We start from the raw sequence: 57671 nt of genomic DNA, 5'->3' as shown, positions 1-57671 counted from the left end.
CGGCCGTGTTTCAGCACCAATCAGCCCTGCCGGATGACCAGTCTGCCACCCTGCCGCTGGGCCTCGACCCGGCCGGGCAGGTTGATGGCGCCCTGACCGCGCCATCCGGTGATGAGCCGGTCGACTTCCTCGATGTGGCGGGCGAAGAGGGAACCGGCCGGAGAGCCGGCCGCGACGACGGCGCGGCGCAGTACGCGGCGGCGGACGGCGGGGGGCAGCGCGTACAGCTTGGCGCACTCCAGGCGGCCGTCCTCGTCCCGTACGCGGCCCTCCGCCTCGGCGGCCCAGGAGTCCAGGGCGTCGGCGTCGTCGCGGGAGAGCTGGGCGGTGCGGGCGAGCGCCTCCACGACTCCCTTGCCGAGGGCCTTCTCCAGGGCGGGCAGCCCTTCGTGGCGCAGCCGGGAGCGGGTGTAGGCGGGGTCCGCGTTGTGCGGGTCGTCCCAGACGGCGAGGGACTGGACCATGCAGGCCTTGCGGGCGGTCTGCCGGTCGACTTGCAGGAAGGGGCGGCGGTAGCGGTGGCGGCGGCCGGAGGCGCCCGGGTCTCCCGGGCCCCCCGAAACCTCTGCCATGCCGGAGAGCGAGCGGATGCCGGAGCCGCGGGCGAGGCCCAGCAGGACGGTTTCGGCTTGGTCGTCGCGGGTGTGGCCGAGGAGCACGGCGGAGGCGCCGAGGCGGTCGGCGGCCTCGTCCAGGGCCGCGTAGCGGGCGTCGCGGGCGGCGGCCTCGGGTCCGCCTTGGCGTCCGACGCGCACGGTGACGGCCTCCACCGGGTCGAGGCTCAGGGCGGTCATGCGGGTGACCACCTCGGCGGCGCGCAGGTCGGAGCCGGCCTGGAGCCCGTGGTCGACGGTGATGCCGCCGGCCCGGATGCCGAGTTTGGGGGCCTCGAAGGCGAGGGCGGAGGCGAGTGCCATGGAGTCGGCGCCGCCGGAGCAGGCGACGAGGACGAGCGGCGCGGTGTCGGGGAGGCCGTCGCGGAAGGCGACCGCCTCGAGGCCTCCGACGCGGGGAGCGGGGGCGGAGGCGGGACGGTCGGTGAGGTCGGTGAGGACGTCGTGGAGTACGCGGCGGACCGCCAGGCGTATCGCCGCGACCGCAGGATGGGGACCCATGTCCGGTGCCCTTCGGTGGAGTTCGGAGCCTCGTCAGGCGCTGGGGAGGCGTTGGGGGAGGGTGGTGCGCTGGGGTGCTGTCCGGCGCCCCCGCGAACGGGGGGCTGTCACTCAGAGTGCGATGATGGTGACAGAACCGAGCCGTTCCCCGAGCATCGCACGCCCTTCTACGCCCCACGGTCCCTCGGACGGGTGACGCTGTTTCCCCCAGAGGGACATCTTCACGCCTCTTGAGCCACTCCTGTTGAGCCTTCCCTCCCGGGTCACGCCTCCCGTCGCTCGCTCGGTTCGCTGCCCTTGCGGTGCACCCGGGCCACCCAGTCGGAGGGCTTGGCGATCTCCGCCTTGGTGGGGAGGGTGTTCGGTGAGGTCCAGACCCGGTTGAAGCCCTCCATGCCGACCTGTCCGACGACCCCGCGCACGAACCGCTCGCCGTCGCGGTACTGGCGCATCTTCGCGTCGAGGCCGAGCAGTTTGCGCAGGGCCGCGTCGAGGCGGCCGGCGCCGCTGGCCCGGCGCTGCTGGAACTTCTCCCTGATCTCGGCGACGGAGGGCACCACCGCGGGCCCGACCCCGTCCATGACGAAGTCGGCGTGGCCCTCCAGCAGGGACATCACGGCCGTGAGCCGGGCCAGTACCTCGCGCTGTTCGGGGGTCTGGACGAGTTCGACGAGCGAGCGGCCCTCGTCGCCGCGCTCCGCGTCGGGCCGGGCTCCGGCGAAGGACTGGGCGGCTTCGCGCAGCCGCTCCAGGACGGTCGTCGGGTCGATCTCGGTGGCGCCGAGGAAAGTCTGGATCTCGCCCTCGATGTGCTCGCGGAGCCACGGGACGGCGGTGAACTGGGTACGGTGCGTCTCCTCGTGCAGGCAGACCCAGAGCCGGAAGTCGTGCGGGTCCACCTCCAGCTCCCGCTCCACGTGGACGATGTTCGGCGCGACGAGCAGCAGCCGGCCGCCGCCGGCCGGGCCGGGCAGGTCGAGGGCCGAGGGCGCGAAGGTCTCGTACTGGCCGAGCACGCGGGAGGCCAGGAAGCTCAGCAGCATGCCCAGTTCCACGCCGGTGACCTTGCCGCCGACGGCGCCGAGGACGGCGGAGCCGGGGGTGCCTGCGCGGCGGTCCTGCATCTTGCCGAGCAGCGGGGCCAGCAGTTCGCGGAAGCCGGCCACGTTGGCCTTGACCCAGCCGGCCCGGTCCACGACGAGGACGGGGGTGTCGGGCGGGGTCATGCCTTCCGGCATCATCCGGGTGAACTCGCGCACGTGCCGTTCGGAGGTCCTGGCGTGCCTGCGCAGTTCCGCGACCACGGCCCGTGCCTCGTCCCGGCTGACCTCCGGGCCGGGCCGCACCAGCCGGGTCGCGGTCGCCACCGCGAGGTTCCAGTCGACCATCTCCGCACCACCGATGCTCGTCATGCGTCAACCGTACGTGGACTCGCGCGCCGGCGGAGCCCCCGGGAGACGGCCGGGAAGCCCACTCGATGCCACCTCGATGCCGCCTCGAGGCCGTCGGAAACCGGCGGGGAGACCGCCCGGGGCCCGTCGCACTCCCGCTAGGAGGCGCCGGCCACCGCTGCCGCGAGCCGGTCGAGGCCCTTCTCGGCGGCCCCCGGGTCGGTGGCGTTCGCGGTCAGGAACGCGAAGGCCAGCAGTCGGCCGGAGGGGTCGACTACGGTCCCGGCGAGGGAGTTCACGCCGGTCAGGGTGCCGGTCTTGGCCCGGAGCAGGCCGGCCGCAGGGGAGGTTCCGGCGTTGCGGGTGCGCAGGGTTCCGGTGAATCCGGCGACGGGCAGTCCGGTGAGGACGGGCCGCAGCTGCGGCCGCTGCGGGTCGGCGGCTTTGGCGAGGAGGGCGGTCAGCAGGCCGGCGCTGACCTTGTCGGCCCGGTTGAGGCCGCTGCCGTCGGCGAAGCGGGAGTCGGAGGTGTCGATGCCGAGGGAGGCGAGCTTGGGGCCGAGGGCCTTCTCCACGCCTTCGAAGCCGGCGGGCTGCCCGGAGGCGAGGGCGGTGTGGCGGGCCAGGGCCTCGGCGATGTCGTTGTCGCTGTTGGTCAGCATCCGCTCGACGAGTCCGGCGAGCGGGGTCGAGAGGGTGACGGCGAGCGGGGCCGCTCCGGCCGGGGCCTTGGCCTTGGCGGGCTCGCCGGTCACCTTGATGCCGCGGTCCGTCAGGAGGGCGGCGAAGGCGCGGGCGGTGTCCCCGGAGGGGTCGTCGGTGCGTGGGGCCGGTCCGGAGAACGAGTCGTCGGTGCGGCCTTCGTCGGCCGTCAGGGCGGTGACGGGGGCGATGTTGTCGTTGGCGCCGATGGGGTGGCGGACGGGGCCGGTGTAGAGGGAGTCGTCGTAGCCGAGGGCCACCGACTCGGTGCCGGCGGCCTTGAGGGCCTGGGCGGTGTCGGCGGCCAGGGCGACGAGGCTGCCGCCGGAGCCGGCGGGGGCCTTCTTCTTGGCGGTGAGGGAGGGGTCTCCGCCGCCGACCAGGACGATCTGGCCGGGGCCCGCGCCGGAGGCCACGGTGGTGGGGATCCGGTGGTCGGGCCCGAGGGCGGCGAGCGCGGCCGTGGCCGTGGCGATCTTGATGGTGGAGGCGGGGGTCATGGCCCGGTCGGCCCCGGACTCGTACAGCACCCGGCCGGTGGCGGTGTCGATCACGGAGGCGGCGCGGACGGTTCCGAGGGCGGGGTCGGCGAGCAGCGGCCGCAGCGCGGCGCCCAGCGGCCCGGAGTCCGCCGCCGGGGCCTGGGCTCCGGGGTCGGATCCAGAGGGGTCGGATCCGGCGGGGCGGACCGCGGCGAGCACTCCGGGGGCGCTGGGGGCGGCGTTGGGCAGGGCGCGGGCCCCGTCCCGACCGTGATCTGCACCACCCGTGCGGCTCCAGGAGGCGGCTCTGTCCCGCTCGGCCTTACGCTGGCCGGAGTCCCAGGGACCGGCGGCGGCAACCGTCGCGGCCGACAGGGCCAGGCCGGTAACGGCCGACACCGCAATGAGCTGCCACGTCTTGACCAATGGCACCTCGGACCAGCCCCTTTCGCGATCACACATATGCGTGAGGGACACTTAACCATTGCGTCTTGCCGCGAGCATGGCACCCCACCCGGCAGGGCTGGGTCGGCCGCGCACGCAGGTGAACCGACGTAGCCCCGAGCAATGAAGCTGATCATGGAGGAGCAGGACGTGGAGTTCGACGTCACCATCGAGATCCCCAAGGGTTCGCGGAACAAGTACGAGGTGGACCACGAGACCGGCCGGATCCGCCTGGACCGTCGCCTCTTCACCTCGACCAGCTACCCGGCCGACTACGGCTTCGTCGAGAACACCCTCGGCGAGGACGGCGACCCGCTGGACGCGCTGGTCATCCTGGACGAGCCGACCTTCCCGGGCTGCCTGATCAAGTGCCGCGCGATCGGCATGTTCAACATGACGGACGAGGCGGGCGGCGACGCCAAGCTGCTGTGCGTGCCGGCCTCCGACCCGCGTGTGGAGCACCTGCGCGACATCCACCACGTGTCCGAGTTCGACCGCCTGGAGATCCAGCACTTCTTCGAGGTCTACAAGGACCTGGAGCCGGGCAAGTCCGTCGAGGGCGCGAACTGGGTCGGCCGCACCGAGGCCGAGGCCGAGATCGAAGCCTCGTACAAGCGCCTCGAGGCGCAGGGCGGCCAGCACTGAGCCATCGGCTCATGTGACACCGACACCGGGCCGTCAGGCCACCGCACGGGCGGCATTCCTCCGGGAGTGCCGCCCGTCGCGGTTTCGCCGTGGATCAAACCGTTCCGCATACTGATACGGGCTGGCCCAGGGACTGGAGGACGCGTGGCGGAGGGCGAAGGATCCGGGGCAGAGGACCGGAAGCCGAAGTCGGACGAGGCGCGCAGCGCCTTCGCCGTGCCCCCCGGGGTCGGGGTGGAGGCGGAGGCCCCCGACGAGGACCAGGCGACCTCGGAGTTCTCGGTCCCCGAGGGGCTCGCCTCGGTGCCCGTGGAGGCCGAGGGTTCCGCCTTCGCGACCCCGCACACCTACAGCGCCTCGCAGTCCCCGCCGGCGTACACCGGCAGCGGGTTCCCCGTCACCCGGATGAAGGAGTCCCTGTGGCAGGACCGGATGCGCACCGTGCTGCGCATGCCGGTCGACGTCCGGCCGGTCCCGGAGGTCTCGCAGAAGCAGGCGGTCGAGACGGGGCCCGCCGTGGGCCGCGTGCTCGACCTGACGCTGCGCATCGGCGAGCTGCTGCTCGCGGGCGGTGAGGCGGCCGAGGACGTGGAGGCGGCGATGTTCGCGGTCTCGCGCAGTTACGGGCTGGACCGCTGCGAGCCGACCGTCACCTTCACGATGCTGTCGATCACCTACCAGCCGTCGCTGGTGGACGACCCGATCTCGGCGAACCGCACCGTCCGCCGCCGGGGCACCGACTACAACCGGCTCTCGGCCGTCTTCCGCCTCGTCAACGACATCAGCGCGCACGAGGTCGACATGTCGTTGGAGGACGCCTACCGGCGCCTCGCGGAGATCCGCCGCAACCGGCACCCGTATCCCGGCTGGATGCTCACCGCCGCCGCCGGGCTGCTCGCCGGGGCGGCCTCCACGCTGGTCGGCGGTGGGGTCCTCGTGTTCTTCGCAGCCGCACTCGGCGCGGTCCTCGGCGACCGGCTGGCCTGGTTCTGCGCGGGGCGCGGGCTGCCGGAGTTCTACCAGTTCGTGGTCGCGGCGATGCCGCCCGCCGCGATGGGCGTGGCCCTGAAGCTGACCGACCTCGACGTGCGCTCCTCCGCCGTGATCACCGGTGGACTGTTCGCGCTGCTGCCGGGGCGGGCCCTGGTCGCGGCCGTGCAGGACGGTCTGACCGGCTACTACATCACCGCTTCCGCCCGGCTGCTGGAGGTGATGTACCTCTTCATCGGCATCATCATGGGCGTGCTGGTGGTGCTCTGGATAGGGCTCCAGTTCGGCTCGAACCCGCAGCCGGAGGACGTCCTGCAGATCGACCAGCGGCCCCTGCTCCAGATCGCCGCGTCGATGGTGCTGGTGTTCACGTTCGCGATCCTGCTCCAGCAGGAACGTTCCACCGTGTGGATCGTGACCCTCAACGGCGGGATCGCCTGGGTGGTCTACGGGGCCCTGCACTACGCGGGCAACATCCCGCCGGTGCCGTCCACCGCCGTCGCGGCCGGCCTGGTCGGCCTCTTCGGGCAGCTGCTCTCCCGCCACCGCATCTCCTCGGCGCTGCCCTTCGTCACGGCGGCCATCGGCCCGCTGCTCCCGGGCTCGGCGACGTACTACGGACTGCTGCTGATCGCCGAGAACCGGCTCAACGAGGGGCTGGCCTCGCTGACGAACGCCGTGGCCATCGCCCTGGCCATCGCCATCGGCGTCAACCTCGGCTCGGAGATGTCCCGGCTGTTCATGCGGATCCCGGCCACGGCCAGCTCCGCCAAGCGCCGCTCGGCGAAGCGCACCCGCGGCTTCTAGGGCCTGCGAGAGGCCCTACCGCTTCGCGTGGCGGCCGCCGCGCGGGGTGGGGGTCTGCGGGTCCTGGCCGGCGCCGGTGCCGGAGTGCTCCGCGGACCCGGTGGCCGACTTCTTCTCCTTGCGGCCCTTGATCACCTCGAAGATGACCGGGATGACGGAGATCAGGACGATGCCGATGAAGATCGGCTCGACATTGTTCTTGATGAACTCGAACTGGCCGAGCTGGTAGCCCAGGATCGTGACGCCCGCGCCCCACAGGACGCCGCCGATGATGTTGAACATCAGGAAGGTGCGGTACTTCATCGCCGTCGCGCCCGCGACCATCGGCGCGAAGGTGCGGATGATCGGCACGAAGCGGGCGAGCACGATGGCCTTGGGGCCGTGCTTCTCCATGAAGTCGTGCGCCGAGTCGAGGTTCTCGCGCTTGAAGAGCCTGGAGTTCGGCTTGTTGAAGAGCTTCGGACCGAAGACCTTGCCGATCATGTAGCCGACCTGGTCACCGATGATCGCGGCGGCCGCGATCAGAGTGCAGACCAGCCACAGCGGCTGCTTGATGGTGCCGCTCGCGACGAACAGGCCCGCCGTGAAGAGCAGGGAGTCACCGGGCAGGAACGCGAAGAGGCCCGATTCCGCGAAGACGATGACCAGGATGCCGATCAAGCCGAACTGCCCGATCAGGTACTCCGGGGAAATCCACTCAGGGCCGAGCGCGAGCATGGTGTTCACGGGTTCCGGGCTCTCCTGGATCGGGGGGGTGTCCGTCCAATTATGAACGCACACCGCCCCCGCCCGGTTCCAGGGAGAGAACCCGCTACGACTTGCGCACCGCGTTGGCCGTGATCGAGTCCCGCAGGTGCTCAGCGAGGCCCGGGCGCATGGAGTCGTAGAACGCCTTGAACCGCTCGTCCGCCACGTACATCTCGCCGAGACCCGTGTGCATCTCGTACGAGCAGTCGTAGTACCACGTCACGATGTGCCGGCGGTGCTCCTCGGCCATGTCCATGACCGCTTCGCCGTCGGCGGGCTCACCCGCCTCCATCAGGGCCGCGTACCGGGCGCTCCAGTCGGCGACCTCGTCCTGGATCCGCTTCCAGTCGTCCTTGGTGTAGGTGGCGACCCGACGCTGCGACTGGGCGTAGGCCTCGGTGTTGCCCCAGCGCCGCTCCGCCTCCTCCGCGTACTGCTCGGGGTCCTTGTCCCCGAACACCTCGAACTTCTCCTCCGGCGTGAGGTTGATGCCCATCTTCTTGGCCTCCATGGCGTGCTCCACGGCCGCGGCCATCTGCTGGAGCCGGGCGATCCGGTCGGACAGGAGGGCGTGCTGCCGGCGCAGGTGCTCCCTCGGGTCCGATTCCGGGTCGTCCAGCAGGACCGCGACCTCTTCGAGCGGGAAGCCGAGCTCCCGGTAGAACAGGATCCGCTGCAGCCGGTCGAGGTCGGCGTCGTCGTACCGCCGGTGTCCTGCGTTGCTGCGGCCGCTCGGGGAGAGCAGCCCGATCTCGTCGTAGTGGTGCAGCGTGCGCACCGTGACTCCGGCGAAACCGGCGACCTGGCCCACGGAGTAGCCCATCTCTTTCCGCTCCTCTGGTTGGGTACGCCCTCCACTGTGGGTCCTCACGCCACGTGAGGTGCAAGCCCAGCGGCTGGACGGCTTCTAGCCCATCGCCTTCTTGCCGTCGATGGTCTCGCGGATGATGTCCGCGTGGCCGGTGTGCCGGGCGAACTCCTCCACCAGGTGCAGGAGCATCCAGCGCATCGAGACCTTGGCGTCCTTGGGGAACCAGGGGGCCGGCGGGAGCGGGAAGGTGTCGTCCAGGCTGGGGACGGCGGCGATGAGGGCCTCGGTCTGCGCGGCCACCTCGTCCCAGAGGGCCAGGGCGGAGGGGATGGTCTCCTCGCCGGTCAGGTGGAAGGAGTCGGACCAGGTCTCCATGGTGCGCCGGTGCGGGTTCGGCTCCTGCCGGGCCATGTACAGCCAGTTGCGCTCGCACTCGGCGGCGTGCTTGAGCAGGCCGGACAGGGACAGCTCGCTGGCGCTCGGGCGGCCGGCCGCCTGCTCCTCGCTCAGCCCCTCCACCGTTTCGCGGAGAGCGGTGCGCTGGGACCGGACGAAGGAGAGGAGCGTGCCGCGCTCGTCGCCGGGGACCTCTGTGGAAATCTGAGCCATGGCCGACCGCCTGCTTTCGGTGTGGTTCTTCCTGCTGACAAGAACCACGTTACGGAGCCTTGCGGTCAGTTCTTGTCCGCAATCGCGGAGGACTACGGACCTTCCTGGCGGGCCGGCGGCAGCTCCGTCTGCGGCTTCGGGAGCAGGGCCTTCGAGAGGTCCTGCTTGCCCTTCTCGTCCAGGCCGTACATGGCCTCGTAGATCTTGCGGACGGCCGGACCCGAGGCTCCGGAGCCGGTGCCGCCCTGGGAGATGGTCATGACGATCGAGTAGTCCTCGGTGTAGGAGGCGAACCACGAGGTGGTCTGCTTGCCCTGGACCTCGGCCGTACCGGTCTTCGCGTGCATCGGGATCTGCTTCTGCGGCCAGCCGCCGAAGCGCCAGGCCGCGCTGCCGGTGGTGGCCACGGCCGCGAGCGCCCCGTCTATGTCGTCGCGCAGCTCGGCGTCCATGGGGAGCTTGCCCTGCACCTTCGGCGCGATCTCCTTCACCGAGGCGCCGTCGGCGCTGACCACGGCCTTGCCGATGGCGGGCTGGTGGAGGGTGCCGCCGTTGGCGATGGCCGCGTAGATCGAGGCCATCTGGATCGGGGTGACGAGGGTGTCGCCCTGCCCGATGGAGTAGTTGATCGCGTCGCCCTCGCGCAGCTGGTTGCCCTGGCGGCAGTTCTCGTAGGCGATCTTCTCGGCGTACGAGCCGTCCTTCTTGCCGTCGCGGCACCAGGCAGCCTTGTTCGCCTCGAAGAAGTCCTTCTTCCACTGGCGGTCGGGGACCCGGCCGGGGACCTCGCTGGGCAGGTCGATGCCGGTGGGCTTGCCGAGGCCGAACTCGTGGGCGGTCTTGAAGAACATGTCGCCCGGCTGCGCCTTGGGCTTGATCCCGCCGTCCTTCTTCCACTCCTTGTCGGCGATGCCGTAGTAGACGGTGTCGCAGGAGACTTCCAGGGCCTTGCCGATGGTGATGTCCCCGTAGCCCTGGGACTCGAAGTTGGTGAAGGTCTGGCTGCCCACCGAGTACGAGCTCGGGCAGCCGTAGCGGCCGTTGAAGGGGTAGCCGGCGTTGACCGCGGCCGTGGAGGAGACCACCTTGAAGATCGAGCCCGGGGCCGCCTGGCCCTGGATCGCCCGGTTCAGCAGCGGGTAGTTCGACTCCTTGTCGGTCAGGGAGGCGTAGTCCTTCGAGGAGATGCCGCCGACCCAGGCGTTCGGGTCGTAGGTCGGGTTGGAGGCCATGGCGACGACCCGGCCGGTCTTGGCCTCCATGACCACGACGGCGCCCGAGTCGGCCTCGTAGTTGCGGTGCGTGTTCTTGTCGTAGCCCTTGCGGGCCTCGATCATCGCGTTGTTCAGCTCGCGCTCGGCCACCGCCTGCACGCGCGAGTCGATCGAGGTCACGATGTTCGCGCCGGGCTGCGCCTTGTCGCTGACGCCCTCGCCGAGGATCCGGCCGAGGTTGTCCACCTCGTAGCGGGTGATGCCCGCCTTGCCGCGCAGTTCCTTGTCGTAGGTGCGCTCCAGGCCGCTGCGGCCCACCTGGTCGGAGCGCAGGTAGGGGGAGTCGGAGTTCTTGGCCTTGGTGATCTCCGCGTCGGTCACCGGGGAGAGGTAGCCGAGGACCTGCGAGGTGTTGGCGCCGTCGGGGCCGGCGTAGCGGCGCAGGGCGGTGGGCTCGGCGGTGATGCCGGGGAACTGCTCGGCGTGTTCCCGGATCTCCAGGACCTGGTCGGTGGTGGCCTCGTCGGTGATGGGGATCGGCTGGTACGGGGAACCGTTCCAGCAGGGCTTGGGGGTCTTGGCGTCGCACAGCCGGACCCCGTTGACCACGTCCTCGGGCTTGAGGCCCAGTACCCCGGCGAGCTGGGTCAGGACGCCCTTGCCGCGGTCCTTCATCTTGGAGAGGTCGGTGCGGCTGGCGGAGACCACCATGCGGGTCTCGTTGTCGGCGAGCGGGATCCCGCGGGAGTCGAGGATCGAGCCGCGCACGGCCGGCTGGACCACCTGCTGGGTGTTGTTGTTCTTCGCCTCGTCCGTGTATTCCTGGCCGTTGCGTATCTGGAGGTACCAGAGCCGGCCGCCGAGCGTGAGCAGCAGCGAGAACACCACGATCTGGATCATGATGAGCCGGTTCTGGACCCGGGGTGTGCGCCCGGTCTCCGGTATGTTGCTCAACTCGGCTCTCCCCCGGACGCGTCCTGCCTGACGCGTCCGAGTCTAGGTCTCCCGGGGAGCTAGAACGGGAACCGGGTCCGGCCGTGCTGGACCGAGATCCATTTCTGGGTGGTGAAGGCCTCGATCGTGGCCTCGCCGTTCAGCCGTCCCAGCCCCGAGGCCTTCTCCCCGCCGAACGCGGCCAGCGGCTCGTCGCCGATGGTGGAGTCGTTGACGTGGATCATCCCGGTCTCGATGCGCTGCGCGAAGCGGACCCCGCGCTCGACGTCGCGGGTGTGGACGGCGCCGCTGAGCCCGTACGGGGTCGCGTTGGTGAGGCGGACCGCCTCGTCCTCGCCGTCGAAGACCACGAGCAGTGCGACGGGGCCGAAGATCTCCTGGCCCAGCAGCGGGGAGTCCTCGGGGAGTCCGGCCAGGACGGTCGGCTCGACCAGGTTGCCGCGCGTGGAGCCGCGTACGAGGGCCTGTGCGCCGGATTCGACGGCGCGGTCGACGAGCGCGGTGAGGGCGTCGGCCTGGAAGGAGTTGATCAGGGGGCCGATGTGGGTGTCGGCCTCGTGCGGGTCGCCGGTCTTCAGGCCGCGCACGCGGGCGGTGAACTTCTCGGTGAACTCCTCCGCGACCGAGACGTCGACCAGGATCCGGTTGGCGGCCATGCAGACCTGGCCCTGGTAGACGAAGCGGCTGAAGACGGCCGCGTCCACCGCGTAGTCGAGGTCGGCGTCGTCGAGGACGACGAGCGCGCTGTTGCCGCTGAGTTCCAGGACCGTCCGCTTGAAGTGGCGGGCGGCGACGGCGCCTACGTGCCGGCCGACCCGGTCGGAACCGGCGAAGGAGATGACCTTGGGGACGGGGTGGGTCAGGAGCGCGTCGCCTATCTCGGCTATGTCCGTGACCAGGACGTTGAGCAGCCCGGCCGGGAGCCCGGCCTCCTCGAAGATCTTGGCGATGACGCCGCCGCCGACCACGGGTGCGTTCTGGTTCGGCTTGATGACAACCGCGTTGCCCAGGGCCAGGGCCGGTGCCACCGACTTGAGGGTGACGAGGAAGGGGAAGTTGAACGGGCTGATCACGGCGACGACCCCGACGGGCAGGCGCTGGACCCGGTTCTCCTTGCCCTCGACCGGCGAGGGCAGGATGCGGCCCTCGGGGCGGACGGCCAGCTGCATGGCCTCGCGGATGAACTCCTTGGCGAGGTGGACCTCGTACTCGGCCTTGGGACGGGTCCCGCCGAGCTCGTCGATCATCGCCTCGACGATCTCCTTCTCGCGCTCCTCGGTGATCCGCAGGGCGCGTTCCAGGACGGTGCGTCTGGCGTACGGGCTGGTGGCGGCCCATTCCTTCTGGGCGCGCTCGGCGGCGCGATAGGCCCGGTCGACCTGCTCGACGGTGGCCACGGTGATGGCCGCGAGCTTCTCCCCGTTGTACGGGTTGACGTCGATGATGTCCCAGGAACCGGTACCGGCCAGCCATTCGCCGTCGATGTACTGGTGAGCCACGTCGTCGAATATGGACATGCCATCCCTTACTGCGAGCGCGCACCCTTGCGCTGCACCGGAGCCCGATCGGCCGTCATGCACTGATCGGTCGTCATACGCTGAGCCGCCGTCATACTACGTGTGTATTAAGACAGTTGGAGCAGACCGCGGAGGAGATCCCGGGTCTGTCCGGGATCGGGGCAGTCCGCCTGGAGGCGGAGCATCGCCCTTTCGTACTGCCTCACTTCCTCGTCCTTGTCCAGGTAGAGGGCGCTGGTGAGCTGTTCCAGATAGACAACGTCCTGGAGGTCGGACTCGGGGAAGCGCAGCAGGGTGAAAGCTCCGCTCTCGCCGGAGTGGCCGCCGAAGGAGAAGGGCATCACCTGGAGCTGTACGTTCGGGCGCTGCGAGATCTCGATGAGGTGCTCCAGCTGACCGCGCATCACGTCGCGGTCTCCGTACGGGCGGCGCAGGGCCGCCTCGTCGAGGACGGCGTGGAAGACGGGCGCGTTCTCGGAGACGAGGACCTTCTGGCGTTCCAGGCGCAGTGCGACGCGGCGGTCGATCTCGGCGCGGCCGGCGCCGGGCATGCCGCGGCTGACGACCGCCTGGGCGTAGGCCTCGGTCTGCAACAGGCCGTGCACGAACTGGACTTCGTAGATGCGGATGAGGGAGGCGGCGCCTTCCAGTCCGATGTACGTCTGGAACCAGCCCGGCAGGACATCGCCGTAGCTGTGCCACCAGCCGGCCACGTTGGCCTCGCGGACCAGCCCCAGGAGGGACTCCCGCTCCGCGCCGTCCGTGACTCCGTAGAGCGTGAGGAGGTCCTCGACGTCTCTGGCCTTGAAGCTCACCCTTCCCAACTCCAAGCGGCTGATTTTCGATTCGGATGCGCGGATCGAGTAGCCGGCCGCCTCACGGGTGATGCCGCGGGACTCTCGGAGCCTCCTGAGCTGTGAGCCCAGGAGTATGCGGCGCACCACAGAACCACTGGCTTCTGCGGTCACTGGTACTGCCCTCCCCAGTCTGCGATGGGTGCACGTTTCGGATGGCTGCGTCGCAGGGGCCCCCGTGCCCCTTCAAAGCCCGCAGTCTGCCACCAAAACGCATCGGTCCGTACTCGTTCTGTAACGGAATTGGGCCCGCCGGAAAAGAAGTCCGTAAGTATGCGTAGGAAGAAATGAGCAAGAACCGTCACGGGAGGGGACAGGTCCGGCGCGTGCACGTGCATCTGCCCTTGCATCCGGCTTCTGCATTCGGAACCATGGTCCCGCGCACCTGCGTGCCCCGCAGTTCTTTCGAATCCCGGGAGTGCCTCGCATGGGGACGAATGGATCGACCATGCTCGAGCCGTTACGGCAGGGGCTTCCCCCGGTCGACCCCACGGCTGTCTCCGGGTCCGCGTCATGCGCGCTGCCCGCCCGGTACGACGCGGTACGCGGAGCACGCACCTTCACGCGTTCCACGCTCTCCCAATGGGGCCTCGACGACCGCTTCGACGATGTCGCGCTGGTCGTCTCCGAACTCGTCACCAACGCGCTGCGCCATGCCCTCCCGGACGATTCCCGGCAGGGTACGGGCGAGGCGGAGCCGCCGGTGCGGCTGCACCTGATGCGGTGGAGCACCCGGCTGGTGTGCGCGGTGCGCGACCCCAGCGAGGACCGGCCCGGCGGGAGTTTCGCGCCGGAGGCGACCGAGTCGAACTGCGACCTGGAGTCGGGGCGCGGGCTCTTTCTCGTCGACTCCTACAGCGACAACTGGGGCTGGCACCCACTGGCGGGACGGCTGACCGGCAAAGTGGTCTGGGCGCTGTTCACGCTCCAGGACTGAACCGGCACCCGCGCCGGAGCGAACCGGGACGAATACGGCAACTGGCCGGGATTGATCATGGCGATCAGTCCCGGCCAGTGCACGTGCATGGCTTGAATCCCGGTGTCGTGCCGGTCATGTGCGGGGTCAGCTGATCAGGTGATCGAACTCGCCGTCCTTGACACCCAGCAGCAGCGCTTCTATCTCCGCCGGCGTGTACACCAGCGCCGGTCCGTCCGGAAACCGCGAGTTGCGCATGGCGACGTCGCCTCCGGGCAGTTTGGCGAACTCCACACAGGAACCTTGAGAGTTGCTGTGTCTGCTCTTCTGCCAGGTCACTCCGTCAAGCTCTGCAGCTGCCATCCCGTTGTACGCGTGGTCCACAGGAAGCCCCCGATAGTGCAGATGTCAACTGCACCGGATCATAGCTGTGTTCAAGAGCGCCTGCATGGGCAGATGCACGTGCACGAGCGGAGGCCCGGGCCCCGCTACGCCGTGAGCGCCTCGGACACCTCGTCCAGCGAGTCCAGCAACTGCTCCGCGGCACCCCTGAGCACCCCCGACTCCGGAGCGTCCCAGCCCGCCAGCACCGCCCGGACCCCGTCCCACTCGGGCACCTTGCGCTCCCGGACCGCCCTGGCCCCCGCCTCCGTCGCCGTGCGCAGCTCCCGGGCCAGCGCGGCGGCTCCCGGGTCCGGGGGCCGGTCCCGGTCCGGGAAGTGCGCCTCCAGGAGCATCGTGTGGCGGCCCATCGCCGCCATGGCGTGGCCCGCCTCCTCGGCCGCCACGCGCGAGATCCCGCGGTGGCGCACCGGCTCCCCCGCGGCCCGGTCCACCGCGTCCTGCCAGGCCACCCGGGCGTCGCGGACCGCCAGCAGCGCCTCGCGCACGTCTGCCCGGCGGGCCCCGGCCGGATCGGCGTACTGCCCGAGCACGGCTTCCGCGTACCGGCCGGCGGCCGCCACCCAGTCGGCCAGCCGGGTCCGCAGCCGCGGGGTCTCCCAGGCCGGGTAGACGGCGTAGGCCACCATCGCGAGGACCCCGCCGACCAGGGTGAGGGTGACCCGGTCGGGCACCGTCTGGTCCCAGCGCAGACCGCCCATGCCGAGCAGGAAGACGACGTAGGCCGAGACGAAGACCATCGAGACGGCATATCCGGTGCGCATGAGCGTGTACATCAGGCCCGCGCTGACGACGGCGAGGAGCCCGGACATCCACATCCCCGGGTGGGCGAGCTGCACGACCGCGGTGGCCACCGCCACCCCCACCAGGGTGCCGCCGAACCGGGCGACGGCCCGGGTGTAGGTCTGGGTGAAGTCGGGCCGCATGACCATGACCGAGGCCATCGGGGCCCAGTAGGCGTGGCCGAGCGGCAGCGCGGCGCCGATGAGGTAGCCGGAGCAGGCGACCGCGGTGACGCGCACGGCGTGCCGCAGGACCGGGGATCCGGGCCGCAGCTCGGCCCGTACGGTGGCCAGCACCTTCGGCACGAGCTGCACCAGCGTGGGCCGCAGCATCGACTCCTCGGGGGCGGCGGTGCGCCCGGAGCGCGGCTCGGCGGTTTCGAGCACGTCGTCCAGCAGGGCGGCGAGGCGCCGCGCCGCCCGCAGCGGAGCCCCCTGGAACAGGTCCGCGGTGTCGGGCGCCTTGAGCAGGGCCAGCTCCGGCGAAGGCAGCCGTACGGGGTCCCCGCGGCGGATCGCGTGCGCCGCGGCGTCCAGGACCGACCCGGCGGCGGCGAGCAGTTCCCGTACCCGGTCCCGCGCCGGCCCCTCGGCCGGAGCCCCGACCGCCGGGTCCGCGAGCGAGGCCAGCACCGGGCGGATCCGCTCCGCGAGCCCCCGCGCCCCGTGCAGCTCGGCGGGGCGGCGGCGGGCCTGGCGGGCGGTCACGGTCGCGGCGGCCCGCGCCTTCATCAGCGGCTGCGGGTCGAAGGAGGCCACCGGGTCGTGGCGCAGGCGGCGCGCGTAGTCGGCCTCGGCAGCGAGCGCGTCGGCGAGGGCGTCGCGCTGGGCGCCCCAACGGCGGACCGGGAACAGGACGATCAGCAGGGCCTGGACCACACCCCCGGCGGCGATCATCCCGGCGTGCCCGGCGGCCTGCGGTACGGAGGTGGGCAGGGTGACGGTGACCAGCATGATCGCGACGTTGCCGGAGGCGATCATCCCGGCGGTGGGCCCCGCCGCCCACATCAGGCCCGCCACGAAGCACCAGACGGCCAGCAGCAGCATGAAGGCGAGGGTGTGCGAGGAGCCGACGAGATAGCCGATGAAGGTGGACGCGGCCAGTGTCAGCCCGGCGGCGAGCGCGAGGACGGGACGCGGCCGCCAGCTCTTCTGGAAGGTGGCGACGGCGGCCATGTACGCGCCGAAGGCGGAGCTGGCGGCGGCGCCGGGACCGAGGAGGGCGAGGCTCACGCCGATGACGAGGGCCAGCCCGGCGGCGGCGCGGACGGCGATCAGGGGTTCCAGGCGGGTCCGCTCGACCCTCATCCCGGATCGGGCGGTGTCCTTCAGCGCCCGGACCCAGCTCATGGCACCGAGCGTAGCCCGTCGGTCCCTCTTCAGGTCTTCTTCAGACATCGCCCGATCTATGGCGCCGTCGCCCGAAACCGCCGATCATCGGCCCGTCGGTGTGGTTCGGTGCCGCTCCGGCATCCGTCCCGGCAGCTTTCGGAAGGTGGGTACACGCATGCTCAGGAACGGCCTGGAACCTTGGCACGTGGCCATCGTCGTGGTGGTCTGCCTGATCCTCTTCGGCTCGAAGAAGCTCCCCGAGATGGCGCGGGGGCTGGGCAAGTCCGCGCGCATCCTGAAGGCGGAGGCACGGGCGCTGCGCGAGGAGACGGACGCACCGGCACCCGCCGCCGCTCCGGCCGCGGCCGCGGCCGCCCAGGCACCCGCGCCCGTGCACGTACCCGCCCCCATGCCCGCGGAGCGCTGAGCCGCCACTCCAGCCCCCGGCCCCGGGGTCACTTCCGCAAGGACTGCCGGCTGCCGTCCGCCATGTGCGCCCGGTCGGCCGCGGCCGTGCCGTCCTCCCAGCCCGCGAGGTCGGTGGCCCCGCGCAGCCGGGTCGTGGTGGTGCGCGGGAACATCTCGTCGGCGCGCGAAGTGACGGCCACGTCCCGGGCGACCAGGGCGGGCAGGTTGTCGGGGGCTTCGGCCGCCGTGTGCTCGGCCGTCTCGGCGAGCCGCTGGCCGAGCCGGCTCGCGTAGGCCAGGAGGAAGGACTGCCGGAAGGTCTTGGTGCGCTTGCGGCCGCCCGCCCGCTGCCCGGCCTCGGCGCGGGTCATGGCCGCGGTGCCCTGGACGAGGAGCGAGGTGTAGAGCAGCTCCACCGCCTCCAGGTCGCTCTCGAAGCCGACGACGGTGGAGAACTCGTAGCCGCTGTTCCACACGGAGCGGCAGCGGTTCGCGGTCGACACGGCGTCGAGCAGCACCGCCTTGGCCTCCTCGTACGGGGCCTCGACCCCGATCCGGCAGGCGCCGGGAATCTGCTTCGTGCCCGTCTTGACCGCGAGCAGCGCCTCGTCCACGGTGTGGCGGGCCATCAGCTCCTGCGCCTTCGCGCTGAGCGCCTCGGCCTCCTCCGGGAAGGTGGTGGCCTCGGCCTTCGCGAGCAGGGCCCGGATCCGTCCGAGCATCCGGGGTTCGATGTGCGCGTGCTCCAGCAGCGCGCCGCTCTCGTCTCCGGGCAGGGGCCCGACCGGCTCGATGGACGGCAGCCGGATCAGCAGCCGGAACACCTCCAGGACGGCCCCGGCCAGGGTGAACCGGTCGGTCCGCTCCCGCTGGACGAGCCGCTCCCCGTAGCCGGTGTCCTCGCCCCACCAGGCCTCGGCGTCGGTCCACCGCTCGGGCAGCCGTGCGTAGCGCCGGGCCTCGGCGGCTATCAGGTCCTCGCAGATGCGCACGTGCGTCTGCTCCAGGTCCCGCCGCACGAGCCGCAGTACGTCGGCGGGCTGCCACCCCCGCTCCCAGGCCTGGCGTACGTAGCCCTCCCCGCGCGCGAGCAGCGCCTGCCCGACCCCGGCCCACCGCTCCCCCTCGGCGACGAGCATCGACGCCCCGGCATCCAGCCCGGCGTCCTCCTGGGTGTACAGCGCGGCCTCACAGGCCCGCTCGACGATGTCTCTCACACCGACCAGCTTGGCATGTCGGCCACGCAGCCCTGCTCCGGCCCGATCCCGCAGGGCACGGCACCGCAGAGCGGCCCCGCGCGGCCCGCACCACCGCTGTCAGCCCCCGGTGGGACACTCGCACCCATGACCGACCACACCCCCCGGTGGGCCCTGGCCGAAGACGGCGACGGCCAGTGGCACGCCACGCCACTGAACCCCACCACGGGCGGAACCACGGCCGGCCCCCGCATCACGGCCAAAGACCCCGTGGAGGCGATCCGCGCAGCCCCCGCAGGGACCCGCTGGGTCTGGGCCTCCACCCAGGCCGTCTACCCCCGCCTCCTCGAGGCCGGCACCCGCATCGACCGCTGCCACGACATCGAGGACGCCGAGCTGCTCCTCCTCGCCCACGAGGGCCGCCTCGGCGAACCCCGCTCCGCGGCCGCCGCGTGGGCCCGCCTCACGAACGCCCCCGTACCGCCGGATCCTCCGCAGCGCGCCGCGGTCCCCGCCGCCCAGGACTCGCTCTTCAATCCCCAGCCCCCGCCCCTCCCCCTCGACGCCCTGGTCGCCGTCCACGCCGACCAGGTGAAGCGGATCGAGGCCACCGCCCACCCCGCCCGGATGCGGCTGCTCATCGCCTCGGAGTCGGCGGCGTTCCTCGTGGCCGCCGAGATGAACCGGGCGGGCCTGCCCTGGCGGGCCGACGTGCACCGGGCGCTGCTCACCGAGCTGCTCGGGGAGCGGTACGCGGGCGGCGGCCAGCCCCGCCGCCTGGCCGAGCTCGCCGACGCGGTCTCCGCCGCGTTCGGCCGGCGCGTACGGCCCGAGCTGCCCGCCGATGTCATCAAGGCCTTCGCGGGGGCCGGGATCAAGCTGAAGTCCACCCGCCGCTGGGAGATCCAGGAGCTCGACCATCCGGCGGTGGCCCCGCTCCTCGAGTTCAAGAAGCTGTACCGGATCTACACCGCCCACGGCTGGAGCTGGCTCGCGGACTGGGTCCACGAGGGCCGCTTCCGCCCCGAGTTCATCCCGGGCGGCACCTACACCGGCCGCTGGGTCACCAACGGCGGCGGGGCCCTGCAGATCCCGAAGGTGATCCGCAGGGCCGTGGTCGCGGATCCGGGCTGGCGGCTGGTGGTGGCCGACGCGGACCAGATGGAGCCGCGGGTGCTCGCCGCGATCTCCCGGGACCCCGCCTTCATGGAGGTGGCCGGCCGCCCGGAGGACCTGTACACCTCCATCTCCCGCCAGGGTTTCTCCGGCGACCGCGACATGGCCAAGATCGCCGTGCTCGGCGCGGTGTACGGGCAGACCTCCGGGGACGGCCTGAAGAACCTGGCCGCGCTCCGCCGCCGGTTCCCCAAGGCGGTGGCCTACGTGGACGAAGCCGCGAAGGCGGGCGAGGAGGGGCGGCTCGTACGGACCTGGCTGGGCCGCACCTGTCCCCCGCCGGCCGAGCCGGCGGAGCCCGGGGAGGGTGGGGAGGCGGGGCCCACCGGTCAGTCCCCCGACGCCTGGACCCCGAGCTACGCCTCGACCGACGCGCGCGCACGGGGCCGCTTCACCCGCAACTTCGTGGTGCAGGGCAGCGCCGCGGACTGGGCGCTGCTGCTGCTCGCGGCCCTGCGCCAGTCGCTCGCGGCGGCCGGGATGCGGGCCGAGCTGGTCTTCTTCCAGCACGACGAGGTCATCGTCCACTGCCCCGAGGAGGAGGCGCAGGCGGTGGCCGCGGCGATCCGCGAGGCGGGCGATCTGGCGGGCCGCATCACCTTCGGCGAGACCCCGGTCCGCTTCCCGTTCACCACCGCGGTGGTCGAGTGCTACGCGGACGCGAAGTAGTGGGGGCGGGTCGGCCGCACCGGGACCTGGTGACGCGGCCCTAGTACCCGAACCCGGACCACTTGACGCCCGTCGCCATGTCCCTCAACTGCTCGATGCTCAGCGGTGGTTCCTTGCGGGTCGGCGCTCCGCTCACCACCTTGGTGTTGAATGCCGACACGATCACCCGGGTCCCGTTGGTCCGCAGCACCTCCGCTTGCCACACGACGGCCCCCGCGGTCTCGCCGTTCCGCTTGCGGGACAGGATCTTCGTGCCGTCGGGCAGTGTCTCCGCGCTCGTGAACAGCTCCGCCCACATGCCCGGATGCTTCTGGCTGTCGGGCTGGATCTGGAGGCTGACCAGGGCCTGGCCCTTGCCGTCGTCGATCACGGCGTAGCTCAGGTCGCTGCCGCCCGGTTCCTTGCTCAGGACCTTCGTCTTGGAGTCGCGCAGCATGGCGTCCAGCACGTCCTCGGGCGCGGGCCCCTTGGCGACCGGCGGCGTCTCGGTCCGCGCGGCCGGCAGGTCCTTCAGGGCGGGCAGCCACAGCGGGGAGGTGGTGAAGGCCTTGAGCTGCGCGGGGGTCAGCGGCGGCGTACTGCGGTTGGTGGCCGCGCCCTTCTCGGCCGGCGCGTTGTGCTCCTGGACGTCGACCAGGTATCCCTGCGGGGTGAGCAGCGTGGCGCGCCAGTTCTTCGTGTCGACCCGGCGGTCGGGGTACTCGTAGCCCTGGAAGAGCAGGAGCCTCGACCCGTCCGCGAGCTTCTCGACGGTGCAGCTGTCGAAGGAGAGCTGGATCTTGGACGGGCAGGTGACCATCTCGGCGGAGGACTGGCCCTGCGGGTCCACGCGCGAGAGTCCGACGCCGATGGCGGCCCCGCCCTTGCCGTCGTCGAAGATCCCGCTCACCATCGGGCCCGGGCCCTCGCCGGTGCCCCGCGCCTGCGCCCCGGTGACCGTTCCTCCCGGCAGCAGCTGCTTGAACACGCCGATCAGCTGCTCGGCGGAGACGGCTCCGCTGCCGGTACGGGGCTTCGAGCCCTGGTCCGGGTCCTCGCCGGACGACGGCGAGGCCGGCGGGGACGGCGTCGGGGCCTCGGCGACGTTCACGGGGCCGCCGGAGCCGCCTGCACCGAAGAGGCCGCCCGTGTAGGCGCCGGCCGTGCCGATCACGGCCAGGGCGAGGGCGGAGCCGCCGACGACGGCGGCCCGGCGGCGGGCCACCAGGCGCCGTCCGCGGCGTTCGCCGGCTGCGACGAGGTCGAGGCCGTCGGTGGTGAAACCGTCCCCCGTTCGCCGGAGGGCTTCGCCGAGCTCATCTTCAAACGGCATGCGGAATCAGACCTTCCGTCCAGGGGTGTCATGAGGTGAGGGCTGGAGAAGAGCATTGGAGGGGCGGGCCGAGCCGGGGCGCGGCGGCCCGGGACGACTCAGAGCTCGGCGAACTCCGCGAGCGAGCCGCCCAGTTGCTCCCTGAGCCGGCCGAGCGCCCGCGAACTGCGGGTACGCACGGCCGCCGAGCTGACGTTCATCGCGTCGGCGGTCTCCTCGACGCTGCGGTCCTCCCAGTACCGCAGCACCAGGACCACCCGGTCCTTGGGTGCCAGCCCGCCCAGCGCCTGCAGCAGGGTCAGCCGCAGCGCCGGATCCCCGCCGCCCGCCGCCGCGACGCCCGGTTCGGGGAAATCCCCCACCGGGCGCTCCCCCGAGGAGCGGCGGCGCTGGTGCGTCAGGAAGGCACGCACCAGCACGGTTTGGGCGTAGGCGGCGGGGTTGTCGATCCGGTTGATCCGTCCCCAGAGGAGGTACATCCGCCCCAGGGTCTCCTGTACGAGATCCTCCGCGAGATGGGTGTCGCCGCTGGCCAGGAGGCAGGCGGACCGGTACAAATGCGCCGATCTGCCTTCCGCGAACTCACGGAACCCATCTCTGCGCCCCTGCCGCATCCGCTCCCCCTCACGCCCGTCTCACCTCATTGACGCAACGGGGACCGGAAAACGTTTCAACCCTCCTGAGAAGACTTCGACAGCTTCGCCGAGGCCTCGGAGAGGTCGTGGTAGTAGGCGTGGAACTCCTCGCGGACGAACCCCTCCGCCTCGTAGAGCCCCTGGGCGATGTGGTTGTCGTACGCCGTCTCCAGCTGCACGCCCGCCACCCCGGCCTCCCGCGCCCGGCGCAGCACCTCGCGCAGCAGCGCGCGGCCCGCGCCCGTACGGCGGCCGGACGGGGCCACGTACAGGTCGCCCAGCAGCCACGCCGTCCGCATGGAGAGCGAGGAGTGCATCGGGTAGACCTGGGTGAAGCCGACCGTTCCGGCGCCGGGGACCTCGGCGAGCAGCACGAAGGAGTCGCCGCCCGCCAGCCGTTCGGCCAGGAAGGCGCGCGGGCGCTGGGGGTCCTCGACCTCCACCTCGTAGAAGTCGAGGTAGCCGCGGAACAGTTCGGCCGCGATGTCCAGATCCGCCTCGTCCGCCTGCCGCAGGACCACCCCGGAGCCGTCCGGGGCGCCCTGCGCCACGTCCGCTCCGCGCTGCGTCGACCGACCGTTCATAGTGCTCTCCCTAGTCCACTCCCACGCGCCGAAGCCATTGTGCGCGCAGGAGGGCGGCCCGGGGAGCGGCGACCCTTCGGATGCTCAGTTCTTCCCGGTCACGGGCTGGGCCGGCAGCGTGAACACGTGGTGCGGAGTGATGGCCCGGGTGATCGCCTCGCCGAACACCGTGCTCGGCTCGGAGCCCTCGTAGGAGATGTCCGTGTTGAGCAGCACGACCATGGTGGCCTTGGACTCCGGCAGGTACACGGTCAGTGAGCCGTAGCCGGGCAGGGAGCCGTTGTGCCCGACCCAGCCGGCGATCTTGAAGATGCCGAGGCCGTAGCCGGCGTCGGGGAGCGCCTGAATGACCTTCAGCCGCTGCGCCTGGGTGGCCGGGGTCAGCAGCTCACCCGTGGCGAGCACCCTGGCCCACGTCCGCAGGTCGGCGAGGTCGGAGATCATCGCCCCGGCGGCCCAGCCCCAGGAGGGGTCCCAGTCGGCCGAGTCCTCGACCTTTCCGGTGGCCGTCTGGTCCGTGTAGCCCTGGGCGTGCGGGCTCGGGAACTCGGCGCCGGTCGGGAAGAGGGTGTGCTTGAGCCCGGCGGGTTCGATGACTTCCTTGGTGATGTTGTCGGCCAGCGACTGCCCGCTGATCTTCTCCACCACGAGGCCGAGCAGGATCAGGTTGGTGTTGCAGTAGTAGAACTTCGCGCCGGGTTCGAACAGCACCGGGTGCTTGAAGGAGTAGGCGAGCAGTTCCTGCGGGGTGAACGGCCTGCGCGGATCGCTGGTCAGGGCCTTGTAGAAGCCGTCGTCGGCGGAGTAGTTGAACAGCCCGCTGCGCATCTCGGCCAGCTGGCGCAGTGTGATCCGGTCCCCGTTGGGCACCCCGTCGATGTACTTCCCGATGGGGTCGTCCAGCCCGATCTTCCCCTCGTCGACCAGCTTCAGCAGGGCCGTCACGGTGAAGGTCTTGGTCTCGCTGCCGATCCTCATGAGCATGCTGTCGGTCATCGGCTGCCCGGTCGCCTTGTCGGCGACCCCGAAGGCCCGTACGTACTCGCCCTTGCCCGGCGCCGACAGCGACACCTGCACCCCGGGCACCTTGGTCTCCGCCAGAACCTTGCGGACGACCGCGTCGAGCTTGCGCGCCACCTCGGGGGTGAGCTGCGGAAACTCGTCGGAGGCGGCCGACACCGCGGCCACCGGGGGTGCGGGCGCGTCCCACGCGTACCCGACACCGGCCCCCACGGGCACCATCAGGAGCCCCACTGCGGCCACTCCCACCGCCGCCCTGCGCAACCGTGTCGTGCTCACCCATTCAACGTAGCCCCGGCCCCGCGGCGGGGCGACCGGGGGCGGGGGCCGTGGCTGGGGGGCGGGGTCCGGGGCGGCGAACCGGGTGGATATCGGACGTCGATCCGTCGTAGATCCGGTCCGGGGAGCATCTGGCTGCAGGGGAACCGGCCGATGGCCGCACGACCCCGGTGGGGTTGTCTGCGGACGGATAGGGGAACGGCATGGACGGCGGTCAACCGGTATCGAGTTTTGGGGAGCTGCTCAAGGTCCGGCGCGAGCGGGCCGGGCTGACGCAGCAGAGCCTGGCCGACTACGCGACCTTGAGCGTGCGGGCGGTCCGGGACATGGAGACGGGGCGGGTGCGCCGCCCCCGGCACGAGACGGTCCGGCTGCTCGCCGACGCGCTGCGGATCGAGGGCCGGATCCGGTCCGAGTTCGAGGCGGCCGCCCGGCAGCAGGAGTTCGCCCAGGAGCCCGTCGCACCGCCGGCCGCGCGCAATGCGATCGTGGCGCGCGAGACGGAGACCGAGGCGCTCTTCGACGCCCTCACCGTGCACGGCGACCGGCTCGTGTCGGTCGTCGGCCTCGGCGGGGTGGGCAAGACCCGGCTGGCCCTGGAAGTGGCGTGGCGGGTCCACGACACCGCCCGCTGGTCGGTGCGGTGGATGCCCTGCGGTGACCGGGAGCTGGTCGGCGCGGGCTCCGCCTTCGCCGACGTGGTGCGCGCCCCGGCCTCCTCGGGCCGCTTCGACGGGCTGGCGGAGCTGATCCACGACCGGCCGACCCTGCTGGTGCTGGACGGGGCCGACGGCGGCGTCCACCCGGCGATGCTGGACGAGCTGTTCCACCGCTGCTCGGGGCTGCGCGTACTGGTCACCTCCCGCTCCCCGCAGGGGCTCGACGGCGAGCAGGTGATTCCGCTGGCTCCGCTGGAGATGCCGGAGCCGGGCCTGGAGGCCGACGTACGGGCGCTGGGCGCGATCGGGTCGGTGCGGCTGCTGGTGTCCCACATGCGCAAGCTCCGGCCCGGCTTCACGCTGGGGCCCGACGAGGCTCCGGTGATCGCCGCGCTGTGCAGGCATCTCGACGGGCTGCCCCGCGCGTTGGAGTTCGCGGCGGGCTGGACCTCCGTGCAGTCTCCGGCGCAGCTGATGGCACGGTTGTCGGCCAGCCCGTTCGCCCTGTCCGCGCCGCCGGTGACCTCCTGCGAGCGCGGCGACGTCCGCGAGTCCCTGAGCGGCGCACTGCTGATGCTGACTCCGCGCCAACGCGCCCTGCTGGTGCGGATGTCCGACGAGGAGGGGTGCTGGTCGGTGGAGGAGGCGGTGTCGGCGAGCGGCTGGTCGCCGCGGGAGTGCCTGGAGGCCGTGCACGAGCTGTTCTCCCGGGGCCTGATCCGGGTGGCGGCGGGGGCCGGCCAGGGCGGTGTCCGCTTCGACGTGCTCAACCTCTTCCGCCTGGTCTGCCGGGAGGAACGCGACCGGTGGCGCGCGGGGCCGGCCGCCCGGTTCCCGGCGCTCGCGACCGCGGCGCTGGCCGGCTGACCGATTTCCCGACCTGACGACCTGACGGCCTGATGACCTAATGACGAGGGTTTTCGTGGAGCACGAAAGATTTGAATACCCGGGACTGGATATCGTGGTGACATCCATGGTCTCGGATTCCCACACCTGGAATCTGGTGTTCTTGCAATTGCTGCTGGAGGAGCTCGGCCACCGGGTGACCAATTTGGGAGCCTGCGTTCCCGACGACCTCCTCGTCGCCGAATGCCGGCGCCTCGATCCCGACCTGGTCGTCGTCAGCAGCGTCAACGGGCACGGCTTCAACGACGGCATGCGGCTGATCGGCGCCCTGCGGTCCTGCCCCGGCCTCCTCGCCACACCCGTGGTGATCGGCGGGAAGCTGGGCATCGCCGGAGCGGGCGACGGGGCCCCGGCCAGGGCGCTGCTCGCCGCGGGGTTCGACGGGGTCTTCGAGGAGGGCGGCTCGGTGGAGGCGTTCCTGGAGTTCCTGCAGTCGCTGTCCGCGCGGGTCCTGCTGTGACGGCGGGCGCGACCGGATCCGCGACCGGATCCGCGACCGGATCCCTGTCCGGGGGACGGACCGGATCCGCGACCGGGTTCGGCGGCTTCGTCGCACGGGCCGCCGCGGCGGGCGACCTGGTCGTGCAGCCGCGGATGGGCATGAGCGATCCCGGCGCGATGCGGGCGGGCCTGCTCGCCACCCGGCGGGCGGCGGCCGCCACGGTCGGCACGATCACCCTCGACAGCTACACGAGGACGGGCGAGATCGCGGCGGCCCGGCGGGCCGTCGCCGAGGGCGTCGGCCTCAACGGCTACCCGATCGTCAGCCACGGGCCCGAGGTGACCCGGACGGTCCTGAGCGGGATCGCCGACGCCGGATTCCCGGTCCAGGTCAGGCACGGCTCGGCCCGCCCCGAAGCAATCTTCTCGGCGCTGCTCGCGGCCGGGCTGGACGCCACCGAGGGCGGCCCGGTCTCGTACTGCCTGCCCTACAGCCGGGCTCCGCTGCACGAGGCGGTGGCCAGCTGGGAGCGGTGCTGCGAACTGCTGGCCGCGGCCCGGGACACCGGCAGGGAGCCGCATCTGGAGACCTTCGGCGGCTGCATGATGGGCCAGCTCTGCCCGCCGAGCCTGCTGGTCGCGATCAGCGTCCTGGAAGGGCTGTTCTTCCGGCAGCACGGGCTGCGCAGCATCTCGCTCAGCTACGCGCAGCAGGCCAATCTCCGCCAGGACGAGGACGCGGTGGCGGCGCTCACGCGGATCGCCGGCGAACTCCTGCCCGACATCGACTGGCACGTGGTCGTCTACGCCTACATGGGCGTGTACCCGCAGTCCCCCGGCGGCGCCCAGCTGCTGCTCGACGAGGCCGCCCGGCTGTCGGTGCGGACGGGGGCGGCCCGGCTGATCGTGAAGACCACGGCCGAGGCGCACCGCATCCCGACCGTCGGGGAGAACGTGCGGGCGCTGGAGACCGCGGCCGCCGTCGCCGCCGAGGAGCGGCGCGGGGCGGCGTACGCCCGGGTCCCCGACTCCGGGGTCTACGAGGAGGCCCGCCTGCTGGTCGAGGCGGTGCTCGAACTCGACACCGATGTCGGGCGGGCTCTCGTACGAGCCTTCGCCAAGGGCTACTTGGACGTCCCGTACTGCCTGCACCCGGACAACGCGGGGCGCTCCCGCAGCCGGCTGGACGACCGGGGGCGGCTGCACTGGGCCGGCGCCGGGTCGATGCCGATCGCCGGGCTGGTCGAGAAGGGCCGGGCACCGATGCTCCGCTCCGCGGAGCTGCTGGGCGCCCTGAATTACGTACAGAGGACTTTCGACCAGCGGGCTTTCGAGTCGCCGGTCGGTGCGGCAACCGCAGTTCCACGATGATCCACGACGAAAGATTGGGAAGAGACGCCATGCTTGAGGATGGGCCCACGCAGCCGGGAGACCCCCGCGCGCACCTGTCGTCCCCGGCCACGCGCAGCACCCTGCGCATCCAGAACCAGCTGCTCGCCGCCGCGCGGGAGTACCTGACCTCGGCCGGGTTCACCGAGATGCTGCCGCCGGTCATCGGCCCGGTCACCGACCCCGGGGGCCGTGGTTCGAAGCAGGTCGACATCGACTTCTACGGCCACCGGTACAAGCTCATGACCAGCGCGATCCTCTACAAGCAGGCTTCGCTCCTGGCCTTCGACAAGATCTTCTGCATCGCGCCGAACGTCCGGCTGGAGCCGTTGGAGACCGCCAACACCAGCCGCCACCTGGCCGAGTTCCACCAGCTCGACGTGGAGGTGGCGGGCGCCTCGCGGGAGCAGATCACCCAGCTCGTCGAGGACCTCGTCGTGCACATGGTCCGCTCCGCCGTCGAGCGGCTGCCCGGGGAGTTCGCGGAGCTCGGCCGGGACGTGGACGCCTTCACCGAGCTGGTCCAGGGGATGTTCGGCCGGATCACCCACGCCGAGGCGGTGGCCGACCTGCACGCGGTGGGCCACGAGCAGAGCCCGGACGCCGAGATCGACTGGGCGGGCGAGGCGCTGCTGTCGTCGAAGTCGGCGCGGCCGTTCTTCATCACCGACTACCCGAAGGGGTCCAGGGGCTTCTACGACCGCGAGTCGCGGACCGAGCCCGGAGTGCTGCGCAACTTCGACCTCATCGCCCCGGAGGGCTTCGGCGAGCTGTGCAGCGGCAGCGAGCGCACGAACGACTACGCGGAGATCGTCACCCGGATGCGGGAGACGGGCGAGAACCCGCAGAAGTACCGCTGGTACCTGGACCTGGTGCGGGAGGGCATTCCGGCCAGCGCCGGCTTCGGCATCGGCGTCGAGCGCCTGACCCGGTACGTTGCCGGGCTGGACGCGGTGTGGCAGGCGAACGCCTTCCCCAAGCTTCCCGGGGTGGTCTCGCCGTGAGCGACCTGACGGCGCCGGGGTTCCCCGGCGATGCGGTCCGGCTGCGGGCCAGGACGGGCGCGGCCGCCGCGTTCCCGCCGGCCGGGGAGTACGGACGGGTGCTGTTCGGGGCGGAGTCCGAAGCGGACGAACAGCACGGCGGCGCCAGCACGGGCGGCGGCCCGCAGCGGGACCGGCTGGACGGGATGCGGCTGGTGCCCCCGGTGTTCATGCCGCGCAGGCTCGCGAAGCTGATCGACCTCGGCCGGGAGCCGGTGTACCAGGACGTCGTGCTGGACACCGTCATCGGCGGCTTCCGCTCTCCGCTGCCGGTGTACGTGTCCGCGCTGGGTTCGACCCGGGCCGCCGGCGGCGACCTCGGCCTCGCGCTGAGCAGGCAGGCCGGGGCGCTCGGGATTCCCATGGTGATCGGCGAGAACGTCGTACCGCTGAACGGATACGGGCGGACGGACGCCGATTGCGACCGGGACGCCGACGCCGGCCGGTCGCTGCTCGGACGCCTGACCGCGTACGCGCAGCACCTCCCGGAGGGGCCGTACGGCGGTGTGGCGGTGCAGCAGAGCACCGAGGACGCCGACGCCGAGGTGTGGAACCTCGTCTACAGCGATCCCGCGGCCCGCCCGCTGCTCGACTCGGGGCGCCTCGCCTTCGAGCTCAAGGTGGGCCAGGGAGCCAAGCCGGGCCTGGGCGGCATGACGGTGCTCGGCGCCGAGGCGGGCGCCCGCGTCGAGGGGCAGTACGGGATCGACCCGGTCTTCGACGGGGAGCGGGTGCTGCGTTCCAGCAGCCCCGGCACCTTCACGGCGGAGATCCTGCGGCAGCAGATCCGGCTGATGCGCAACAACTTCCCCAAGGCGAAGGTCTGGGTGAAGCTCTTCCCCGGCCGGGACGTGGCCGAAGCGGTACGCGTGGCGGCCGAGGCCGGCGCGGACGCCGTGACGGTGGACGGCGCGGAGGGCGGCACGGGCTGGGCACCCTCGGCATTCCCCCGGCACGTGGGGCTTCCGCTCGCCGAGTGCCTGCGACGCATCGGCGACCCGCCCCCGTGCCTGCTCGTCTCGGGGCGGATGTGGGAGGGCAGCAGGGCGGTCAAGAGCCTGGCCCTCGGCGCGACCGCGGTGGGCCTGGGCCGGGCGGCGCTGCTCGCGGTGGCCGAGGACGGGCAGGACGGCCTGATCCGTTTCGCCGAATGCCTTTCGATGGAAATGCGCCTGCTCGTTTCGGCGCTCGGAAAATATTCACCGGGTGAGCTTTCCCCGGACGATATCTGGTCGCCGTAAGTCGGCAGCCGCACATCGGCAGTCGCAATCCGGCGGTCGATACTGCCGTTCTTCTGCCTGTTCCTCTGCCGTCTCGCACATCCGAGTGCGTCCTATCGTCGGCACATTGCATCGGTGTCGTTAATCCAGCGGGGTTGAATCATGTCCTCAAGCGGTATCCCTTTCGAATCGATGGCGGCCTGCCATCCGGCACGGCCCGCGGTGCGCCGGGCCGGCCGGACCCTCACCTACCAAGAGCTCGACGAGCAGAGCGGCGCGCTCGCCGGACGGATCGCCCCCGGCCAGGTCGTCGCCGTGTCCGGCCGCGACCGGGTCGACTACGTCATCGGGATGCTGGCCGTCTTCAAGGCCGGTGGCGTCTACCTTCCGCTGGACACCGAAGCACCCGCGGACCGCAATGAGTTCATCGTCGAGGACGCCGGTGCGACGGTCCTGCTGACGGACGGCGTGCTCACCGAGCGCGCCCCGCACACGGCGGCCGAACCCCGCGCCGGCTACCTCATCTACACCTCGGGCACGACCGGGCGCCCCAAGGGCGTCCTGGTGACCCTCGACGCCCTGTCGGTCCACATCGAGGCGGCCGTGGCGCTGTTCGGCGTGACCCCGGACGACGTCGTCCTGCACCTCGCCCGGCCGACCGTGGACGTGGCCGTCGAGCAGGTCCTCACCGCGCTGGCCGCGGGTGCCTGCCTGGTCGTACCCGAGAAGCCGCTGCTGGCGCCCGCGGAGCTGCTGGGCCTGCTGGACGCGCAGGGCGTGACGGTCGCCAACCTGTCCGCCGGTTACTTCCAGGAATTCGTCACCGCGCTGCGCGACCACGGCACCGTACCCGGCACGCTGCGCCTGATGATCTCCGGCAGCGACCGGCTCTACCCCGCCGCCGTCGACGCCTGGCGCGAGCTCACCGGCGTACCGCTGTTCAACGCCTACGGCCCCACCGAGACGGTGATCACCTCGACCGTCCAGGACCTCTCGGCGGGGACCGGCTCCGATGTGGTGCCGATCGGCCTGGCCGTCGGCCCGCGCACCCTGCACGTCCTGGACGAGCGGCTGCGGCCGTGCCCGGCGGGCACCGCGGGCGAGCTGTACATCGGCGGGCCGACCGTAGCCCGCGGCTACTGGGGCCGGACGGCGGCGACCGCCGAGCGGTTCGTGGCCGACCCGTTCGCCTCCGTGCCCGGGGCGCGGATGTACCGCACCGGGGACACGGTCCGCCGGACGGCGCAGGGCGGCGCGCTGGAGTTCGTCGGGCGCGTCGACCACCAGGTGAAGATCCGCGGGTTCCGCGTCGAGCTCGGCGAGATCGAGGAGACGCTGGCCGCCCACCCGGACGTGGCCGCGTGCGTGGTCGTCGCCCACGAAGGGCGCCTGGCGGCGTACGCCACGGGGACCGACGCAGGCCGCCCGCAGTACGACGAGGTCAGGGCCTTCCTCGCGGAGCGCCTCCCGGAGCACATGGTCCCGGCGGGCCTCACCGTGCTGGAGGAGTTCCCGCTGACCGCGGGCGGCAAGGTCGACCGCTCCGCGCTCCCGGTGCCCGGAGCCCAGACGGCCCCGCGGCGCGGATACCTGCCGCCGCGGACCCCCGCCGAGCAGCTGATCGCCGCGGTGTGGTCCGACATCCTGGGGGTGCCCGAGGTCGGCGCCAACGACAACTTCTTCCACCTCGGCGGGGATTCGCTCACCGCGGTACGGGTGGTCGGGCGCGTCTTCGACGTCTTCGGCATGGTCTCCCCGTACACGATCTTCGACGCGCCGACGCTCTCGGAGTTCGCCGCGGCCGTGACCGACGCGCAGGGCGGTGAGCGGGCGCCGCTGACGCGGGCCGGCCTGCGCGAGGCCCCGCTGTCGAAGTTCCAGCGCGGTCTGTGGACCCTGGAGCAGTGGAACCCCGGCTCCGCCACCTACAACGTCCCGTGGGTGTTCCGCTTCGAGGGCCCGGCCGATCCGGAGCGGCTGCACGCGGCCCTGGAGGTCATCACCTCCCGGCACGAGACCCTGCGCACCACCTTCCTCCTCTCCGACGCCGGGCCGCGGCAGATCGTCCACGACCGGATGCCGGTGCCCTTCGAGGTCACGGACGCCCCCGAGGAGCAGGTCGGCGCGCTGGTCGAGGCCACGGCACTGGAGCCGTTCGACCTGGAGACCGGCCCGCTGATGCGGGCCCGCGCGATCCGCACCCCGGACGGCCGCCTCGCCCTGGTGCTGGTCATGCACCACATCACCTGGGACGAGGGCTCGCTGCCGGTCCTGGAGAACGAACTCCAGGAGATCTACGAGGCCCTGGGCGAGGGAAGGCCCCACACGCTGCCCGAACTCCCCGCGCAGTACACGGACTACAGCGCCCGGCAGTACCCGGCGGACGGCCCCGACGGCGCCGACTGCACCGAGCGCAGCGCGGCGGCCTCCCAGCTGGAGTACTGGGCCGAGCACCTGCGCGAGGTCCCGAAGGCGCCGGCGCTGCCCACCGACCACCCGCGCCCGGAGTTCCCGGAGTTCCGCGGCTCCCAGCACTCCTTCGCCATGGCGACCCCGGTGGCGCGTGCGGTGCGCGAGTTCGCGCGCAGCGAGGACGCCACACCGTTCATGGTGCTGCTGGCCGGTCTCGCGCTGACCCTGCACCGCCGCTCGGGCGAGGAGGAGATGGTCCTCGGGGCGCCCGTGAGCGTCCGGGGCCGCGCCGAACTGTCGGGCATGATCGGCTACTTCATCAATCTGCTGCCGCTGCGGCTGAAGGTCGAGTCGGGCGCCTCCTTCCGTGAGCTCGTGCGCCATGTCCGCGAGGTCTCGATCGGCGGCTACCGGCACCAGGACGCCCCGTACGACGAGATCACGAGCCTGGTCCTGGCCGACCGCCTCGAAGACCGCGAACCGCTGTGCCAGGTCCTGCTGGAGCTGCACCCGCTGGACACCCGCCCGCTGACCATCGAGGGCACCACCGTCACCCGTGCGATCCACAGCAACGACGTGTCGCGCTTCGACCTGTCGATCTCCGTCGACGACCGTGGCACGGACTTCACCGGGCGCTTCGAGTACGACTGCGACCTGTTCGAGCGGGAGACGATGGCGGAGCTCTGCGACAGCTGGATGTCGACGCTGGCCGTCGCGGTCGAGGCGCCCGCGCACGGCCTGTTCGAGGCGCAGGCCGCGCGGACCCCGGAGTCGACCGCCCTGGTGTCCGGCGAATCGACGCTGACCTATGCGGAGCTGAACGCGCGGGCCAACCGGCTGGCGCACTTCCTCGCGGCCCGCGGCGTGGGCCGGGGCTCGGTCGTGGCGATCCTCGTCGAACGGGGCTTCGACCTGGTCACCGGGCTGCTCGCAGTGCTGAAGACCGGCGCCGGCTACACCCTGCTCGACCCGGACTTCCCGGCCGAGCGGCTCGCCGGGGCGGTGGCCGACTGCGGCGCCGCACTGGTGCTCACCCACCGCGACCGGACCCCGCCCTTCCACGGCCCCGAGTTCCTGGACCTGGACGGGGCGGCCGCTGAGATCGCCCGCCGCTCGGACCTGGACCCCGGCCTCCCGGCCGGCGGCGACGACCTGGCCTGCGTCATGTTCACCTCGGGAACCACCGGCCGCCCCAAGGGCGTCGCCGTGCCGCACCGCGCGCTGACCACCACGTACCTGGGCCAGGACTACGCGCGCTTCGGCCCCGACGAGGTGTGGCTCCAGTGCTCCCCGGTCTCCTGGGACGCCTTCGCGCTGGAGCTCTACGGGGCCCTGCTCTTCGGCGGCGTCTGCGTGCTCCAGCCGGGGCAGCGGCCCGACCCGGAGACGATCTCCGAGCTGACCGTGCGGCACGGGGTCACCCAGCTCCAGCTCTCGGCGAGCCTGTTCAACTTCCTGCTGGAGGAGTTCCCCGCGACCTTCGCGGGCCTCAAGGCCGCCTACACCGCGGGTGAGCGGGCCTCCGTCACCCATGTCGCCAAGGCGCTGGAGGCCTACCCGGGCCTGCGGGTGGGCAACGGGTACGGCCCCGTGGAGAGCCTGGGCTTCACCACCTGCCACACCGTCACCGCCGCCGACACCATCGCGCCGTCGATCCCCATCGGCCTCCCCCTGGCCGGCAAGGACGTCCAGGTCCTGGACGCGGACCTGCAGCCCGTCGCGCCCGGGGTGACCGGGGAGCTCTACGCGGCCGGCGGCGGCCTGGCGTACGGGTACGTCGGCCAGCCGGGCCTCACCGCCGGACGGTTCGTCGCCCATCCGCACGGCCGGCCCGGGGAGCGGCTCTACCGCACCGGGGACCTCGGCCACCGGACCGAGGACGGCACGCTGGAGATCACCGGGCGGATCGACGACCAGTTCAAGATCCGCGGGTTCCGCGTCGAGCCGGGCGAGATCGAGGACATCCTCAACCGCCACGTGGACGTGCGCGAGTGCGTGGTCGCCGTCCACGAGCCGACCCCCGGCGACCGGCGGCTCGCCGCCTACATCACGACGGGACCCGAGCCGGTGGCCGTGGACGCCATCCTCGACTGCCTGTCCCAGCGGCTGCCGGAGTACATGGTCCCGGCCACGATCGACGTCCTCGACGCGCTGCCGCTGAACGCCAACGGCAAGGTCGACCGCCGCGCCCTGCCCGCACCGGCGCGCGAGCGGCGTCCGGCCGGCGGCCAGGAGGCGCTGGCCGGGGCCGAGCGGCTGGTGGCGGAGGCGATGCGCGAGGTGCTCGGCATCGACCAGGTCGGCAGGGACGACCACTTCTTCCGGATCGGCGGCAACTCCCTGGCCGCCGTACGGGTCGCGATGCGGCTGTCGCGGGAGACCGGCAACCGGGTCCCCCCGCACCTGGTGTTCCGGGCGAAGACGGTGAGCGCGATCGCGGAGCGGCTGATGGCGCTGTGAGGGGCGGCCCCGCGCCAGGGGCGGACGCGACGCGACACCGCGCGGCAGCGCGCGACACCGAAGGCAGCAAGGAAGGCAGAAGGACATTGACCGCATCTGATGGTGACGTGACCCGGGTCGCCCCGGTCTCGGGGCTGCAACGGGGACTGTGGTTCCTCGACCGCTGGAACCCCGGGGCAGCGACCTACAACATCCCGTGGATCTTCGAACTGGTGGGGCCGCTCGACCTGGGGCTCCTGGAGCGCTCCCTCGGCGCCGTCTTCGCACGGCACGAGGCCCTGCGGACGACCTTCGCCCTGCACACCGGGGGCCCGCAGCAGCTCGTCCACGCGCCGACGGCCGCCTCCCTCGCCGTCACCGACCTGCGCGACCTGCCCGAGGCCGAACGCCGCGAGCGGGCCGAGGCGGCCGTCGCCGCCGAGGCGGCCGCGCCGTTCGACCTGGAGCGGGGGCCGCTCGTCCGGGCGTCCGCCCTGCGCCACGGCGACGAGGCGACGACCGTGGTCATCGTCGTCCACCACATCGTGTGGGACGGCTGGTCGGCCGGCGTGTTCGAGCGCGAGCTGGCCGAGATCTACACCGCGTCGGTCGAGGGCCGCACGCCCGTACTGCCGGAACTCACCACCCAGTACGCGGACTACGCCGTCGAGGAGGAAGCCGCCTCCTTCGAGGAGCACCTGACGCACTGGAAGCGCGAGCTCGACGGCGCCCCGATGCTGCTGGAACTCCCCGGCGACCGCCCCCGCCCCTCCACCCGGAGCCACCGGGGCCACACCGAGCACTTCGGCCTGCCCACCGGCCTCGCAGGACGGGTGCGGGAGCTCGCCGAGGCGGAGGGCGTGACCCCGTTCATGGTGGAGCTGGCCGCCTTCGCGGTGCTGCTCAACCGCTACACGGGCGCCGAGGACATGGTCATCGGCACGCCCGTGACGACCAGGAACCGCCCCGAACTGGAGGACCTGGTCGGCTACTTCGTGAACCTGCTGCCGCTGCGGGTGCGGCTCGACGCGACGACGACCTTCCGCGACCTGCTCCAGCGCGTCCAGGACACCGCCTTCGACGCCTTCGCCTACCTGGACGTGCCCTTCGACCAGATCGTCGACCAGCTGGCACTCGACCGCTCGGCCCAGCACCCGCCGCTCGTCCAGGTCGTGTTCGGCGCCCACGCCGAGGACCACGAGCCGCTCCGCTTCGGCCCGGCCGCCGCCCACCGCCAGGTCCGGTCCAACGGCACCACGAAGTTCGACCTGACCTGGTCCGTCTTCGACGACGGCGAGCTGCGCGGCGAAGTCGAGTACAGCACCGACCTGTTCGATGCCGAGACGGTCCGCCGGATGGCGGGCGACTGGCAGGACCTGCTGACGGCCGCCCTCGACGACTGCGACCGCACCGTCCTGCACCTCACGGCCCCCGACGCGGCGCAGGCCTCGTACGCCCCGGTCTCCGTACCCGCCGGGCGCTGCCTGCACGAGCTGTTCGAGGAGGCGGCCGACGCCCACGGCGGCCGCACGGCCGTCAGCGACGCCACCCGGGCGCTGACCTACACCGAGCTGGACCGCGCGGCCAACCGGCTCGCCCACGCCCTCGTCGCATCCGGTGTGCGGCCCGGCGACCGTGTCGGTCTACTGATGGACCGTACGGCGGACATCCTCGTCTCGGTGCTCGCGGTGCTGAAGACCGGCGCGGCCTACGTGCCGGTGGACCTGACCGCCCCGGCGGGCCGCGCGGCCATGGTGTTCGGCGACACCGGGGTGGCGCTCGTCGTCACCGACCGGCCCGACCGGGTGCCCGAGGGGCCCTGGACCACGTACGAGCTCGCGGCGCGCGCGCAGGAGACCGCCGGCATGCCGGAGCACCGGCCCGGCATCGCCGTGCGGCCCGGCGACGTGGCGTACGCGATCTTCACCTCGGGCTCCACCGGCCGCCCCAAGGGCGTCGCGGTCGCGCACGAACACGTGAGCCGGCTGATGGCGGCGGGCTACGAGCACTTCGCCTTCGGCCCCGAGGACGTGTGGACGCTGTTCCACAGCTACGCCTTCGACTGGACGGTCTGGGAGATGTGGGGCGCCCTGCACCACGGCGGCCGACTGGTCGTGGTGCCGTACGTCACGAGCCGCTCGCCCGCCGAGTTCGCCGAACTGCTGGAGGAGGAGGGCGTCTCCTTCCTCTGCCTGACGCCCTCCGCACTGCGGCAGCTGGAGCCCGCCCTGCGGCAGCGGCCGCGTGCCCTGCCCGCACTGAAGTGGATCATGCTGGGCGGTGAGGCGCTCGACCCCGACGTGGTCCAGCGCTGGTTCGCCCTCGACCCGCTGCCCCCGGCCCGGCTGTGCAACCTGTACGGCATCACCGAGACCACCGTCCACGTCACCACCCACGACGTGGTGGGCACGGCCGACGGGTTCGAGCGCAGCCTCATCGGCGCCCCCATGCCGCACCTGTCCACGCTGGTGCTCGACGACTGGCTGCGGCCCTGCCCGGTCGGCGTGCCCGGCGAGCTGTACATCGGCGGCGGAAGCCTCGCCCACGGCTACTGGGGCCGCCCCGACCTCACGGCGGGACGCTTCGTGGCCGACCCCTTCGCCGGGACCCCGGGCGCCCGCATGTACCGGACCGGCGACGTGGCCCGGCGGCTGCCCGACGGCGGCCTGGAGTACGTGGGGCGCGCCGACTTCCAGGTGAAGCTGCGCGGCTTCCGCATCGAACTGGGCGAGATCGAGAACGCGCTCAGCGCCCACCCCGACGTGGACGCCTGCGTGGTGACCGTGCACGACCAGCGCCTCGCGGCCTACGTGACCGGCGGATCGCCCGACGGCGTACGGGAGTTCCTGTCCCGCTCGCTGCCCGACTACATGATCCCGGCGAGCGTGACGGTGCTCCAGGCACTGCCGCTGACCGTCAACGGCAAGGTCGACCGCGCCGCACTGCCCGCCCCGGGCGCCCGCCTGGCGGCGGCCAGCGAGCACGTCGCCCCCCGCACCCCGGTCGAGCGGGCCTTCGCCGAGGTCTGGTCGCAGGTGCTCGACGTGTCCGACATCGGCGTCCACGACGAGTTCTTCCACCTCGGAGGCGACTCGATCCGGGCCGTCCAGATGGCGGGCGGGCTGCACGAGCGCGGCTGGGAGGTCTCGCTCAGGGACGTCTTCAACGCCCCGACCATCGCCGCCCTGGTCCCGCTGGCCCGCCCGGTCGCCGGCCGCGACGGCGACGACCTGCCGTTCGCGCTGCTGGACGAGACGGTCCGGGCCGAGCTGCCCGAGGGCCTCGCCGACGCCTACCCGATGGTCTCCATGCAGCTCAGCATGATCTTCCACATGGAGATCGCCGGGGCCACCGACAGCTACCACAACGTCAACAGCTACCGGATCGCCTCCGACCTCGACGAGAGCGCCTTCCGCCGTGCCGTCGCCGAGGTCATGGACCGCCACCCCGTGCTGCGCACCGGCCTCGACATCTCCGGCTACGCGGAACCGCTCCAGCTCGTCTACGGCGAACTGCCGCCGCCGGTCGCCTTCGAGGACCTGCGCGGCGCCGGCGAAACCGCCCAGGACGCGGCGGTGCACACCGTCTTCGACGAGCACCGCAGCTCCCCGTTCGACCTGATGGAGCCGCCGCTGTTCCGGATCACGGTGCAGCGCCTGGAGGACGACGTCTTCCAGCTCACCATCTCCGAGCACCACGCCATCCTCGACGGCTGGAGCTTCACCTCCTTCCTCGCCGAACTGCTGGAACGGCACGCCGCACTCGCCGCCGACCCGGCCGACGCACCCGCGCCGCCCCCGGGCACCACCTTCCGCGACTTCGTGGCGGTCGAGCGCGAAGCCGTCCAGGACGAGGCCTCGCTGGCGTACTGGCGGGCGAAGCTCGACGGGGTCAGCGGCGCCCTGTGGACGGGCGCGGGCGAAGCCCACGACCTGCCGCGCACCGTCGAACGGGTACTGGCCGAAGCACCGGAGCAGCTGCGCAAGGTCGCCGACGCGGCCGGGGTCCCCATCAAGTCCGTGGCGCTCGCCGCCCACATGCGGGCCCTCCAGCAGATCACCGGCCTCGCCCGGGTCACGACCGGCCTCGCCATGAACGGCCGCCTCGAGCGCCTCGGCGGCACCGAGACGTACGGGCTGTTCCTCAACACCGTTCCGCTGGTCTGCGAGCCGTCCGCGGACGATCTGCTCGGCCTGGTGCGCACCGTGCACCAGGAAGAGCTGGACATGATGCCGCACCGCAGGGTGCCGTTCGCCCGGCTCGCCCGGCTGATGTCCGACACCCGGCTGGACACCCAGTTCGGCTACCTGCGCTTCCACGCCCTCGGGCAGCTGGGCTCCGCGCAGATCGTGGACGGCCGGATCGGCTGCGAGCCCACCCTGCGCCACGAGCCCAACAGCTTCGCCTTCGGCGCCTCGCTGATCCAGGACCCGGTCTCCGACCGCGTGCTGCTGGCCGTCGACCACCAGCGGTCCGTGGTCCCCGACGAGCTCGCCGACCGGTTCATCGACGCCTACGCGGCCGCCCTCGACGAGATGGCCGCGGCCACCGACGCACAGCGCCCCGCCGACACGCAGCACTCCACCGACACGCAGCACCCCACCGAAACGCAGCGCTCCATCGAAACGAAAGAGCAGGGGTCCCCCCGATGACGCACACCGACGCAACCACCCGCTTCCTGCAGGCCGCCCGGACCACCCCCGACCGGACCGCCGTACGGGGCGTCGACGGCGAGCTGACCTTCGCCGCGCTGGAGCGCCGCACGGCCGAGCTGGCCGGGGCGCTGCGCGAGCACGGCATCGGGCGCGGCGACCGGGTCGGGGTGCACCTGCCCCGCACCGCGGAGCTCGTCGTGGCGCTGCTCGCGGTGTGGCGGGCCGGGGCGGCGTACGTGCCGCTCGACCCGTCCTACCCGCAGGACCGGCTGTCCTACATGGCCGCGGACTCCGGCATCTCGCTGCTGATCAGCGCGGACTCCGCCGGCGTGGCGCTGCCGCAGGGCGTGGGGACGATCCGCACGGACGCCACCGGCGCCGAGGCCGGGGCCGACGCAGCGGACTTCACCGCCCTGGACCCCGCCTACGTCATCTACACCTCCGGCTCGACCGGCCTCCCCAAGGGCGTCGAAGTCAGCCGCGGCAACGTCGCCTCGCTGCTCGCGGCCCTGGAGGAGAACGGCATGTACCGCCCGGAGGCGGGCGTGGTCGGCTGGAACGCGAGCGTCTCCTTCGACGCCTCCGTCCAGCAGTGGGCGCGCATCTGCCGCGGCGACACCCTCGTGGTGCTCGGCGACGCGCAGCGCTCCGACCCGGTCGCGCTGGCGGCGCTGCTCGAAGAGAACGGCGTCACCGACCTGGACCTGACCCCGTCGCACTGGGAGCTGCTGCGCGAGCCGCTCGCCGGCGCACGGGCCGCGGGCCGCGCACCCCGGCTGTTCATGGGCGGCGAGCCGGTCCCGGCGCGCACCTGGCAGGAGATCGCCTCCGGCTCCGTCGACGCCCTGAACCTCTACGGCCCCACCGAGTGCACCGTCGACTCCACGGCCGCCCGGATCACGGGCGCCGGACCGCACATCGGCACCGCGCTGCCCGGGGTCCGCGTGCAGGTGCTCGACGGCGGGCTGCGTCCGGTGGCCGACGGCGTCACCGGCGAGGTGTACGTCTCGGGACCGGGCGTCGCCCACGGCTACGTGAACCGCCCCGGCCTGACCGCCGAGCGCTTCGTCGCCGACCCGGCGGGCCCCGCCGGACAGCGGATGTACCGGACCGGCGACCTGGCCCGGCGCACCGCCGGCGGGGTCCTGGAGTACGCGGGCCGCGTGGACCGGCAGATCAAGCTGCGCGGCTACCGCATCGAGCCCGGCGAGATCGAGGGCGCCCTGACCGGGCACCCGGAGGTCGTCGAGGGCGTCGTCACGGTGCACGAGGCGGCCCCCGGCGACCAGCGGCTCATCGCCTACGTCACCACCGGCGCGGCCTCCCCGACGGCCGCGGGCATCCTCGACCACCTGCGGTCGGTGCTGCCCGCCCACATGGTCCCGGCCGGCGTCACCATCCTGGACGCCCTGCCGCTCACCCCCAACGGCAAGGTCGACCACGCCGCCCTGCCGCTGCCGAAGGCCGCCCCGGCCCCGGCCGCGTCCGACGGGTCGGCCGGTCTGGAGGAGCAGGTCGCCGAGGTGTGGCGCACCGTCCTGGGCCTGGACTCCGTGGTCCCCGAGGACGACTTCCTCGCGCTGGGCGGCCACTCGCTCGCCGCGCTGCGCGTCGTGCACATCCTGCGCCGCAAGCTGGGCGCCGAGCTCCAGCTCCGCCACCTGCTGGACTCGCGCGACCTCGCCGAGTTCACCGAGTCGGTCAGGGCGGCGGCCCGCACGGGCGTCGCCAAGCGCCCGTCCCTGGTCGGCGCCGGCGGCGGTGTCCGGTGATCACCCAGGAACCGCAGAAGCGGCAGCGACCGCGTACCGAGGGCGACTGGCTGTTCGTCCCGGCCCCGCAGCCGCACCGCCCGTACCGGCTGTTCTGCTTCCCGCACGCGGGCGGCGACGCGCCCGCCTACACCCGGCTGGCGCACTCCCTGGCGCCGTTCGCCGAGGTCTGGGCGCTGCGCATGCCGGCCCGCGGCGGGCGCAGGCGGGATCCGATGCCCGCCAGCTTCGACCTGCTCGTCGCCACCGTGGCCGAGGAGCTGCGCCCGCACCTGGGCGGCGACTTCGGCTTCTACGGGCAGAGCTTCGGCGCCCTCCTCGCCTACGAGGTGGCGCGGGCCCTGCCGAAGGAGCTGCGGCCCGGCCTGGTCGTGGCGGCCTCCGCGCAGCCGCCGTCGGCCTGGACCGGAGAGCTGCCCCAGGGGCTCGGCGCGGCCGACCTGCTGCACCTGACGGGCATGGGCGAACTGGTCGACGCCGATCCGGAGTTGCGGGACATGGCCCTGGCGGCCGTCCAGAGCGACCTCGACGTGAAGCGGACCTACCGCCACCGCCCCTCCCCCCTGCTCGACTCCGATCTGTACGCGGTCGCCGGCGACGGCGACCCGATGCTCGACGCCCAGCGGATCGCCGGCTGGGCGGAGCACACCTCGGGCGGCTTCGGCCTCTCGGTCGTCCCCGGCGGGCATCTGCTGGCCGCCGTGGACCGGCGGGGCCCCGTAGAGCTCCTGACGTCGGTCATCGGGAGCCGGTCCGCGGCCCCCGCGGCCGAAAGCCCCGTAGAAAACCCCTCTCACCAGCCCGTCCGGGAGCACCAGTGACCATCACCACGACCACCAGGGTCGATCTGACGGACCCGTCCCTGTGGGCCCGGCCCGATATCGCGGACATCGTCGACGGGCTGCGCGCCGAAGGCGCCGTACACCGCATGGAGACCGCCGACGACGGCCCCGTGTGGTCGGTGCTCTCCTACGAGTTGGCCTCCGAGGTACTCAAGGACACCGCGACGTACAGCTCCGAGGGCGGCTCCCTGCTGGGCGCCGGAGTGGGTGTCACCCCGGCCGGCGCGGGCCGCATGATGGCGCTGTCCGACCCGCCCCGCCACCGCGAACTGCGCACCCCGGCCGTGCCGTTCTTCTCGCCCAGCGGGGCGCGCAACGCCTCGCGGAGCATCACCGAACTGGCCGGGGAGATCTTCGACAAGGCCATGGAACTGGGCGAGGTCGACCTCTCGGACGCCGTCTCCGCGCTGCCGCTGGCGGTGATGTGCGATCTGCTCGACGTGCCCGCCAAGGACCGGGACATGGTGGTGCGGGTCTGCGACCAGGCGTTCCTGGGACGCACCGCCGAGGAGCGCCGGGCGGGCCACCAGCAGCTCATCCCGTTCCTCCTGCACCAGGTGATGATGCGGCGGGCCAAGCCCGGCGACGACCTGATCAGCAAGATGGCCACGTACCGGGTGGGCGGCCGGCTGCTGCCCGTCGAGGACGTCGTCCTCAACCTGGACAACATCGTCGTGGGCGGCGTCCAGACCGTGCGCCACACGGCGGCCATGGGGCTGCTGACGCTGGTGCAGAACCCCGAACTGTGGCGCCAACTGCAGTCCGGCGAGGCCGAGATGGGCCCGGCCCTGGACGAACTGCTGCGCTGGACCTCGGTCGGCCTGCACACGCTGCGCACCGCCAGCCGGGACGTGGAGCTCGGCGGCCACCAGGTGCGCGAGGGCGACCGGGTCGTCGTGTGGACCTGGGCCGCCAACCGCGACCCGGCGGCCTTCGACCGGCCGCACGAGATCATCCTGAACCGCTCTCCCAACCGGCACCTGGCGCTGGGCCTGGGCGCCCACTACTGCATCGGCGCACCGCTGGCCAAGGCCGAGCTGAGCGCCCTGTTCTCGGCGGCCCTGGAGCGGGCCGCGGAGATCGTCCCGACCGGCCCTCCGGTGTACAACCGCTCGATCATCAATTTCGGGCTCGACCATTTCCCGGTGCGTCTGCTTCCCCGCTGAGTCTCCGGTCTTCTGCCTGTTCTTCTGCCGGATCCCGGCACCCCCGCGTTTATAGATTCGCATCAACAAGGAGGCACCACCATGACGAACCCATTCGAAGACGACAACAGCAAGTACCTCGTGCTCGTGAACGAGGAGAACCAGCACTCGCTCTGGCCGGCCTGGATCGACGTGCCCGAGGGCTGGTTCTCCACGCACCGCGAGGACACCCGCCAGGGCTGCCTCGCCTACATCGAGAAGAACTGGACGGACATTCGTCCCGCCAGCCTCGTCGCGACGCTCGAGCGGCAGTGATCGGGCCATGTTGAACTGGGAGATCAACCCGGGCCGACCGGCGCTGACGCGGGTATCGGGCCTCACCGACATGGACCAGGCCTGTGCCTGGCTGGAGCAGGCCGCCCCCGCACTGCGGGCGGGCCTGCACGAGCACGGCGTGGTGTTCCTGCGCGGGCTGCCCGTCGCCGACAGCGCGGACGTCGCGAAGATCCGCGACATCCTCGTCCCGACGCGGACCCCGTACCGGGAGAAGGCCACCCCGCGCAGCGACTTCGGCAACGGCGTCTCCTCGTCAACCGACCTGCCGGCCGCGCAGTCGATCCACATGCACAACGAGAACAGCTACACGCTGACCTTCCCCGGCCTGCTGCTGTTCGCCTGCCTGATCGCCCCGCCGGTGGGCGGCGCCACCCCGGTCGCCGACGTCCGCGAGGTGCTCCGCACCCTCCCGCCGCGGCTCGTCGAGCGCATGAAGTCCCACGGCTGGACGCTCACCCGCAATTACTCGGAATACGTTTCGCTCGACTGGCGCACCGCCTTCTCCACGGAAGACCCGGAGAAGGTCGCCGAATACTGCGCCGAGAACCACATTTCCATGGAATGGCGCGAAGACGGATCGCTGCGCACCAGCCAGCTCCGTCCGGGCACGATCACCCACCCGGTCACCGGCGCCGAAGTCTGGTTCAACCACATGGCGTTCTGGAACGAGTGGTCCCTGGAACCGGACATCCGCGAGGCGATGACCGAGCTGTTCGGCTCGGACGGCCTGCCCTTCAACACCGGCCTGGGCGACGGCGAGCCGCTCACCCGGGAGGACGTCGAGCAGATCAACGCGGCCTACGCGGCGGCCACCGTGCGCGAGAAGTGGGAGGTCGGCGACGTGATGCTCGTCGACAACATCCTCGCCGCCCACGGCCGCGACCCCTTCAGCGGCGACCGCAAGATCGCCGTCGTGATGGGCGAGCCCGTCGAACTCCTGGACTGCAAGCCGAGCGTGCTCCCCGCAGCCACCTCCGTGTAAGTGAAGGAAGAATCGTGATTCCGGTTTCGTTCGCGCAGCAGCGCCTCTGGCTCATCGACCAGATCGAGGGTCCGAGCCCGCTCTACAACCTGCCGTTCGCAGTACGTCTGCGCGGCGAACTGGACATCCCCGCACTGCGGGAGGCGGTCGCCGACGTCGTGGACCGGCACGAGGCCCTGCGCACGGTGTTCCCGGTCCTCGCCGGGGTCCCCGTCCAGCAGGTCGTGCCGTCCCACGAGGCGCGCCCGCGCTTCGAGACGGTCCGCTGCACGCCCGGCGACTACCCGACGCTGCGCGACGCGGCCGCCGCCACCACCTTCGACCTGCGCACCGAACTCCCCATCCGTGTCACGGTCTTCGACCTCGGCGCCGGGGAGTCCGTCCTGCTGGTGGTGCTCCACCACATCGCGGGCGACGGCTGGTCGCAGGGCCCCTTCCTGCGCGACCTGGCAGCCGCCTACACCGCGCGGTGCGCGGGCACGGCTCCCGGCTGGGAGCCGCTGGCGGTGCAGTACGCGGACTACGCCGCCTGGCAGCGGGAGCTGCTCGGCAGCGACACCGACCCCGACAGCCTGCTGTCGCGGCAACTCGACTACTGGCGGACCAACCTCACCGGGCTCCCCGAGGAGCTGACGCTGCCGACGGACCGCCCCCGGCCGCCGGTGCTCGGCCCGTCCGCCGACGCCCACGCGTTCCGCTTCGGCCCCGCACTGCACGCCGCGCTGCTCGAAGTGGCGCGCACCCACCGGGTCACCCTGTTCATGGTGCTCCAGGCGGGCCTGGCGGCGCTGCTGACCCGGATGGGCGCGGGCACGGACGTACCGATCGGGTCCGTGGTCGCGGGCCGCTCCGACGACGCGCTCGACGACCTCGTCGGCTTCTTCGTCAACACCCTGGTCCTGCGCACCGACACCTCGGGCGACCCGACGTTCGCCGGACTGCTGGCCCAGGTCCGCGAGACGCACCTGGAGGCCCACGCCCACGAGGACGTCCCCTTCGAGCGCCTGGTGGAGGAGCTCAACCCGGTCCGCTCGCTGGCCAGGCACCCGCTCTTCCAGGTGATGCTGGTCCTGCAGAACAACGATCCCGCGCGGCTCGACCTGGCGGGTGTGGAGGCCTCGTCCGAGCCGATCGGCATGCGGGTCGCCAAGTTCGACCTGAACATCGGCATGGAGGAGGTCTTCGGCGCGGACGGCGCCCCCGCCGGGATCGCCGGCTCCGTCGAGTACACCGCCGACCTGTACGACCCGGGCACGATCGAGGCCCTGTGCACACGGCTCGGCCGACTGCTGTCCGGCGCGGCGGCCGACCCGGGCGCCCCCATCGGGCGCATCGACGTCCTCGACGCCCAGGAGCGGTCCCGGATCCTCACCGAGTGGAACGCCCCGCAGTCGGCGGCGCCGCTGCCGCGGCCCGCCGCCTCGCTTCCGGAGCTGTTCGCGCGCCAGGCGGCCCGTACGCCGTCGGCCGCCGCGGTCGCGGGGGACGTCCGGCTGAGCTACGCGGAGCTGGACGCGCGGGCGAACCGGCTCGCGCACCACCTCGTCGCCCTGGGCGTCGGCCCCGAGACCCCGGTGGCGATGCTGATGGAGCGCTCCGCTGAGGTGGTGGTGGCCACGCTGGCCGTCGCCAAGGCCGGCGGCGCCTACGTGCCGATGCACACCAGCTTCCCGCCGGAGCGCATGGCCCTGGTGGTCGCCGACACGCGCGCCGCGGTCCTGCTGACGGACCGTGCCGAGGTCGGCTTCGAGCACGCGGCCCACGTGGTGCGCCTCGTGGACGGCGGGTGGGTCGGCCTGCCGGACGCGCCCCTGGACGCACTCCCCGACGCACGGTCCGCCGGATCGTCTTCGGCCCCCGACGTCACCGTCCACCCGGACCAGCTCGCCTACGTCATGTACACCTCGGGATCCACGGGCCTGCCCAAGGGCGTCGCCGTCCGCCACCGCGACGTGGCCGACCTGGCCGCGGACCACCGCTGGTCGGACGGGTCCCACGACCGGATCCTGCTGCACTCCCCGCACGCCTTCGACGCCGCGACCTACGAGCTGTGGGTGCCGCTGCTGTCGGGCGGGACGGTCGTCGTCGCACCCCCGGGAGGACTCGGCGCCCGGGAGCTGCGCACGGCGGTCGACCGGCACGGGGTGACGGGCATGTTCCTCACCAAGGCCCTGTTCGACGTCATCGCCGAGGAGGACCCGGAGGCCTTCGCGGGGCTGCGCACAGTGTCCACCGGCGGCGAGGCCGCCTCCCCCAGCCTGATGCGCCGCGTCCTCGAGGCATGCCCGGACCTGCTCCTCGCCCACGTCTACGGACCGACCGAGGCGACCACCTTCGCCACCTTCCAGGAGCTGACCGCACCGGACCTGGCCGGCACCCGGGTCCCGATCGGCGGCCCGCTGGACCACATGCGGCTCTACGTTCTCGACGGCCGGCTGCAGCCGGTCCCGGCCGGTGTGCCCGGCGAGCTGTACGTGGCCGGCGCCGGGCTGGCGCGCGGCTACTGGAACCGCGCCGCGCTGACGTCCGAGCGGTTCGTGGCCTGCCCGTTCGCCGCCGGGGAGCGGATGTACCGGACCGGCGACCTGGTGAGCTGGCGCGCCGACGGCGTGCTGGAGTTCCAGGGCCGGGTCGACCACCAGGTGAAACTGCGCGGGTTCCGCATCGAGCTCGGCGAGATCGAGGCCCTCCTCGGACGCCACGAAGGCGTCGGGCAGGTCATGGTGATCGCCCGCGAGGACCGCCCGGGTGACATGCGGCTCGTCGCCTACTGCACGCCTTCCGCCGAGGTGCCGGAACTGGCCGTGGAGCTGCGCCGGTTCGCCGCCGCCTCGCTGCCCGTCTACATGGTCCCGTCCGCGGTGGTGGTGATGGACGCGCTGCCGCTGAACGCGAACGGCAAGGTCGACCGCAAGGCCCTGCCCGTCCCCGGCACGGCGACCGCCGACCGGGGCCGGTCCGCGCGCGACCCGCGCGAGGAGATCCTGTGCGGGCTGTTCGCCGAGGTGCTCGGCGTCGGCTCCGTCTCCATCGACGACGACTTCTTCGAGCTGGGCGGCCACTCCCTGCTGGCGACCCGGCTGGCCAGCCGGGCCCGGTCGGTCCTGGGCGTGGAGATGGGCATCGCGGACCTGTTCCAGGCCCCGACGGTCGCCGAGCTCGGCGACCGGATACCGGGCGGCCGGACCCGCCCCGCCCTGCGGCCCCTCGACCGCCCCGACGCGCTCCCCCTGTCCTTCGCACAGCGCCGCCTGTGGTTCGTCGGACAGGTCGAAGGGCCCAGCTCCGCCTTCAACGTCTCGCTCGCCCTGCGGCTGAGCGGCCACCTGGACACGGCGGCCCTGGAGGCCGCGCTCGGTGACGTGGTGGCCCGGCACGAAGCCCTGCGCACCGTCTTCCACGAGACCGGCGGAGTCCCGCACCAGGTGGTGCTGGACGGACCCTCCCGCCCCCTGCTCACCCGGTCCGGCGGCACGGTCGCCGAGGCCGCCGCCCACGTCTTCGACACCGCCACGGACCTGCCGTTCCACGCCTACCTGCGGGTCTGCGGACCCGATGAGCACGTACTGGTCCTGGTGCTGCACCACATCGCCGGCGACGGCTGGTCCCTGGACCCCCTCTTCCGCGACCTCGCGGAGGCCTACGAGGCCCGCCGCGCGGGCGGCGCACCCGGCTGGGCGGCGCTCCCCGTGCAGTACGCGGACTACACCCTGTGGCAGCGGGACCTGCTGGGCTCCGACGAGGACCCCGCCAGCCTCCTCTCCGGCCAGCTGGCCTTCTGGAAGGGCGCCCTGGCCGGGCTGCCCGACGAGCTCGCGCTGCCCGCCGACCGGCCCCGCCCGCCCGTGGCCTCGTACCGGGGCGCCGTGGTGCCCCTCGCCCTCGACGCCGCGCTGCACGCACGGCTGACCGGGCTGGCCAAGGAGAACGGCGTCACCCTGTTCATGGTGCTGCAGGCCGCGCTGGCGACCCTGCTGAACCGATTCGGCGCCGGCGAGGACATACCGATCGGCGCGCCCGTCGCCGGACGCATGGACGAGGCCCTGGACGACCTCGTCGGCTTCTTCGCCAACACCATGGTCCTGCGCGTCGACCTCTCGGGCCGGCCGACCTTCACCGAACTGCTGGCCCGGGTCCGGGAGGCGAACCTGGCGGCCTACGCCCACCAGGACGTCCCCTTCGAGCGGCTCGTGGAGGAGCTCAACCCGGTCCGCTCGCTGGCCAGGCACCCGCTCTTCCAGGTGATGCTCGCCTTCAACAACACCGCCGAGGCGACCCTGGAGTTCCCGGGCGTCACCGCGCGGTACGAGTCCACCGGATCCGCCGGCGCCAAGTTCGACCTCACCGCGAACCTCACCGAGCACCACGGCGCCGACGGCGCCCCGGCCGGTATCGGCGGCGCCCTCGAATACGCCACCGACCTGTTCGACGCCTCCACCGCCGAGACGCTGGCCGCCGCCTGGGAGCGGCTGCTGCGCGCGGTGGCCGAGGACCCTGCGCTGCCGATCGGCTCGGCGGACATCCTGTCCCCCGCGATGCGCCGGCGCATCCTCACCGAATGGAACGACACCGCCGCCGACGTGCCGTCCGGCACGGTGCCCGCGCAGTTCGAGGCGCAGGTCGCACGGACCCCCGAGGCGACGGCTCTCGTCTTCGAAGACGTCGAGCTGACCTACGCGGAGCTCAACACCCGCGCCAACCGCCTCGCGCACCTGCTCATCGACGGCGGTGTCGGCCCCGAGCGGACCGTCGCACTGGTGCTGGGCCGCTCCGTCGAGATGGTCGTCTCGATGCTCGCCGTCCTCAAGACGGGCGGCGCCTACCTGCCCGTCGACCCCGGCTACCCGGCCGCGCGCATCACCCACATGCTCCAGGACTGCGGCCCGGCCCTGCTGCTGGCCACCACGGAGAGCGCCCACGCCGTCCCCGAGGGGACCACGGCCCCCGTGCTGCTGCTCGACACCCTGTCGGGCCTGGGCGCGCCGGGTTCGCGCGAGGGCGACGCCGCCGCGACCGACCCGACCGCGGCCGACCCCACCGACGCCGACCGGACCGGCCCGCTGCTGCCCGCACACCGCGCGTACGTCATCTACACCTCGGGCTCGACCGGCCGCCCCAAGGGAGTGATGGTCTCCCACGTGGGCGTGAGCAGCCTCGTCGACTCCCTGGCGGTACGGGTCGGCATGGGGCCGGGCGACCGGATGCTGCAGTTCGCCTCGCCCAGCTTCGACGCCGCCCTCGCCGAGACGGTGATGGCCCTGCTGACCGGCGCGACCCTCGTGCTCGCACCGGCCGAGCGGCTGGCCGCCGGCGAACAGCTGGCCGGGCTCATCGCGCAGCACCGGGTCACCCACGCGATCATCGCGCCCGCCGCGCTCGCCGTGATGTCACCGGACCAACTGCCCTCGATCCGCGTGCTGATGGTCGCCGGCGAGGCCACCCCGGGCGAGCTGGTGGCGAAGTGGTCGGTGGGCCGCACTCTGATCAACGCCTACGGTCCGACGGAGACGACCGTGTGCGCCACGATGAGCGGCCCGCTCTCCGGCTCGGACGCCCCGCCCATCGGCGGACCGATCTCCAATGCCAGGACGTACGTGCTCGACGACCGCCTCCAGCCGGTACCGGCCGGGGTCCCCGGTGAGCTGTACGTGTCCGGCATCGGCCTGGCCCGCGGCTACCTGAACCGGCCGGGGCTGACCTCCGAACGCTTCGTGGCCTGCCCGTTCGCCGCCGGGGAGCGGATGTACCGCACGGGCGACCTGGTGCGCTGGCGTTCCGACGGCGGCCTGGACTTCCTGGGCCGCGTGGACGACCAGGTGAAGCTGCGCGGTTTCCGCATCGAGCTGGGCGAGGTCGAGGCGGCCCTGGGGCGCCACGAGGACGTCGGCCAGGTCGTGGTGGTGGCCCGCGAGGACCGGACCGGCGACCGCCGGTTGGTGGCCTACTGCACTTCGGTCACCGGGGACCCCGCCCTGGCCGCCGAGCTGCGCGGGTTCGCCGCGGCGGAACTGCCCGGCTACATGGTGCCGTCCGCGGTGGTGGTCCTCGACGCGATGCCGCTGAGCGTGAACGGCAAGGTGGACCGCAAGGCCCTCCCCGCGCCGGACTACACGGCCGTGTCCTCCCGGCGCGGCGCCAGGACGCCGGCGGAGGAGCTCCTGTGCGGGCTGTTCGCCGAGGTCCTCGGACTCGACGCGGTCGGGATCGACGACAGCTTCTTCGAACTCGGCGGGCATTCGCTGCTCGCCACCCGACTGCTCAGCCTCGTGCGTTCGGAGCTCGGCGCCGATGTCGGCATCCGGGCCCTGTTCGAGTTCCCGACCGTGGCGGAACTCGCCCGTCGGCTGGAGCTGGATCCCGGGGCCGACCGCTCGGGCGACCCGCTCGACGTGCTCCTGCCGCTGCGCCCGCAGGGCTCGCAGCAGCCGCTGTTCTGCGTGCACCCGGCCGCCGGGATCAGCTGGGTCTACTCCGGCCTGCTGCGGCACGTCGGCGCCGACCGCCCGGTCCACGGCCTCCAGGCCAGGGGGCTGAAGGGGGCACCGCCGGCGAGCGTCGAGGAGATGGCCGCCGACTACCTGCGGCAGATCCGGTCGGTCCAGCCGGCCGGCCCCTACCACCTGCTCGGCTGGTCCTTCGGCGGAGTCGTCGCCCACGCGATGGCGGTCCGCTTGCAGGCCGAGGGAGAGGAAGTGGCCCTGCTGGCCCTGCTGGACGGCTATCCCGCCGTCTCGGAGGAGATCCGCACGCCCGTCGCCGACGAGCCCTCGGACACCTGGGCCGCCCTGCTGGCCTCGCTGGGGCACGACCCGGCCGCCACCCCGGGCTTCGCCGGGCTGGAAGCCGTACTCGGTGAGGCGGCGCACACCCTGCCCGGCGTCTTCGCGCACCACCACCGGCTGCTGAACGAGCACGTCCCCGGGCGCTACCGGGGAGACGCCGTGTTCTTCGGCGCCACCCTCGACAAACCGGAGAACTGGCCCTACGAGGAGGCCTGGTCGGCGTACGTCACCGGCCGGGTCGAAAGCCACCGGCTGGACTGCGAGCACGGTGCGATGACCCAGCCGGGCCCGATCGCCCTGATCGGATCCGTGCTGGCCGAGAACCTGGCCGAGAACCTGGCCGGCAACCCGACCGGGAATCCGGCGGAGAACCCGGCCGAGAACCCGGCCGAGAACCCGGCCGAGACCGCGGGAGCGCTGCGATGACCGGGACCACCGTCAAACCTGCCTCCGTCGAACCGGCCGTCCCGGGGAAGACCCGCGGCCGATGGGGCCTTTGGGCCGAGCCCAACTTCCGCAAGCTGTGGATCGGAGAGGTCACCAGCGGTCTGGGTACCGCGGTCGGCAACGTCTCGCTCGCCCTGGTGGCGGTGGTCGTGCTGAAGGCGAGCCCGGTCATGATGGGCGTCCTGACGGCGTCGGCCTGGCTCCCGTGGCTGTTCATCGGACTGCCGGCCGGGGCCTGGGTCGACCGCTGGCCCCGCCGGAAGGTGATGCTGGCCTGCGACCTCGTACTGATGACGGTCTACGCCAGCGTGCCGCTGGCCGCCTGGCTGGGGATCCTCACCCTCGGGCAGCTGCTGGTGGTGGCCGTGCTGTCGGGCACGGCGAAGGTCTTCTTCAGCACCGCCTATTCGGCGATGGTGCCCTCGCTCGTCGACAAGGCGGACCTGCTGGAGGCGAACGTCAAGTTCCGCAGCGGCGAATCCGCCGCCGACGTCGCAGGGCCCGGAGTGGCGGGCCTGATCTCCCAGGTCTTCGGATCCGTCGCCGGCCTGCTCGTGGACGCATGCTCGTACCTGGTCTCCGCGCTCTTCCTCAGGTCGATCGAGGTGCCCGAGACGCCCCGCCCGGCGACCGCCGAACGGCGCAGCATCAGGCGGGAGATCGCCGAGGGGGTCCGCTTCGTCGTCGGCGATCCGTACCTCCTCAGGCTCGGCTGCTTCGGCGCCCTCGGCAATCTCGCGCTGAACGGGATCCAGGCCGTCCAGACGGTGTTCCTCGTCCGCAGCGTGGGGCTCGACGCGGGAGGGATCGGGGCCGTGTTCGCGGCGGTCAGCGTCGGCGGGCTCGCCGGCGCGGCCCTCGCCCGCCGGATCGCGCTGCGCTTCGGCACCGCGCGCGGCCTGTTGTTCTGCGAGTTGGTCGTGGCCCCCTTCATCTTCCTGCTGCCGTTCGCCGGCGATCAGCTGCCGCTGCCGCTGTCCGTGCTCGCCTGGGCCGTCGCGGTCGCCGGTGTGGTCGCCGGGAACGTCATCATGGGCAGCTTCTACCAGTCCTACTGCCCGCCGGAGCTGCTCGGCCGGATCAGGGCGAGCGCGTCGACCATCAACTACAGCGCCATCCCGGTGGGCGCCCTGCTGGGCGGATACCTGGGAGAGGCGATCGGCAGCAGGGCCACGATCTGGGCCATGGCCGGCGTCCTCGTGTCCGCGGGCCTCCTCCTGCTGCTGAGCCCGATCCGCGCACTGAGGGACCTCCCGGAGCGCGCGGCGGACGACCGACCGTCCCGGGTCTGACCCTTCCCTCTGCCCCTCTGCCCCCGGGCCTCCGGCCTCCCGGGCCGACCACACCTTTCACCCCTCGTTCTCACCGAAGGAGCACCATGAGCCAGTCGACGCAGGTCCGGACGCCCAGTCCGCGCCGCTACCTGATGTGCCGCCCGACCTACTTCGACGTGACGTACTCGATCAACCCGTGGATGGACCCGGCGAAGCCGGTGGACTCCGGCCTGGCCGTCGCCCAGTGGGAGCGGCTGCGGGCGCTGTACGAGGAGTTGGGCTACCAGATCGACCTGATCGACCCGCTGCCCGGACTCCCCGACATGGTGTACGCGGCGAACGGCGCGACCGTGGTGGACGGCAAGGTGCTCGGAGCCCGGTTCCGCAACGAGGAGCGGGCCGCCGAAGGCCCCGCGTACCTGGAGTGGTTCCGCGAGCGCGGCTACCAGGTGACGCACAACCCGGTCCACGTGAACGAGGGCGAGGGCGACTTCCTCACCACCACGAGCTGGCTGCTGGCCGGCAAGGGGTTCCGCAGCGTCCCCGACGGGCACGCCGAGGCGCAGGAGCTGTTCGGGCGGCCCGTGGTCGGCCTGGAGCTGGTGGACCCGCGCTTCTACCACCTCGACACCGCGCTGACCGTGCTCGACGGCGACGAGATCATGTACTACCCGGAGGCCTTCTCGCCGGGCAGCCGGGCCGTCCTGCAGCGCCTGTTCCCCGACGCGATCCTGGTGTCCGAGGCCGACGCCGAGGTGTTCGGCCTCAACGCGGTCAGCGACGGCTTCCACGTGGTCCTGCCGGAGGCGGCCACGGGTGTCATGGAGCAGCTGCGCGAGCGCGGCTTCCAGCCGATCGGGATGGACCTGTCCGAGCTCCTCAAGGGCGGCGGCAGCGTGAAGTGCTGCACGCTCGAAATCCGCGACCGCGCCGCCTGAGCCACGCCCGAGCCGACGCCCGGCCCGAGCCCCCGGCCCGAGCCGCGCCCGATCCACCGTTGATTCCGATCCGTGCCCTGCACCCGTGTACTGACCGCGAGGCCTGATGTCCGTAATGCTTCGGCGAGACCATGCCCCAGGACATGGACCGCTCACCGCACCCACCCCGTTCACCCCGTTCACGCAGCTCACACCGCTCACACCGCTCGTCCCGCGCACCCTGGACACCGCACCGCTCCCGGCCGTGCTCACCCCGCCGGGCACGGGTCCGGAACTGTGGCAGCTGCGGCTCGCCGAGCACCGCGCGTCGATCGCCGACGGGTACGCGATGCTCGACGCCGCCGAACGCACCCGCTACGCCTCGTACCGCAAGCCCGACGACCGGGATCTCTACGCCACCGCCCACATCGGCCTGCGGCGGCTGCTCGGCGGCTACCTGGGGAGGGATCCGGCCGCCGTCGTCTTCGGCAGGGAGCCCTGCCCGTTGTGCGTCGGACCGCACGGCCGCCCGTACGTGCCCGGCGCCGACCTGCACTTCTCGCTCGCGCACAGCGGCGACCTCGTGCTGTTCGCCTTCGCCGCGACACCGGTCGGGGTCGATGTCGAGCGCCTGGTCGACCTGGCCGTCGCCGACGAGATCAGCACCGTGCTGCATCCCCGGGAGCGGGTGGAGCTGTCCGGGGTGGCGGCAGCCGATCGGCCGGCGGCCTTCGCCCGCTGCTGGTGCCGCAAGGAGGCCTACCTCAAGGGGACCGGCACGGGACTGGGCGTCCCGGCCGCCGAGAGCTACGTCGGAGCCGGGCCCTGGCCGGGGCACGTGCCCGGCTGGACGCTGTCGGACGTCACCGCCCAGCCCGGCTACGCGGCGGCCGTCGCCCTCGCCACGACTCCCCCCTCCCACGAAGCGACGGAGGGCCGTGGAGCCGTAGAGCCGTAGAGCCGTAGAGCCGAGGGATATCGGGTGTGTATCCCCCTCGCCTTTCATGTGACCCAGGAGGTCCTTCCGCCCGCCGAGATTTGGAGCCACCGCATGCTGACGCGGCCGACTGACGACACATGCGCGACCGCCACACCCGCCCCCGTGCACACCGAGGCGACGGCCCGCGCCGCCTTCCTCGCGCGCGAAGGCGGCGCGACCGTCGACGCCGCCGAACTGCTCCGCCGGATCGACGTGGCGACGGATCCTGACACCCGGCTCCCCGCCGCCTTCGGCCTACGGGTCGCCGGGGTCCCGGAATCGGCCCGGCTGGCGGCGGTGCTCACCGGTCTCGCCGGCTACGGGATGCTCTCGATCGACCGGCGCCGCCTCGCGCGGCCCGACGGCGAGCCCTTCGCCTGGGGACTGGACCTGGTCACCGGGGCGCTGCGCAGGGTCCCGGCCGGCGAGGCCTTCCCCGTACCGGATCGCGAGCCGCCCTCGCGGCCCCCGGTCGGTGCGGCGGCCGGTCTCACCTGGTTGGACGCGCTGGAGTCCGGGCTCGCCCAGCACGTCGAGGCGCTGCTCGCGCTGCGGCTGGCCGACCCCGCGACGCGCGTGCCCCGGCTCGACCTGCGGGCCTGCGAGACGGACGAGCGGGGCACCCGGCTGCTGGGGATCCTGCACGAGGCGGGCGAGCTGGTCGCCCACGACCTGTCCGGACTGCTGTCCGTCCCCGCCTGTGCGGTCCGCACCGGCCCCGCCACGGTCCTCGCGACGGGCGCCACGCCCGCCGCGGCCCTGCGTGCCGCCGCCGAGCGCGCGCTGGCCGCCCGGCTCTCGGACACGGTGGCGCCGTCCGGTCACGCGCCCGCGCGGCTCCCGGCCATCGCGGAGATCACCGCGGACCGGGAGGCACCGGCGGCGGGTGGGGACGTCGGCGGGGGCACGGGTGTCGGCAGGGGCATGGGTGGTGGCGGGGGCATGGGTTCCGGCGCCGTCCGCTGGGTGCGCCCCGCGGAGGCACTGCGGGCTCTGGGCCGGACGCCGGTCGCCGTTCTGCTGGACCACGATCCGTGGGCCGTGCACATCCTCCCGTATGTGGTGCGGGTGGTATTGATCGATGAATAGCCCACAAAGGACATAAAGAGCACAAATATTCGCGACTTCCCTGTCAAGACATGGGTCGGTCACGTTGTGGATCTCCCTATGTCCGGAATTCGTCATGCTCTCTTCATAATTTCTCCTCATGTGACAATCGACTTCCGGTCGTCACGACGCCGGAACGGTCAGACCGGACCGTTCCACAGGCGCCACCGCCGGTGCGGCGAGAGAAAGCAGGGGCCATGGGGGCGGAGATCCGGTTCAGCGTGCTCGGAGCCGTGCGCGCACATCGGGGCGAGACCGTTCTCGCCACCCGGTCTCCGCAGCAGCAGGCACTGCTCACCGCCCTGCTGCTGCGCTCCGGACGGGCGGCGTCCGCCCACGACCTCATCGCCGCGATCTGGGGCGAAGATGCCCCGGACTCCGCCCTGGCGAGCCTGCGCACCTACGCGTGGCGGCTCCGGCAGACCCTGGAAGAGGACCGCGCCGCCCCCAAGATCCTGGTGTCGCTGCGCGACGGCTACCAACTGCACGTCCCGCCGCTCGCCTTGGACGTGCACCGCGCGGAGAAGCTCGCGGCCGACGCCGCGCAGGCCCGCGCGGTCGGCGAGGACGACGAGTGCGGGCGGCTGCTGACCGAGGCCGTCGACCTCTGGCAGGGCGAGCCCCTGGCCGGGGTCCCCGGACCGTTCGCCGAACAGCAGCGCTCCAGGCTGACCGAAATGCGCCTGGGGCTGATCGAGGAGCGCTTCGAGCACGACCTCGAACAGGGCCGGCACACCTTCGTCATCCCGGACCTCACCGCCTACACGCAGGAACACCCGCTGCAGGAGCGGCCGTACGGGTTCCTGATGCGCGCCCTGTACGCGTCGGGCCGGCAAGCCGACGCACTGGCGGTGTTCACCCGCGCCCGCCACGTCCTGGCCGAGGAGCTCGGCGTCGATCCGGGCCCCGAGCTGACCGCCCTGCACGAACGGGTGCTGGGCGGCGACCCGCTGCTGTCCGTCCCCACCCAGAGGCGCGCCACCGCCCCCGCGCGGGCCGAAGCCCGGGAACCGGACGACACCGCCGCCCCCACCCCGGCGCCCACCGCCCCGCCCGCCCCTCTCAGGCCCGCCCAGCTCCCCGCCGACACACCCGATTTCACGGGCCGCTCGGACGCGGTGCAACGGCTGTGCCAGGTGCTCACCAACCCCGAACGCACCTCTCTCCCGGTTGCCTCGGTCACCGGCATGGGCGGCATCGGCAAGACCACGCTGGCGCTCCGGGTCGCCCATCGGGCCAAGCAGGACTTCGCCGACGGCCAGCTCTACGCCGATCTACGCGGCAACGGACTGGATCCGGCCGACCCCGGGACGGTACTGGGCAGCCTCCTCACCGCCCTGGGCGTCCCCGGGCACGGCCTCCCCAACGCCACGGAGGACCGCGCCCGGCTCTTCCGCTCCCTGCTCGACGGCCGCCGCATCCTGCTCCTGCTCGACAACGCCAGGGACCCCGCACAGGTCAGACCGCTGCTGCCGGGCTCCGCCGAGTGCGCGGTGATCATCACCAGCCGGGCCAGGCTGGTCGGCCTCTCCACCTCCGCCCAGGCCGACCTGGACGTCTTCGCCACCGGCGAGGCGATAGCCCTGCTCACGGCGATCGTCGGCGAGCACCGCGTCGCGGAGGAACCGGAGGCCGCGGTCGAGCTGGTCACCGCCTGCGGGCACCTTCCGCTCGCCGTGCGCATCGTGGCCGCGCGGCTCTCCGCCCGTCCGCGGTGGAAGGTCGAGACCATGACCGGGAGGCTGGCCGATGAGCGCCGGCGCATCGGCGAACTGCGCGCCGGTGACCTGGCCGTGGCCGCCGCCTTCGAACTCGGCTACCACCAGCTGACCGAGGAGCAGGCGCGCGCCTTCCGGCTGCTCGCCCCGATGACCCAGCCGGGCATCGGGCTGGCCGCCGCGGCGGCGGCACTCGACCTCGACGAGGACGAC

Annotated in this window: 39 protein-coding genes (1 of these 39 running past the window's edge); 23 read left to right on the top strand and 16 right to left on the bottom strand. The window is 72.5% G+C overall.

The window, feature by feature from the left end:
• Window positions 1–20 precede the first annotated feature (20 nt).
• The 3 genes from tilS to dacB form a co-directional block, all read right to left on the bottom strand.
• Entirely contained in the window at window positions 21–1115 is a 1095-nt protein-coding gene (gene tilS, locus OG490_RS21035) for a tRNA lysidine(34) synthetase TilS (RefSeq protein WP_330297847.1), read from the bottom strand.
• Between the two features lie 263 nt (window positions 1116–1378).
• A complete protein-coding gene (locus OG490_RS21030) occupies window positions 1379–2527 on the bottom strand; it encodes a zinc-dependent metalloprotease (protein ID WP_330297846.1) in 1149 nt (382 codons plus the stop codon).
• Between the two features lie 137 nt (window positions 2528–2664).
• Window positions 2665–4152 (bottom strand): D-alanyl-D-alanine carboxypeptidase/D-alanyl-D-alanine endopeptidase, encoded by a 1488-nt coding sequence (gene dacB / locus OG490_RS21025; protein ID WP_330297845.1) that lies wholly within the window; start codon window positions 4150–4152, stop codon window positions 2665–2667.
• 132 nt (window positions 4153–4284) lie between these two features.
• On the opposite strand from dacB, the gene OG490_RS21020 reads away from it, so the two are divergent.
• Together OG490_RS21020 and OG490_RS21015 are read left to right on the top strand one after the other, a co-directional pair.
• A complete protein-coding gene (locus tag OG490_RS21020) occupies window positions 4285–4779 on the top strand; it encodes an inorganic diphosphatase (protein WP_266960167.1) in 495 nt (164 codons plus the stop codon).
• A 144-nt stretch (window positions 4780–4923) separates the two neighbouring features.
• Window positions 4924–6576: a threonine/serine ThrE exporter family protein gene (locus tag OG490_RS21015; protein ID WP_330297844.1), complete on the top strand. Its 1653-nt coding sequence runs from the start codon at window positions 4924–4926 to the stop codon at window positions 6574–6576.
• 15 nt (window positions 6577–6591) lie between these two features.
• Here the strand turns inward: OG490_RS21015 and OG490_RS21010 are convergent, their stop codons facing one another.
• From OG490_RS21010 to OG490_RS20985, 6 genes are all read right to left on the bottom strand, one after another.
• Window positions 6592–7293, bottom strand: coding sequence for a DedA family protein (locus tag OG490_RS21010; RefSeq protein WP_443065966.1), 702 nt, complete (start codon window positions 7291–7293; stop codon window positions 6592–6594).
• 94 nt (window positions 7294–7387) lie between these two features.
• Complete coding sequence (locus tag OG490_RS21005) at window positions 7388–8146, bottom strand: MerR family transcriptional regulator (RefSeq protein WP_330297843.1); 759 nt, start codon at window positions 8144–8146, stop codon at window positions 7388–7390.
• 84 nt (window positions 8147–8230) lie between these two features.
• Complete coding sequence (locus OG490_RS21000; protein WP_330297842.1) at window positions 8231–8743, bottom strand: DinB family protein; 513 nt, start codon at window positions 8741–8743, stop codon at window positions 8231–8233.
• Window positions 8744–8835: 92 nt separating this feature from the next.
• Window positions 8836–10911: a penicillin-binding protein 2 gene (gene mrdA, locus OG490_RS20995; RefSeq protein ID WP_330297841.1), complete on the bottom strand. Its 2076-nt coding sequence runs from the start codon at window positions 10909–10911 to the stop codon at window positions 8836–8838.
• 59 nt (window positions 10912–10970) lie between these two features.
• On the bottom strand, window positions 10971–12428 hold the full coding sequence (locus OG490_RS20990; RefSeq protein ID WP_330297840.1) for an aldehyde dehydrogenase family protein: 1458 nt from the start codon (window positions 12426–12428) through the stop codon (window positions 10971–10973).
• A 107-nt stretch (window positions 12429–12535) separates the two neighbouring features.
• Window positions 12536–13396 carry a helix-turn-helix domain-containing protein gene (locus OG490_RS20985; protein WP_330297839.1) on the bottom strand — a complete coding sequence of 287 codons (861 nt, stop codon included), beginning with the start codon at window positions 13394–13396 and terminating at the stop codon, window positions 12536–12538.
• A 334-nt stretch (window positions 13397–13730) separates the two neighbouring features.
• Here OG490_RS20985 and OG490_RS20980 point away from each other — a divergent pair, with 334 nt between their 5' ends.
• Window positions 13731–14219, top strand: a complete 489-nt coding sequence (locus OG490_RS20980) for an ATP-binding protein (RefSeq protein WP_330297838.1) — start codon at window positions 13731–13733, stop codon at window positions 14217–14219.
• 126 nt (window positions 14220–14345) lie between these two features.
• Here the strand turns inward: OG490_RS20980 and OG490_RS20975 are convergent, their stop codons facing one another.
• Together OG490_RS20975 and OG490_RS20970 are read right to left on the bottom strand one after the other, a co-directional pair.
• The gene (locus tag OG490_RS20975) at window positions 14346–14582 is read right to left on the bottom strand and encodes a DUF397 domain-containing protein (RefSeq protein WP_112450436.1); all 237 of its coding nucleotides are present in this window, start codon (window positions 14580–14582) and stop codon (window positions 14346–14348) included.
• A 104-nt stretch (window positions 14583–14686) separates the two neighbouring features.
• Entirely contained in the window at window positions 14687–16732 is a 2046-nt protein-coding gene (locus OG490_RS20970; RefSeq protein WP_330297837.1) for an FUSC family protein, read from the bottom strand.
• A gap of 157 nt (window positions 16733–16889) precedes the next feature.
• Here OG490_RS20970 and tatA point away from each other — a divergent pair, with 157 nt between their 5' ends.
• Window positions 16890–17141 carry a Sec-independent protein translocase subunit TatA gene (gene tatA, locus OG490_RS20965; protein WP_330297836.1) on the top strand — a complete coding sequence of 84 codons (252 nt, stop codon included), beginning with the start codon at window positions 16890–16892 and terminating at the stop codon, window positions 17139–17141.
• Window positions 17142–17169: 28 nt separating this feature from the next.
• Here the strand turns inward: tatA and OG490_RS20960 are convergent, their stop codons facing one another.
• Window positions 17170–18339 (bottom strand): DUF2786 domain-containing protein, encoded by a 1170-nt coding sequence (locus OG490_RS20960; RefSeq protein ID WP_330297835.1) that lies wholly within the window; start codon window positions 18337–18339, stop codon window positions 17170–17172.
• Window positions 18340–18465: 126 nt separating this feature from the next.
• On the opposite strand from OG490_RS20960, the gene OG490_RS20955 reads away from it, so the two are divergent.
• Window positions 18466–20163, top strand: coding sequence for a bifunctional 3'-5' exonuclease/DNA polymerase (locus OG490_RS20955; protein ID WP_330297834.1), 1698 nt, complete (start codon window positions 18466–18468; stop codon window positions 20161–20163).
• Between the two features lie 40 nt (window positions 20164–20203).
• Here OG490_RS20955 and OG490_RS20950 read toward each other — a convergent pair whose 3' ends face one another.
• The 4 genes from OG490_RS20950 to OG490_RS20935 all read right to left on the bottom strand — a co-directional run bounded on the left by OG490_RS20950 (window position 20204) and on the right by OG490_RS20935 (window position 23936).
• The gene (locus OG490_RS20950; RefSeq protein WP_330297833.1) at window positions 20204–21475 is read right to left on the bottom strand and encodes a hypothetical protein; all 1272 of its coding nucleotides are present in this window, start codon (window positions 21473–21475) and stop codon (window positions 20204–20206) included.
• Between the two features lie 98 nt (window positions 21476–21573).
• A complete protein-coding gene (locus tag OG490_RS20945; protein ID WP_330297832.1) occupies window positions 21574–22089 on the bottom strand; it encodes a SigE family RNA polymerase sigma factor in 516 nt (171 codons plus the stop codon).
• 56 nt (window positions 22090–22145) lie between these two features.
• On the bottom strand, window positions 22146–22694 hold the full coding sequence (locus tag OG490_RS20940; RefSeq protein ID WP_330297831.1) for a GNAT family N-acetyltransferase: 549 nt from the start codon (window positions 22692–22694) through the stop codon (window positions 22146–22148).
• 84 nt (window positions 22695–22778) lie between these two features.
• Window positions 22779–23936: a serine hydrolase domain-containing protein gene (locus tag OG490_RS20935; protein ID WP_330300995.1), complete on the bottom strand. Its 1158-nt coding sequence runs from the start codon at window positions 23934–23936 to the stop codon at window positions 22779–22781.
• Between the two features lie 260 nt (window positions 23937–24196).
• Here OG490_RS20935 and OG490_RS20930 point away from each other — a divergent pair, with 260 nt between their 5' ends.
• The 18 genes from OG490_RS20930 to OG490_RS20845 all read left to right on the top strand — a co-directional run.
• Window positions 24197–25519 (top strand): helix-turn-helix domain-containing protein, encoded by a 1323-nt coding sequence (locus OG490_RS20930; RefSeq protein WP_330297830.1) that lies wholly within the window; start codon window positions 24197–24199, stop codon window positions 25517–25519.
• A gap of 106 nt (window positions 25520–25625) precedes the next feature.
• On the top strand, window positions 25626–26018 hold the full coding sequence (locus OG490_RS20925) for a cobalamin B12-binding domain-containing protein (RefSeq protein ID WP_443065847.1): 393 nt from the start codon (window positions 25626–25628) through the stop codon (window positions 26016–26018).
• 44 nt (window positions 26019–26062) lie between these two features.
• Window positions 26063–27370, top strand: a complete 1308-nt coding sequence (locus tag OG490_RS20920; protein WP_330300994.1) for a methylaspartate mutase — start codon at window positions 26063–26065, stop codon at window positions 27368–27370.
• A gap of 29 nt (window positions 27371–27399) precedes the next feature.
• Complete coding sequence (locus OG490_RS20915) at window positions 27400–28392, top strand: asparagine synthetase A (protein ID WP_330297828.1); 993 nt, start codon at window positions 27400–27402, stop codon at window positions 28390–28392.
• Window positions 28389–29672, top strand: a complete 1284-nt coding sequence (locus OG490_RS20910; RefSeq protein WP_330297827.1) for a glutamate synthase-related protein — start codon at window positions 28389–28391, stop codon at window positions 29670–29672. The genes OG490_RS20915 and OG490_RS20910 overlap by 4 nt, the downstream gene beginning before the upstream one ends.
• A gap of 141 nt (window positions 29673–29813) precedes the next feature.
• Window positions 29814–34523, top strand: a complete 4710-nt coding sequence (locus OG490_RS20905) for an amino acid adenylation domain-containing protein (protein WP_330297826.1) — start codon at window positions 29814–29816, stop codon at window positions 34521–34523.
• Between the two features lie 86 nt (window positions 34524–34609).
• Window positions 34610–39154: an amino acid adenylation domain-containing protein gene (locus tag OG490_RS20900; protein WP_330297825.1), complete on the top strand. Its 4545-nt coding sequence runs from the start codon at window positions 34610–34612 to the stop codon at window positions 39152–39154.
• Window positions 39151–40929 carry a non-ribosomal peptide synthetase gene (locus OG490_RS20895; RefSeq protein ID WP_330297824.1) on the top strand — a complete coding sequence of 593 codons (1779 nt, stop codon included), beginning with the start codon at window positions 39151–39153 and terminating at the stop codon, window positions 40927–40929. Before OG490_RS20900 ends, OG490_RS20895 begins: the two co-directional genes overlap by 4 nt.
• The gene (locus OG490_RS20890) at window positions 40926–41750 is read left to right on the top strand and encodes a thioesterase II family protein (protein ID WP_330297823.1); all 825 of its coding nucleotides are present in this window, start codon (window positions 40926–40928) and stop codon (window positions 41748–41750) included. Before OG490_RS20895 ends, OG490_RS20890 begins: the two co-directional genes overlap by 4 nt.
• Window positions 41747–42937, top strand: coding sequence for a cytochrome P450 (locus OG490_RS20885; RefSeq protein ID WP_330297822.1), 1191 nt, complete (start codon window positions 41747–41749; stop codon window positions 42935–42937). Before OG490_RS20890 ends, OG490_RS20885 begins: the two co-directional genes overlap by 4 nt.
• Before the next feature lie 81 nt (window positions 42938–43018).
• Entirely contained in the window at window positions 43019–43231 is a 213-nt protein-coding gene (locus tag OG490_RS20880) for an MbtH family protein (RefSeq protein WP_330297821.1), read from the top strand.
• A gap of 7 nt (window positions 43232–43238) precedes the next feature.
• On the top strand, window positions 43239–44234 hold the full coding sequence (locus tag OG490_RS20875) for a TauD/TfdA family dioxygenase (RefSeq protein ID WP_330297820.1): 996 nt from the start codon (window positions 43239–43241) through the stop codon (window positions 44232–44234).
• A 14-nt stretch (window positions 44235–44248) separates the two neighbouring features.
• Window positions 44249–51442 (top strand): amino acid adenylation domain-containing protein, encoded by a 7194-nt coding sequence (locus OG490_RS20870; protein WP_330297819.1) that lies wholly within the window; start codon window positions 44249–44251, stop codon window positions 51440–51442.
• Window positions 51439–52755: an MFS transporter gene (locus OG490_RS20865; RefSeq protein WP_330297818.1), complete on the top strand. Its 1317-nt coding sequence runs from the start codon at window positions 51439–51441 to the stop codon at window positions 52753–52755. The genes OG490_RS20870 and OG490_RS20865 overlap by 4 nt, the downstream gene beginning before the upstream one ends.
• Before the next feature lie 86 nt (window positions 52756–52841).
• Window positions 52842–53675 (top strand): dimethylargininase, encoded by an 834-nt coding sequence (gene ddaH, locus OG490_RS20860; protein WP_330297817.1) that lies wholly within the window; start codon window positions 52842–52844, stop codon window positions 53673–53675.
• Window positions 53676–53790: 115 nt separating this feature from the next.
• A complete protein-coding gene (locus OG490_RS20855; protein WP_330297816.1) occupies window positions 53791–54612 on the top strand; it encodes a 4'-phosphopantetheinyl transferase family protein in 822 nt (273 codons plus the stop codon).
• A 144-nt stretch (window positions 54613–54756) separates the two neighbouring features.
• Window positions 54757–55722: a hypothetical protein gene (locus OG490_RS20850; protein WP_330297815.1), complete on the top strand. Its 966-nt coding sequence runs from the start codon at window positions 54757–54759 to the stop codon at window positions 55720–55722.
• Window positions 55723–55937: 215 nt separating this feature from the next.
• Window positions 55938–57671 carry the 5' portion of an AfsR/SARP family transcriptional regulator gene (locus tag OG490_RS20845; protein WP_330297814.1) on the top strand. It continues 1242 nt past the right edge of the window, so 1734 of the gene's 2976 nt are visible here — the first part of the coding sequence; it begins with the start codon at window positions 55938–55940; its stop codon lies beyond the right edge, outside the window.

Source organism: Streptomyces sp. NBC_00503, assembly GCF_036346895.1.
GTDB lineage: Bacteria > Actinomycetota > Actinomycetes > Streptomycetales > Streptomycetaceae > Streptomyces.
Note: the sequence above shows the minus strand (reverse complement) of the source record. Positions and strands in the feature narration are given on the sequence as shown.

Excerpts from the sequence above, each read along its gene's own strand:
- OG490_RS21030 (WP_330297846.1), bottom strand. The coding sequence starts at position 2,527 with ATGACGAGCATCGGTGGTGCGGAGATGGTCGACTGGAACCTCGCGGTG.
- tilS (WP_330297847.1), bottom strand. The coding sequence starts at position 1,115 with ATGGGTCCCCATCCTGCGGTCGCGGCGATACGCCTGGCGGTCCGCCGC.
- OG490_RS21005 (WP_330297843.1), bottom strand. The coding sequence starts at position 8,146 with ATGGGCTACTCCGTGGGCCAGGTCGCCGGTTTCGCCGGAGTCACGGTG.
- OG490_RS20855 (WP_330297816.1), top strand. The coding sequence starts at position 53,791 with ATGCTTCGGCGAGACCATGCCCCAGGACATGGACCGCTCACCGCACCC.
- OG490_RS20895 (WP_330297824.1), top strand. The coding sequence starts at position 39,151 with ATGACGCACACCGACGCAACCACCCGCTTCCTGCAGGCCGCCCGGACC.
- OG490_RS20945 (WP_330297832.1), bottom strand. The coding sequence starts at position 22,089 with ATGCGGCAGGGGCGCAGAGATGGGTTCCGTGAGTTCGCGGAAGGCAGA.
- OG490_RS20980 (WP_330297838.1), top strand. The coding sequence starts at position 13,731 with ATGCTCGAGCCGTTACGGCAGGGGCTTCCCCCGGTCGACCCCACGGCT.
- dacB (WP_330297845.1), bottom strand. The coding sequence starts at position 4,152 with ATGTGTGATCGCGAAAGGGGCTGGTCCGAGGTGCCATTGGTCAAGACG.
- OG490_RS20875 (WP_330297820.1), top strand. The coding sequence starts at position 43,239 with ATGTTGAACTGGGAGATCAACCCGGGCCGACCGGCGCTGACGCGGGTA.
- OG490_RS20865 (WP_330297818.1), top strand. The coding sequence starts at position 51,439 with ATGACCGGGACCACCGTCAAACCTGCCTCCGTCGAACCGGCCGTCCCG.
- OG490_RS20940 (WP_330297831.1), bottom strand. The coding sequence starts at position 22,694 with ATGAACGGTCGGTCGACGCAGCGCGGAGCGGACGTGGCGCAGGGCGCC.
- OG490_RS20950 (WP_330297833.1), bottom strand. The coding sequence starts at position 21,475 with ATGCCGTTTGAAGATGAGCTCGGCGAAGCCCTCCGGCGAACGGGGGAC.
- OG490_RS20970 (WP_330297837.1), bottom strand. The coding sequence starts at position 16,732 with ATGAGCTGGGTCCGGGCGCTGAAGGACACCGCCCGATCCGGGATGAGG.
- OG490_RS20905 (WP_330297826.1), top strand. The coding sequence starts at position 29,814 with ATGTCCTCAAGCGGTATCCCTTTCGAATCGATGGCGGCCTGCCATCCG.
- OG490_RS20915 (WP_330297828.1), top strand. The coding sequence starts at position 27,400 with ATGCTTGAGGATGGGCCCACGCAGCCGGGAGACCCCCGCGCGCACCTG.
- OG490_RS20935 (WP_330300995.1), bottom strand. The coding sequence starts at position 23,936 with ATGGTGCCCGTGGGGGCCGGTGTCGGGTACGCGTGGGACGCGCCCGCA.
- tatA (WP_330297836.1), top strand. The coding sequence starts at position 16,890 with ATGCTCAGGAACGGCCTGGAACCTTGGCACGTGGCCATCGTCGTGGTG.
- OG490_RS20925 (WP_443065847.1), top strand. The coding sequence starts at position 25,626 with ATGGTCTCGGATTCCCACACCTGGAATCTGGTGTTCTTGCAATTGCTG.
- OG490_RS21010 (WP_443065966.1), bottom strand. The coding sequence starts at position 7,293 with ATGCTCGCGCTCGGCCCTGAGTGGATTTCCCCGGAGTACCTGATCGGG.
- OG490_RS20930 (WP_330297830.1), top strand. The coding sequence starts at position 24,197 with ATGGACGGCGGTCAACCGGTATCGAGTTTTGGGGAGCTGCTCAAGGTC.
- OG490_RS20880 (WP_330297821.1), top strand. The coding sequence starts at position 43,019 with ATGACGAACCCATTCGAAGACGACAACAGCAAGTACCTCGTGCTCGTG.
- OG490_RS21000 (WP_330297842.1), bottom strand. The coding sequence starts at position 8,743 with ATGGCTCAGATTTCCACAGAGGTCCCCGGCGACGAGCGCGGCACGCTC.
- OG490_RS20990 (WP_330297840.1), bottom strand. The coding sequence starts at position 12,428 with ATGTCCATATTCGACGACGTGGCTCACCAGTACATCGACGGCGAATGG.
- ddaH (WP_330297817.1), top strand. The coding sequence starts at position 52,842 with ATGAGCCAGTCGACGCAGGTCCGGACGCCCAGTCCGCGCCGCTACCTG.
- OG490_RS20955 (WP_330297834.1), top strand. The coding sequence starts at position 18,466 with ATGACCGACCACACCCCCCGGTGGGCCCTGGCCGAAGACGGCGACGGC.